The sequence below is a fragment of the Suipraeoptans intestinalis genome, from assembly GCF_034091795.1.
GTDB lineage: Bacteria > Bacillota > Clostridia > Lachnospirales > Lachnospiraceae > Suipraeoptans > Suipraeoptans intestinalis.
Genome location: NZ_JAXFXH010000007.1, coordinates 57,672 through 115,342 on the forward strand (window position 1 = coordinate 57,672; position 57,671 = coordinate 115,342).

At 48.4% G+C, this 57,671-nt stretch carries 54 protein-coding genes (1 of these 54 only partly in view); 15 read left to right on the forward strand and 39 right to left on the reverse strand.

The annotated features are described in order from the left end of the window. The 5 genes in view from phoU to SOW26_RS02225 are tightly spaced (at most 3 nt apart) and all read right to left on the reverse strand, a layout consistent with a single transcriptional unit that may run on beyond the window. A protein-coding gene (phoU, locus tag SOW26_RS02205; RefSeq protein WP_154476336.1) for a phosphate signaling complex protein PhoU crosses the window boundary here: on the reverse strand, positions 1-626 show its 5' portion. It extends 28 nt beyond the left edge of the window; only the first 626 of its 654 coding nucleotides appear in the window; its start codon is at positions 624-626; its stop codon lies beyond the left edge, outside the window. A gap of 1 nt (position 627) precedes the next feature. Then, on the reverse strand, positions 628-1,377 hold the full coding sequence (pstB, locus tag SOW26_RS02210; protein ID WP_276959723.1) for a phosphate ABC transporter ATP-binding protein PstB: 750 nt from the start codon (positions 1,375-1,377) through the stop codon (positions 628-630). A 3-nt stretch (positions 1,378-1,380) separates the two neighbouring features. Further along, a complete protein-coding gene (pstA, locus tag SOW26_RS02215; RefSeq protein WP_276959725.1) occupies positions 1,381-2,259 on the reverse strand; it encodes a phosphate ABC transporter permease PstA in 879 nt (292 codons plus the stop codon). Next, positions 2,249-3,127: a phosphate ABC transporter permease subunit PstC gene (pstC, locus tag SOW26_RS02220; protein ID WP_154476342.1), complete on the reverse strand. Its 879-nt coding sequence runs from the start codon at positions 3,125-3,127 to the stop codon at positions 2,249-2,251. The genes pstA and pstC overlap by 11 nt, the downstream gene beginning before the upstream one ends. Beyond that, positions 3,128-4,018, reverse strand: coding sequence for a substrate-binding domain-containing protein (locus SOW26_RS02225; protein ID WP_320651815.1), 891 nt, complete (start codon positions 4,016-4,018; stop codon positions 3,128-3,130). A 260-nt stretch (positions 4,019-4,278) separates the two neighbouring features. On the opposite strand from SOW26_RS02225, the gene SOW26_RS02230 reads away from it, so the two are divergent. The 3 genes from SOW26_RS02230 to rd all read left to right on the forward strand — a co-directional run bounded on the left by SOW26_RS02230 (position 4,279) and on the right by rd (position 5,788). After that, entirely contained in the window at positions 4,279-5,139 is an 861-nt protein-coding gene (locus SOW26_RS02230; protein ID WP_320651816.1) for a class I SAM-dependent methyltransferase, read from the forward strand. 91 nt (positions 5,140-5,230) lie between these two features. After that, entirely contained in the window at positions 5,231-5,599 is a 369-nt protein-coding gene (locus SOW26_RS02235) for a desulfoferrodoxin family protein (RefSeq protein WP_276959731.1), read from the forward strand. Between the two features lie 30 nt (positions 5,600-5,629). Continuing rightward, complete coding sequence (gene rd / locus SOW26_RS02240) at positions 5,630-5,788, forward strand: rubredoxin (RefSeq protein ID WP_154476350.1); 159 nt, start codon at positions 5,630-5,632, stop codon at positions 5,786-5,788. Between the two features lie 161 nt (positions 5,789-5,949). Here the strand turns inward: rd and SOW26_RS02245 are convergent, their stop codons facing one another. After that, complete coding sequence (locus tag SOW26_RS02245; RefSeq protein ID WP_276959733.1) at positions 5,950-6,651, reverse strand: Crp/Fnr family transcriptional regulator; 702 nt, start codon at positions 6,649-6,651, stop codon at positions 5,950-5,952. A 268-nt stretch (positions 6,652-6,919) separates the two neighbouring features. Between SOW26_RS02245 and SOW26_RS02250 the strand changes: the two genes are divergently transcribed. Together SOW26_RS02250 and yfcE are read left to right on the forward strand one after the other, a co-directional pair. Next, positions 6,920-7,528 carry a rhodanese-like domain-containing protein gene (locus tag SOW26_RS02250; protein WP_206671419.1) on the forward strand — a complete coding sequence of 203 codons (609 nt, stop codon included), beginning with the start codon at positions 6,920-6,922 and terminating at the stop codon, positions 7,526-7,528. Positions 7,529-7,723: 195 nt separating this feature from the next. After that, positions 7,724-8,254 (forward strand): phosphodiesterase, encoded by a 531-nt coding sequence (yfcE, locus tag SOW26_RS02255; RefSeq protein WP_276959735.1) that lies wholly within the window; start codon positions 7,724-7,726, stop codon positions 8,252-8,254. Positions 8,255-8,313: 59 nt separating this feature from the next. Here the strand turns inward: yfcE and SOW26_RS02260 are convergent, their stop codons facing one another. From SOW26_RS02260 to SOW26_RS02330, 15 genes are all read right to left on the reverse strand, one after another. Then, positions 8,314-9,135: a DNA-3-methyladenine glycosylase family protein gene (locus SOW26_RS02260; protein WP_276959737.1), complete on the reverse strand. Its 822-nt coding sequence runs from the start codon at positions 9,133-9,135 to the stop codon at positions 8,314-8,316. Beyond that, a complete protein-coding gene (locus SOW26_RS02265; RefSeq protein WP_154476356.1) occupies positions 9,132-9,716 on the reverse strand; it encodes a TlpA family protein disulfide reductase in 585 nt (194 codons plus the stop codon). The genes SOW26_RS02260 and SOW26_RS02265 overlap by 4 nt, the downstream gene beginning before the upstream one ends. 95 nt (positions 9,717-9,811) lie before the next feature. Then, positions 9,812-10,447, reverse strand: coding sequence for an endonuclease III domain-containing protein (locus SOW26_RS02270; RefSeq protein WP_154476358.1), 636 nt, complete (start codon positions 10,445-10,447; stop codon positions 9,812-9,814). A 189-nt stretch (positions 10,448-10,636) separates the two neighbouring features. Further along, positions 10,637-12,397 carry an amino acid ABC transporter ATP-binding/permease protein gene (locus SOW26_RS02275; protein WP_276959739.1) on the reverse strand — a complete coding sequence of 587 codons (1,761 nt, stop codon included), beginning with the start codon at positions 12,395-12,397 and terminating at the stop codon, positions 10,637-10,639. Next, positions 12,394-14,133 (reverse strand): ABC transporter ATP-binding protein/permease, encoded by a 1,740-nt coding sequence (locus tag SOW26_RS02280; RefSeq protein WP_276959741.1) that lies wholly within the window; start codon positions 14,131-14,133, stop codon positions 12,394-12,396. Before SOW26_RS02280 ends, SOW26_RS02275 begins: the two co-directional genes overlap by 4 nt. Before the next feature lie 130 nt (positions 14,134-14,263). Beyond that, on the reverse strand, positions 14,264-14,668 hold the full coding sequence (locus SOW26_RS02285) for a YbaN family protein (protein ID WP_320651817.1): 405 nt from the start codon (positions 14,666-14,668) through the stop codon (positions 14,264-14,266). 42 nt (positions 14,669-14,710) lie between these two features. After that, entirely contained in the window at positions 14,711-15,469 is a 759-nt protein-coding gene (locus SOW26_RS02290; protein WP_154478812.1) for an ABC transporter ATP-binding protein, read from the reverse strand. A gap of 76 nt (positions 15,470-15,545) precedes the next feature. Further along, positions 15,546-16,604: a FecCD family ABC transporter permease gene (locus SOW26_RS02295; RefSeq protein WP_154476366.1), complete on the reverse strand. Its 1,059-nt coding sequence runs from the start codon at positions 16,602-16,604 to the stop codon at positions 15,546-15,548. A gap of 15 nt (positions 16,605-16,619) precedes the next feature. Next, a complete protein-coding gene (isdE, locus tag SOW26_RS02300) occupies positions 16,620-17,744 on the reverse strand; it encodes a heme ABC transporter substrate-binding protein IsdE (RefSeq protein ID WP_276959745.1) in 1,125 nt (374 codons plus the stop codon). Continuing rightward, positions 17,731-18,744, reverse strand: a complete 1,014-nt coding sequence (locus SOW26_RS02305) for a heme-binding Shp domain-containing protein (RefSeq protein WP_276959747.1) — start codon at positions 18,742-18,744, stop codon at positions 17,731-17,733. The genes isdE and SOW26_RS02305 overlap by 14 nt, the downstream gene beginning before the upstream one ends. A gap of 73 nt (positions 18,745-18,817) precedes the next feature. Next, the gene (locus SOW26_RS02310) at positions 18,818-24,478 is read right to left on the reverse strand and encodes an NEAT domain-containing protein (RefSeq protein WP_320651818.1); all 5,661 of its coding nucleotides are present in this window, start codon (positions 24,476-24,478) and stop codon (positions 18,818-18,820) included. 86 nt (positions 24,479-24,564) lie between these two features. Beyond that, the gene (locus SOW26_RS02315) at positions 24,565-25,032 is read right to left on the reverse strand and encodes a hypothetical protein (protein ID WP_276959750.1); all 468 of its coding nucleotides are present in this window, start codon (positions 25,030-25,032) and stop codon (positions 24,565-24,567) included. Positions 25,033-25,119: 87 nt separating this feature from the next. Further along, the gene (locus SOW26_RS02320; RefSeq protein WP_320651819.1) at positions 25,120-25,608 is read right to left on the reverse strand and encodes a hypothetical protein; all 489 of its coding nucleotides are present in this window, start codon (positions 25,606-25,608) and stop codon (positions 25,120-25,122) included. Next, complete coding sequence (locus SOW26_RS02325) at positions 25,521-26,348, reverse strand: hypothetical protein (protein WP_276959754.1); 828 nt, start codon at positions 26,346-26,348, stop codon at positions 25,521-25,523. The genes SOW26_RS02320 and SOW26_RS02325 overlap by 88 nt, the downstream gene beginning before the upstream one ends. Positions 26,349-26,365: 17 nt before the next feature. Continuing rightward, entirely contained in the window at positions 26,366-27,208 is an 843-nt protein-coding gene (locus SOW26_RS02330) for a metal-dependent transcriptional regulator (RefSeq protein WP_276959756.1), read from the reverse strand. Between the two features lie 251 nt (positions 27,209-27,459). Here SOW26_RS02330 and SOW26_RS02335 point away from each other — a divergent pair, with 251 nt between their 5' ends. Further along, complete coding sequence (locus tag SOW26_RS02335; RefSeq protein ID WP_276959759.1) at positions 27,460-27,837, forward strand: metal-dependent transcriptional regulator; 378 nt, start codon at positions 27,460-27,462, stop codon at positions 27,835-27,837. A gap of 127 nt (positions 27,838-27,964) precedes the next feature. Here SOW26_RS02335 and ahpC read toward each other — a convergent pair whose 3' ends face one another. Next, on the reverse strand, positions 27,965-28,528 hold the full coding sequence (gene ahpC / locus SOW26_RS02340; protein ID WP_276959761.1) for an alkyl hydroperoxide reductase subunit C: 564 nt from the start codon (positions 28,526-28,528) through the stop codon (positions 27,965-27,967). Between the two features lie 348 nt (positions 28,529-28,876). Here ahpC and SOW26_RS02345 point away from each other — a divergent pair, with 348 nt between their 5' ends. The 5 genes from SOW26_RS02345 (at position 28,877) to SOW26_RS02365 (ending at position 33,595) form a co-directional block, all read left to right on the forward strand. Further along, entirely contained in the window at positions 28,877-29,677 is an 801-nt protein-coding gene (locus SOW26_RS02345) for a transporter substrate-binding domain-containing protein (RefSeq protein WP_154476384.1), read from the forward strand. Between the two features lie 76 nt (positions 29,678-29,753). Continuing rightward, the gene (locus SOW26_RS02350) at positions 29,754-30,425 is read left to right on the forward strand and encodes an amino acid ABC transporter permease (protein WP_276959763.1); all 672 of its coding nucleotides are present in this window, start codon (positions 29,754-29,756) and stop codon (positions 30,423-30,425) included. Between the two features lie 17 nt (positions 30,426-30,442). Then, positions 30,443-31,183, forward strand: coding sequence for an amino acid ABC transporter ATP-binding protein (locus tag SOW26_RS02355; protein WP_154476388.1), 741 nt, complete (start codon positions 30,443-30,445; stop codon positions 31,181-31,183). A gap of 11 nt (positions 31,184-31,194) precedes the next feature. Further along, complete coding sequence (locus tag SOW26_RS02360; RefSeq protein ID WP_320651820.1) at positions 31,195-32,202, forward strand: glutathione S-transferase C-terminal domain-containing protein; 1,008 nt, start codon at positions 31,195-31,197, stop codon at positions 32,200-32,202. A 184-nt stretch (positions 32,203-32,386) separates the two neighbouring features. Beyond that, on the forward strand, positions 32,387-33,595 hold the full coding sequence (locus SOW26_RS02365; RefSeq protein WP_320651821.1) for a coenzyme F420-0:L-glutamate ligase: 1,209 nt from the start codon (positions 32,387-32,389) through the stop codon (positions 33,593-33,595). Positions 33,596-33,776: 181 nt separating this feature from the next. On the opposite strand, the gene SOW26_RS02370 is transcribed toward SOW26_RS02365, so the two are convergent. The 8 genes from SOW26_RS02370 to SOW26_RS02405 form a co-directional block, all read right to left on the reverse strand. After that, positions 33,777-34,013 (reverse strand): hypothetical protein, encoded by a 237-nt coding sequence (locus SOW26_RS02370; RefSeq protein ID WP_276959771.1) that lies wholly within the window; start codon positions 34,011-34,013, stop codon positions 33,777-33,779. Between the two features lie 18 nt (positions 34,014-34,031). Further along, complete coding sequence (smpB, locus tag SOW26_RS02375) at positions 34,032-34,499, reverse strand: SsrA-binding protein SmpB (protein ID WP_154476396.1); 468 nt, start codon at positions 34,497-34,499, stop codon at positions 34,032-34,034. Next, entirely contained in the window at positions 34,462-36,633 is a 2,172-nt protein-coding gene (gene rnr, locus SOW26_RS02380) for a ribonuclease R (RefSeq protein ID WP_320651822.1), read from the reverse strand. Before rnr ends, smpB begins: the two co-directional genes overlap by 38 nt. A 297-nt stretch (positions 36,634-36,930) precedes the next feature. Continuing rightward, positions 36,931-37,173 (reverse strand): preprotein translocase subunit SecG, encoded by a 243-nt coding sequence (gene secG / locus SOW26_RS02385; RefSeq protein WP_276959776.1) that lies wholly within the window; start codon positions 37,171-37,173, stop codon positions 36,931-36,933. A 64-nt stretch (positions 37,174-37,237) separates the two neighbouring features. After that, positions 37,238-38,581: a phosphoglucosamine mutase gene (gene glmM, locus SOW26_RS02390; RefSeq protein ID WP_276959778.1), complete on the reverse strand. Its 1,344-nt coding sequence runs from the start codon at positions 38,579-38,581 to the stop codon at positions 37,238-37,240. 24 nt (positions 38,582-38,605) lie between these two features. After that, on the reverse strand, positions 38,606-39,781 hold the full coding sequence (locus SOW26_RS02395; protein ID WP_320651823.1) for a phosphoribosylaminoimidazolecarboxamide formyltransferase: 1,176 nt from the start codon (positions 39,779-39,781) through the stop codon (positions 38,606-38,608). Between the two features lie 11 nt (positions 39,782-39,792). After that, positions 39,793-40,503, reverse strand: a complete 711-nt coding sequence (locus SOW26_RS02400) for an IMP cyclohydrolase (RefSeq protein WP_320651824.1) — start codon at positions 40,501-40,503, stop codon at positions 39,793-39,795. A gap of 94 nt (positions 40,504-40,597) precedes the next feature. Beyond that, positions 40,598-41,098, reverse strand: a complete 501-nt coding sequence (locus tag SOW26_RS02405; RefSeq protein ID WP_154476406.1) for a GreA/GreB family elongation factor — start codon at positions 41,096-41,098, stop codon at positions 40,598-40,600. 247 nt (positions 41,099-41,345) lie between these two features. Here SOW26_RS02405 and coaBC point away from each other — a divergent pair, with 247 nt between their 5' ends. Further along, positions 41,346-42,557: a bifunctional phosphopantothenoylcysteine decarboxylase/phosphopantothenate--cysteine ligase CoaBC gene (gene coaBC, locus SOW26_RS02410; RefSeq protein WP_276959781.1), complete on the forward strand. Its 1,212-nt coding sequence runs from the start codon at positions 41,346-41,348 to the stop codon at positions 42,555-42,557. Positions 42,558-42,667: 110 nt separating this feature from the next. On the opposite strand, the gene SOW26_RS02415 is transcribed toward coaBC, so the two are convergent. Then, a complete protein-coding gene (locus tag SOW26_RS02415) occupies positions 42,668-44,023 on the reverse strand; it encodes an alanine/glycine:cation symporter family protein (RefSeq protein WP_276959782.1) in 1,356 nt (451 codons plus the stop codon). 419 nt (positions 44,024-44,442) lie between these two features. Between SOW26_RS02415 and SOW26_RS02420 the strand changes: the two genes are divergently transcribed. Then, positions 44,443-45,732, forward strand: a complete 1,290-nt coding sequence (locus SOW26_RS02420; RefSeq protein WP_320651825.1) for an aspartate aminotransferase type Ic — start codon at positions 44,443-44,445, stop codon at positions 45,730-45,732. 177 nt (positions 45,733-45,909) lie between these two features. Here the strand turns inward: SOW26_RS02420 and SOW26_RS02425 are convergent, their stop codons facing one another. From SOW26_RS02425 to SOW26_RS02435, 3 genes are all read right to left on the reverse strand, one after another. Continuing rightward, a complete protein-coding gene (locus tag SOW26_RS02425) occupies positions 45,910-46,761 on the reverse strand; it encodes a patatin-like phospholipase family protein (protein ID WP_154476412.1) in 852 nt (283 codons plus the stop codon). Positions 46,762-46,979: 218 nt separating this feature from the next. Then, positions 46,980-47,960, reverse strand: a complete 981-nt coding sequence (locus SOW26_RS02430; protein ID WP_154476414.1) for an N-acetylmuramoyl-L-alanine amidase family protein — start codon at positions 47,958-47,960, stop codon at positions 46,980-46,982. Between the two features lie 357 nt (positions 47,961-48,317). Next, complete coding sequence (locus tag SOW26_RS02435; RefSeq protein ID WP_320651826.1) at positions 48,318-48,956, reverse strand: helix-turn-helix transcriptional regulator; 639 nt, start codon at positions 48,954-48,956, stop codon at positions 48,318-48,320. 514 nt (positions 48,957-49,470) lie between these two features. Between SOW26_RS02435 and SOW26_RS02440 the strand changes: the two genes are divergently transcribed. Next, on the forward strand, positions 49,471-50,886 hold the full coding sequence (locus SOW26_RS02440) for an MATE family efflux transporter (RefSeq protein ID WP_276959787.1): 1,416 nt from the start codon (positions 49,471-49,473) through the stop codon (positions 50,884-50,886). Further along, positions 50,858-51,445: a cytidylate kinase-like family protein gene (locus tag SOW26_RS02445; RefSeq protein WP_320651827.1), complete on the forward strand. Its 588-nt coding sequence runs from the start codon at positions 50,858-50,860 to the stop codon at positions 51,443-51,445. The genes SOW26_RS02440 and SOW26_RS02445 overlap by 29 nt, the downstream gene beginning before the upstream one ends. A gap of 108 nt (positions 51,446-51,553) precedes the next feature. On the opposite strand, the gene SOW26_RS02450 is transcribed toward SOW26_RS02445, so the two are convergent. From SOW26_RS02450 to SOW26_RS02470, 5 genes are read right to left on the reverse strand one after another with little or no spacing between them, the layout of a single operon-like run. Continuing rightward, positions 51,554-52,573: an SGNH/GDSL hydrolase family protein gene (locus SOW26_RS02450; RefSeq protein ID WP_276959789.1), complete on the reverse strand. Its 1,020-nt coding sequence runs from the start codon at positions 52,571-52,573 to the stop codon at positions 51,554-51,556. Further along, entirely contained in the window at positions 52,560-54,152 is a 1,593-nt protein-coding gene (locus tag SOW26_RS02455) for an MBOAT family O-acyltransferase (RefSeq protein ID WP_320651828.1), read from the reverse strand. Before SOW26_RS02455 ends, SOW26_RS02450 begins: the two co-directional genes overlap by 14 nt. 1 nt (position 54,153) lies before the next feature. Then, a complete protein-coding gene (locus tag SOW26_RS02460) occupies positions 54,154-54,381 on the reverse strand; it encodes a phosphopantetheine-binding protein (RefSeq protein ID WP_154476426.1) in 228 nt (75 codons plus the stop codon). Beyond that, complete coding sequence (locus SOW26_RS02465) at positions 54,381-55,646, reverse strand: alanine racemase (RefSeq protein WP_276959791.1); 1,266 nt, start codon at positions 55,644-55,646, stop codon at positions 54,381-54,383. The genes SOW26_RS02460 and SOW26_RS02465 overlap by 1 nt, the downstream gene beginning before the upstream one ends. A 35-nt stretch (positions 55,647-55,681) precedes the next feature. Beyond that, positions 55,682-57,235 carry an amino acid adenylation domain-containing protein gene (locus SOW26_RS02470; protein WP_276959792.1) on the reverse strand — a complete coding sequence of 518 codons (1,554 nt, stop codon included), beginning with the start codon at positions 57,233-57,235 and terminating at the stop codon, positions 55,682-55,684. Between the last annotated feature and the right edge of the window lie 436 nt (positions 57,236-57,671).

A 57,671-nucleotide genomic window follows, 5' to 3' on the forward strand; every position in this document is an offset into this window, starting at 1 on the left:
GTAATGGAGAACTCCACCCAGGCGGAAATATTGACAGCATGATCCGCGATCCTTTCCAGATACTTTATGATCATCAGAAGATCCACGGCAAATTCCCCGTTTTCTCCTCTTTCTTCAGCGATCAGCTCCACCAGCCGCTCCCTGTTCCTGGTAAACAGCTCATCCACCTCATCATCGGCCTCCATGACTCTCCGGGACAGCTCCAGGTCCTTCGTCACATAGGCCCGAACGCTGTCATTTACCATTTTGGCGGCCTTCTTTGCCATCTCCCGGATCCCCTCCACGTCCACTGCCCCTGTAAACTGGCCGGACAAAATGATCTCTCCGATATCCGCCGCCTGATTTCCGATGCGGGACATGTCCGTTACCATCTTCAGCGCCGCCGATATCTGCCGCAGATCTCTTGCTACAGGCTGCTGCTGCAGCAAAAGCTTCAGGCAGAGTCTTTCAATGTCTTTTTCCATCTGCGAGATCTCTTCATCAAGCTCCATCGCCTTCCTGCCCTGCCGATAGTCGCCTTCCCAAAGTGCGCAGACCGCTTTGTCAATGGCAAATCCGCACAGATCTCCCATGTCGGTCAACTGCTCATTCAAGTATTTTAGCTGCATTCCGAATCTGTCTCTCATCTTACCCAAACCTCCCTGTGATATAATCCTCTGTTCGTTTGTCCGAAGGCATCGAAAACAAGGTTTCCGTGTCTTTGTACTCGATCATCTCTCCCAGCAGAAAGAAGGCTGTATGGTCCGAAATGCGAAGCGCCTGCTGCATATTATGGGTAACCATGACAATAGTATAGTCCTTCTTCAGTTCCACTGCAAGGTCTTCTATCCTGGCCGTAGAGATGGGATCCAGAGCAGACGTAGGCTCATCCATCAGCAGAACCTCCGGCTCCACTGCAAGCGCCCTGGCGATGCAGACTCTTTGCTGCTGTCCTCCCGAAAGCCCCAGTGCACTTTTTTTCAGCCGGTCCTTGGTTTCCTCCCAGATCGCTGCATTCCGCAGGGATTTTTCCACAATGGCGTCCAGTCTGCTTTTGGATCTGACTCCATGTGTCCGGGGACCATATGCTACATTGTCGTAGATGCTCATAGGAAACGGATTGGGCTTTTGAAACACCATTCCCACCCGCTTTCGCAGAAGATTTACGTCCGTATCCCGGAAAATGCTTTTGCCGTCCAGCTGTACCTCCCCCCGGATCCGGCATCCCTCCACCAGATCATTCATCCGGTTCAGGGTTTTTAACAGGGTGGATTTGCCACACCCTGACGGCCCTATAAAGGCTGTGATCCGATTGGCCTCCACATCCAGATTGATCTGTTTCAATGCCTGAAATTCCCCGTAATGCAGGTTCAGATTTTGAATCTTTATTTTATTCATGTGCTACCCTCTGTCTTTCATTAATTTTTTTGCCACAAACACGGACAGGCTATTGATCCCCAGTACAAATACCAGCAGTACCACCGCCGTTGCATACGCCTGATCCATATATAGTCCCTCGCTGGCCAGACTGTACATATGCACTGCCAGCGTCCTGCCTGAGTGCAGAATGCCTTTTGCAATGTGAGGCACCGTCCCCGCCGTATAGATCAAAGCTGCCGTTTCTCCCACGATCCTTCCTGTTGCCAGAATGATGCCCGACAGGATCCCCGGGCCTGCGCTGGGAAGGATCACCGCAAAGATCGTCCGGATCTTTCCTGCTCCCAGCCCAAAGCTTCCTTCCCGGTAGGCGTCCGGAACGGATTTTAACGCCTCCTCCGTCGTCCGCAGGATCAAAGGCAGTACCATGATGGACAGGGTGCAGGATCCTGATAAGAGAGAAAATCCCCAGTCCAGATAGGATACAAAAAACAGCATGCCAAACAGTCCGTAAATAATGGACGGGATTCCTGTTAAAGTCTCCGTTGTCAGTCGGATCCAGTCCACAAACCTGCTGTCCTTTTTGGCATATTCCACCAGATAGATCGCTGCTCCCACCCCCAGGGGGATCGCCACCACAAGAGCCAGACCGATCATTTCCAGGGTATTGATCAGCGCCGGAAAAAGAGAGGCATTTTCCGTGGTATAGGTTATGGCAAACAGGGAAGGCTTCAGATGAAAGATCCCCTTCCAAAATACATATCCCATCAGGCAGAACAGGGCTCCGAATGTGATCAGCGCCGAGCCCCATACCAGGAGCATCAGCAAAGCAGATCCCGGCTTTTTTCCGTACATTTCTCCCTGCTCTTTCAAAAAACCGGCTACACTTTTTTTATGTTTCATGACGACTCCTTCTCTTTAGCAGGGCTACCTGCCCATTCATGATCAATATAAACACAAAGAGGACGACTCCCGTCCCGATCAGGGCTTCTCTGTGCAGGTCTGTGGCATATCCCATTTCTATTACGATATTGGCCGTCAGCGTCCGTATGCCGCGGAAGATCCCGTTTGGCATCCTGGCCTGATTTCCCGCCACCATGATCACCGCCATCGTCTCGCCGATGGCCCTTCCGATCCCCAGAACCACACCCGCGATCACTCCCGACTTTGCTGCCGGCAGCACCGCTGAAAAAACAGCTCTTTCCTTTGTCGCTCCCAGCGCCACCGCCCCCTCATAATAGAAGGAAGGAACGGCACGAATCGCTGCTTCCGAAACTCCGATCACCGTAGGAAGGATCATCAGTCCCAGAAGGAAGGATGCCGTCAGGATGCTGTTCCCATTTCCCGGATATCCCATGGCCCGTCCCATCTGCCTGATCCAGGGGACCAGCACCACCAGACCAAAAAAGCCATACACCACCGACGGAATACCTGCCATCAGCTCTGTGGCGGATTTCAGCGGGCGATAGAGTCCCTTCGGACAATAATAGATGAGAAAAACGGCTGTGAAAATCCCGATGGGGATTCCCACAAGCGCCGCTCCCGCAGTTACATACAGACTGCCCAGTATCATAGGAAACAAACCATACCTGTCATTTCCCGGTCTCCATACCTTCCCTGACAGGAAATTACCTACCCCTATTTTTTCAATGGCCGGAATCCCCTTGGCAAACAGAAAGATACAGATCAGCGCCACCGCCAGGATGGAGGTTCCGGCAGCCGCCAGAAACAACAGCTTCAGGCCTTTTTCTCTGCCTTTTTTCTTTTGCATCTATTCGTCCACCTCACTCCAGGTATATGCCTTTCCCGTAAAGATGTCTTTTACCTGCTCTTTCTTCAGTTCTGTGACAGGATTGGACGAATTGACGATCACTGCGATCCCGTCTGTTGCAAGGACTTTTGTCTTCACACCTTTAGATGTTTCAGAATCCTTCAGTTCTCTGGAGGCCATTCCGATGTCATAGCTTCCGTCTATGGTCGAAGACACTCCTGTGGTGGAATCTGTGGTCTGCAGTTCCACATCAACCTTGGTATTTTTCTTCTCATAGGCTTCTGCCAGCTTTTCCATGACCGGAGATACAGAAGAGGATCCTCCCACCACCAGCTTTCCCTCCACGCTGCCCGGCTCGTAGGGCTTTGCGTCATCCTCCGGTATGTATCCGTTTTCTTCTACGACCTTCTGCCCTTCCTCACTGAGTACAAACTGTATAAAATCATTCACAAGCGGATTCGTTTCTCCTTCCTTCACCACCAGATTGAAGGGTCTGGAGATCGGATAGTCTCCCGACTTTACCTTGTCCGTCGTAGCTTCTGCTCCATCGATCTTTACCGCCTTCACTTTATCATTCAAGGCTCCCAATGACACATACCCGATGGCGTATTCGTCTTCCTCTACCGTTGTCAGCATGACCGATGTACTGTTGGTGATCTGCGCCTCGTCCGTGGTCTTATCTACTTTCTCCCCGTTTTCCTCTTCCTCGATTTCAAACAGTTCCACAAAAGCTCCCCTGGTTCCGGAGCCTTCCTCCCTGGATACCACAGAAATATCCATTTCCTTATCCCAGTTTCCTGCTTCCTTCTGGTCAGATCCTTTTCCCTTACATCCTGCCACGAGCATCGCTGCCAATCCGATCAGAGCCACTAATTTTCCATACTTTTTCATCTTTTTCCTCCTTATGTCCTTCAGGATCCGGCGGTTTTTATCCACCTGCACCGCATCCTGTCATCCGACATCTGGTTTTTCGTTACAGTTGTATCTTAAAGGAGCAATGTTAAATCCAAAATCCTGTTCCTGTTAAATCTTTGTAAAATCCATCTGTTTTGACAGGTTTTTTCTCTTCTTCCATTTAGCGATAGAATCTGTCCCCCCTTCTGTGCTATAATAGGAACAATCGGAAATTCGGAAAGGTGAGGACAGATAGCATGTGGATTGCAGAAAATTGGAAGGATTATGAGGTATTGGATTGCAGAAAGGGAGAAAAACTGGAAAGATGGGGCGACTTTCTCCTGGTGCGCCCGGATCCTCAGGTCATCTGGGAAACTCCCAAAGCCTGCCGGGGCTGGGACCGTCCCAACGGCCATTATCGTCGCAGTAAAAAGGGGGGCGGTGAATGGGACTTCTTCCAGCTGCCCGACCAGTGGCAGATTCGCTATGGTTCTCTTGTTTTCCATCTGAAACCTTTCAGTTTTAAGCACACCGGCCTTTTTCCGGAACAGGCGGTAAACTGGGATTGGTGCCAGAGTCGGATCCGCCAGGCAGGAAGACCGGTAAAAGTCCTGAATCTGTTCGCCTATACAGGAGGTGCCACCCTGGCCGCAGCTGCAGCCGGCGCCAGCGTCACCCATGTGGACGCTTCGAAAGGCATGGTGGGATGGGCAAAAGAAAATGCCGCTTCCTCCGGACTTTCAGACAGACCCATCCGCTGGCTGGTAGATGACTGTATCAAATTTGTGGAGCGAGAGATCCGCCGCGGCAACCATTACGACGCTATCATCATGGATCCCCCCTCCTATGGCAGAGGCCCAAAGGGGGAGATCTGGAAGATCGAGGATGCGATCCACCCTCTGATCCGCCTCTGTGCGCAGCTTCTGTCTCCTGAACCCCTGTTCTTCCTGATCAATTCCTACACAACAGGTCTTGCTCCTTCTGTACTGACTTACATGTTGTCTGTAGAATTGAAGGACAAAAAAGGGCAGGTAGATGCCCAGGAGATCGGACTGCCGGTTTCTTCTTCCGGGCTGATCCTCCCCTGTGGCGCCTCCGCCCGCTGGGAATGTTTATAATTTTTTGTTTTCGTAACATTTGTTACAGAAATAAGCCTTGTTTTCCTGTATCCTAAGAGCAACCTTAAGATGACAAAGAAGGAGGGATCGTATGACAAGATTTTTTAAAGATACAAATTCATCAAATATTTTTAACCAGCTGACAAATGCTCCTGTAAACGGTGATCTTGCCCTAACGGAACTGATTGCTAATACGACGGACGCGGCGCAGGAAAAGCATGTGCCTGAAGTTACGGTGGAAGGCAATCGCGTGGAGGTCTGTGTCGGCTCCGTGATCCATCCCATGCTGGAGGAGCACTTTATTACCGGCATCTACATCGAAACAGAACAAGGCTCCCAGTACAAAGCCCTGAACCCGGGAGAGGAGCCAAAGGCAGTCTTTTTGCTGACGGAAGGCGATCGGCTGATCGCTGCTTATGAAAACTGTAATCTTCATGGATTATGGAAGAAAGAACTATAAATACACACAAGAGAACTGGAGGAAATGACAATGAAAAAGTATGTATGTGAACCATGTGGCTATGTTTATGATCCTGAAGTAGGCGATCCGGATGCAGGAATCGCAGCAGGAACCGCTTTTGAAGATCTGCCGGAAGACTGGGTATGTCCTCTTTGCGGCGTAGACAAAAGCGCATTTGTTGAGGAATAAAAAGATCTGAAGGATCGTTTGTTCCTGCTTTTACAGAATCGTTGAGATCATTAAAAAAGAGTTTCTTGCGGGACCGTTTTACCACTTCCCGGAGAAACTCTTTTTTATCCTTTTCTTTTTTACTCCTTTTATTTTTCTGTCCTTTGCACTCTTCTGCGTTTCTATTCCTCCACCTTGTCTATCTCGTCCTGTAAACGTCCAAAATCCAGGATTGCAATACGCCCTCTTCCCTGGATCTTCAGTACGCCACATTCCTGCAGATACGACAATTCTCTGGAAAGAGAAGGTCTTGTAGTATTCAGATGGGCGGCCAGCTCTTCCCGCTTCATCGTCAGCTCTACCTGGGGATTTCCTCCGCTTTGTTGCATCAGATAATAGGACACCCTCTGTCTTAAAGTCCCACAGGTCAAAAGATACAGCTTTTTTGACATTTGATCCGCCTCGTTGGCGAAGATCCTCATCATGTTGTAGATGATCTTTTTATGATAGGCACAGTTTTTTGCGCAGGTACTGTAAAAAAAGTGGCTGGAAACCGACAGGATGGTCGTTTTGGTTCTCGCCAAAGCATAATACTCATAGGCGGGATGCTCCAAAAACAGATCCTTCTCTCCAAAGCTTTGCCCCTCTTTCAGATATTCCGCATAATTCTGTCTGCCCATGGCGTTGACCTGTCCTAACAGGACATTTCCCTTCAAGATGAAGTAGAGCTTCCTGGGCACGTCCTCCTGACAAAAAATATACTCATTTTTTTTATATTCCTGTACCACCGATCTGGAACATCCCATGCTCCGTGTGATCTCCTCTTCTGACAAATCCCGAAACAGACTCAGCTCCTTCATTTTCATACCTTGTCCCTCTTTCATTTCCCGATTTCCTTCATGGTATAGTACCGGCTTTCTTCTGTCAATTCCCTTTTCTACCGCATTCGACTTTCATGTTTCCTTTTTTTATTTATTTATATTTTCTATAACCTATAATCGAATTTTTGAATAAATAAATTGTTTTCTTTTATTTTTTTCTATTATTCACAGAATATTACTTGAATTTTCCTGTTATTTTTGCTATCATACGAATAGAAAATACGGCGGACAGACATTCTGTCCCAAACGCAAAGGAGCAGGAGGATCTATCATGAAAAAGAGACTGGTAATGCTGTTGGTCGCTGTTTGCTTCAGCGCCATGCTGTTTAACGGATGTAGCAAGGATTCTGAAAAGAAAGAAGAAACCAAGACAGAAACCACAGAAGAAAGCAAAGACGAAGCCAAGGCGGAGGATTCCAAAACAGAGGAAAAGCCCAAGGCTATGGGAAGCGCAAAGGACGGAAATGAAGTTTCTGTAGAAACCGTTTCCATGAAGCTTGTGAAAGCAGTAGAAGAAGGCGGCTACACCATGGTAAACACCGAAGAGTTAAAATCCTGGGTGGATAACAAAGAGGACATGATCCTGATCGATACCATGCCTGCTGACCATTACAAAAGCAAACGGATTCCTACTGCCGTCAACGCTGAGCTCCCTGTTGCCTATGCCGATGTGACTCCGGAGCAAAGAGAAGCCTTTGTCTCTCTGCTGGGCACTGACAAAGATAAAAAAATCGTTATTTACTGCGGATTTGTAGGCTGTGAACGCTCTCATGTGGGCGCTTTGATCGCGAAAGAAGAAGGCTTTACAAATGTAGTAAGACATCCCGGCGGAATCATCGCCTGGATCGACGCAGGATACGACATTGAATCCGACGACTAATCACTCACAGTGTGTCCCTATTTTTAGGCTCTCCCGATCCGGGGGAGCCTTTCTCTGTCCTTGACATCTCTTTTTCTCCAATCTTGGCAGTTCTTTTTCGCCGTCCTTGGCAGCCCTTTCTCTCCCGTTTGACTTTCTCTGTAAAATCCTTTACCATCGAAAGAAAACACACCATAGAAAGATGAGGATACTGCAATGAAATTAATGATCGCTTCTGATATTCACGGTTCGGCCTATTACTGTCAGCAACTGGTTGCGGCCTACCACCGAGAGCAGCCGGACAGACTGCTGCTTTTAGGTGATCTTCTGTATCATGGGCCACGAAACGATCTTCCCCGAGACTATTCCCCCAAAAAAGTGATCTCCCTGCTCAACCCTTTGCGCAACTCTGTATTGTGTGTGCGGGGCAACTGTGAAAGTGAAGTGGATCAAATGGTTCTGGATTTTCCTATTCTGGCAGACTATGCCTTTCTGGAAATCAATGGACACACCATTTTCGCCACCCATGGCCATCTGTTTTCTCCGGACAATCCGCCTCCGCTTAAGGCAGGCGATACCCTCCTGTGCGGCCACACCCATATCCCCGCCAATCGGGATATGGGGGGATGGTACTACCGCAATCCCGGTTCCGTCTCCCTCCCGAAGGAAGGTTCTTTTCACGGGTACATGGTATTGGAAAAGGATTTTATCTGGAAGACGCTGGAGGGAACGCCTGTAAAAGTGTAGCAACATTTCATCAGAAAAAGAGACCTGCTGTTCTCTAAATGCCAGCAGATCTCTTTTTTTTAGTCAGGTAGCTGATGCCCCTGCAGCTCATAATAAAACATATACTGCTGCAAGATCCCCTCTATCCCTTTATACTTCCGTTTGGGAAATCCCCGCTTATACTGTCGCTTTAACGCCTGTAAAATATGGGTATCTTTTGGAAAGGCCTCCAGGTGATGCAGGGCAAACAGGCAGATGCAGTCTGCCACCTTGTCTCCTACTCCGTACAGCTTCAGCAATTCTTTTTTTGCTTCCTGGTAAGAAAGCTGTGAAACAGCGGAAAGATCCGCCTCTTCGCTGTACACGGCATTCGCCGTCTGCCGGATATATTTGCTCCGATACCCCAGCCCGCAGCCTTTCAGTTCCTCCACACTGAGTCCTGCCAGCGCTTCCGGCGTGGGGAAAGCATAGTATGTTTCGCCCTGCGGTCCCTCTTTTGGCTCCCCGCAGAAAGCGCAGAGCGTCTCAATACATTTCCTGATCCGTTTGATGTTATTCTGTTGCGAAATCAAAAAGGAAATGATCATTTCCCACAAATCCTGTTTCAGGATCCGGATGCCCCCGCCCAGACGGGCCGCGCGGGTAAGGTACAGGTCCTTCTCATCGATCCGGTCGATACACGCCTGATAATCCCGTCCCAGGTCAAAATAAGGCTCCCAGTATGTTTCAAACTCCTGCGGCGTGCAGTCAAAGCGACAGACATCCTCTTCCTGTTCCATCTCCAGATATCGATCTCCTGCAACCAGGATGTAACTGCCTTTTCCCCTCTCTTTCATACGAAAGCACTGTCCGGACCGGCAGATTTGAGACAGGCTGAAATTCTTAACGGTTTTCTCTATCATAATGACGTCTTTAATCCTTCTATGATCCGGATCCACTGTTCCTTATTTTTAGCCCCCAAAATGACGTCTCCCACCTGTTTTCCTTCCTTGTCCACAAAAATTGTTGTAGGCACCACATTGATCTGTGACAGGATGCCGGACGTCAGATCTTCCGATGCAATGATCTGCAGATAATCTGCCTGTGTCTTCTCTACGATCTCCTTTGCGGTAGCGTCCTGCACCTCGCTGACGTCGCTGACCAGACCAACGATCTGCAGCCCCTTCCCCGCATATTCCCGACTGATTTCTCCCAGCTCGGGCATTTCGTTGATGCACGGTCCGCAAAATGTCCCCCAGATATTTACCATGGTCAGATCTGCCTGCTGAAACAGCTCCTGTGTCACATCCTCCCCCTCCAGGGTCTTGGTCTGAAAGGTTCCAAATATGACTTTGCCATCCTGGGCCGTACTATCCTTTGCATCACTTTCCACTTTGGTTTCTTTGTTCGCACTGTTTTCTGTCTGCTTTCTTCCGCAGGCCCCCAGGATCAATCCACCTGTTATGCCGATCAAAAGCACGACTGCTGCCCATTTTTTCCTCAATGTTCTTCCTCCTTCTGACTGTTTTGACTGTTGACAAACCTGCCGGAAATACGAGACGCACCGCGCACCCTTCCCTGCTGCAAAACTACGACAGTCTATACTCCCGCTTTCTTACAGATATCGTTTAGGCAGCACCTGTCGCAGTACGGACTGGTTCTTGCCGTACAGACATCCCGGCCGTGGAACACCAGGCGGTGGCAAAAATCACTGCCCTCTTCCGGCGGTATGATCTTCCACAGTTCCATTTCCACCTTTTTCGGTTCCCGGATCCCTTTTACCAGGCCGATCCGGTTGACCAGACGGATACAATGGGTGTCTGTTACGATAGCAGGCTTCCCATACACGTCTCCCATCACCAGATTCGCGCTTTTTCTTCCGACTCCGGGAAGCTTTAAAAGCTCTTCAAAGGTTTCGGGGATCCCTCCGTTGTATTGTTCTTTCAATATCTTCATACAGGCGCTGATGTCCCTCGCCTTACTGGCTCCCAAACCGCAGGGCCTGACAATTTTTTCTATTTCACCGACCTCTGCTTCTGCCAGTGCTTCCACCGTCGGAAATTTCTCATACAATCCTTCTACAACTACGTTTACTCTTTCGTCTGTACACTGCGCTGCCAGACGCAGGCTGACAAGGAGCTTCCATCCTGCATTATAATCCAGTGTACAGGTAGCATCGGGATATTCTTTTTTCAATCGTTCGATCACTTCTATTGCCAGTTCTTTTTTTCTCATGATTCCTCCTGTCACTTTGTCTGATCCTGGTATTATAACACAAAACGACCGGAAATCAAACACGGTCGCTTTGTGAATCGTCGTTTTGTAAATCGTCATTCTATGGCAGTTCTCCCCAGCGTTTTGTGATAGGACGTCTTCTTTTCTCTGCCAAAACGTTTCTGTCGTCGAAAGAAACGGCGGCTCTTTTCAGGACAGCCTTCCGCTTTCCATCTCATAGACCACATCTGCAATGTGCATGGTAGAGGCTCTATGAGACACCAGTACCACCGTTTTCTTCTGTGCCGACTCCTTCAGGGATTTCAGGATCATCCCTTCATTCAGGGAATCCAGGTTGGAAGTAGGCTCATCCAGCAAAATAAGGTCAGTGTCGTGCAGGAATGCCCTGGCAATACCGATTCTCTGTTTCTCTCCGCCGGATAAGGTGTCGCCAAGTTCCCCTACTTCCGTATCATACCCTTTGGGAAGGCTCCTGATGAAATCATGGACGGACGCTTTCTTCGCCGCCTCTATGATCTCTTCCCCGGATGCTCCCGGCTTTGCGATGGCAATATTATTTGCAATGGAATCATGAAACAAATGCGTTTCCTGCGTTACATAGCTTTCCATGCTTCTGAGGCATTTTGTAGGGAGCTTTCTTACATCCTCCCCGTCTACAGACACGCTTCCTTCTTTTACATCCCAGAAGCGCATCAGCAGTTTCAAAAGGGTCGATTTTCCGGAACCGCTTGCTCCGTGGATCCCCGTGATCCTGCCCGGCTTCCATTTCAGGGAACAATGCTCCAGAATCACGTCCTCCTCATATGCAAATGTCACATCCTTTGCCTCTGCCCCTGCAAACTCCTGTTTGCGCTCTCTGGCGTCCTCTTCTCCCGGAATCTCCTCTGTCATCGGAGTTTCTTCCAGCAGGGAAAGAACCCTCTCTCCACTTGCCAGTGTCTGATTCAGATTGTTGGAAAGGCTGGATAATGCCACCGTCGGCCCAAAGGATCCCATCATTGCGATCGTGCATGTCAGGATCCCTTCAAATCCCATCTCTCCTCCCGCATACAGCCACACCGTCAGCGCCAGCATTCCAAAAGAAGCCGCCAGGATCGTCAGGTTTGTGAAGGACCGCTGTGCACCTTCCATCCTGCTTAAAGCTTCCTGCATATCCGCAAGCTCCTTGGAGCGCTGCGACAACTGTTCCTTCCTCCGGTCTCCCTGTCCGTACCGGATCGTCTCATCCAGACCGCGAAGAGAATCCAGCACGAAGCTGTTCAATTCCCCGAAGCCGGTTCGAAATTCCATGCCTCTTTCGCCTCCACGCCTGCCGTTCCATACGGGGATCACGGCCCCGACCAGCAGATACGCCGACGCGGCAAGCAGCCCTGCCATCCAGTGATAGTTTCCGATAAACAGAACCATGATCAGTGACGTCAGTGTCGTGATGGCGATCGGAGAGATGGTGTGCGCATAGAATACCTCCAGCAGTTCGATATCTGTCGTGATGAGCGAGATCAGATCCCCCCGGTCCCTTCCTTCCAGCTTTGCCGGACACAGCTTTCGCAGAGCTGCAAATATCCTGTGCCGGATGATTGCCAGTAGCTTAAACGCAATGAAGTGGTTGCAGTACTGTTCTGCGTAGTGGAGGATCCCGCGAAGCACCGCAAGCAGGAGCATTCCCGTAAGAATGGTTTTCACCGGAGTAAAAACCAGCCACATATGTTTTACCGGAACGCTCATTCCTGCCGCGCCTGTCAAAAGTCCGTGTACCACCACCTGTCCGGCCAGGATCGTCAGGAAAATGGCGCACAAATACCCTGTCGTCCCAAAGAGGATCGCCGCCAGCATAACATGGAGCAGCGGCTTTACCAGCCCTATCAGGCTCCCCATGATCCGAAGCGCACTCCTGCGGTTTTGAAAAACACCGGAAGTATCTGCCTGTGTCCTTGTTTTTCCTGTACTCATGCGCCGCTTCCCTCCTTTCCATACTGTTCCAATGCCATCTGCCTGTCGTACAACTGCCTGTATGCGCCGTCCGCCTGCATCAACTCTTCGTGGCTTCCATTCTCAGTGATCCTTCCGTCTTTTAGAAAGCAGATCCGGTCAGACTTCACAACATTTGCCAGCCGGTGGGAGATCAGCAGGACTGTTTTTGTCTCTGCGATTTTGCGAATCACGTCCATGATCTTCTCCTCACTTTCCACATCAATGTTGGAGGTGGCCTCATCAAACAGATAGATCTTTGCTTCTTTCAGCAGGGCTCTGGCAATCGCCAGTCTCTGGCGCTGCCCTCCGGACAGATTACTTGCCCGTTCCAGCAATTTTGTCTGTAAGCCCTCCTGCGTCTGTAAAAATCCCAGAAGATTTACCTGCTGCAGGACATCCTTCATCTCCTCTTCCGTCGCATCCGGCTTTGCCATGCGCAGATTTTCTTCTACCGTTCCCTTAAACAGATAGCTGTTGTGGCAGACGAATGCCATCTGCTTCATCCACTCGTCTTCACACACCTGGGCAAGGGATGCTCCTCCGATGGTGATTTCTCCGGAATATCCCCGGTTTTTCCCGGCAAGAATCCCGGCAACCGTGCTTTTTCCACAGCCGGATTCTCCCACCAGTGATACGAAGCTTCCTGCAGGAAGTTCCAGATCTACCCCCGCCAGGATCTCTCTGTCCTTCTCATAGGAAAAACGCACATCTTTCAGAGAAATGTCCCATGGCTCATCCGGCAGGGCACATTTTCCTTTTTGCGGCTCCGGCAGATCCAGGATCCTGAAAATCCTGTCGCTGGCCGCCATCCCATTCATGGCAATATGAAAAAACGAACCAAGCAGGCGAAGAGGCAGGAAAAATTCACTGGCAAGCAGGATGATGCACAAGGTTCCCGATATGCCCGTTTCCCCCTTCAAAAATTCTGATACTGCCACCGCCATTCCAATGGTTGCGCCGCCGTAGGCTATCACATCCATCACGCTGGTAGAATTCAGCTGCATGCTCAGCACCTTCATGGTGATCCTGCGGAAATTCTGTGATTCTGCGTCCATCTCGTCCGCCTTTTGCCGGTCTGCCTGATAGATCTTCAGGGTGGTCAGTCCCTGCAGGTTTTCAAGAAAAGAGTCTCCCAGCCCCGTATAAACGCTCCAATACCTGTTCAGCAGCCTTTTTGCCAGTTTCTGTACCACCACAATGGAGACAGGGATCAGCGGCACACAAAGCAAAAGGATCCCGCTGGCTCTGAAGCTGATCCTGCAAAGCACGAAAAACAGAGTAAGGGGTGCGACCAGGCTGTAAAACAGTTGCGGCAGGTATTTCCCAAAGTATGTTTCCAGTTGTTCTACCCCCTCGGTGGACACCTGTACCACCTCAGAGGACGGTATCTGCTCGCTGTAGGACGCTCCCAGCCTCAGCATTTTTCCATAAATCTTTTCCCGCAGGACCTGTTTTACATCTACACAGGCCAGATAGGAGGATCTTGCCCCCATCCGCTCACAGACAAATCGGATCCCTGCCACCAGGGCCAACGTCAGTATCGTGCGCTCTATCACAGGTATCGTCACTGTACGGTATGCGATCCGTTCCAGCAGTCCTGCAACGGAGAAAACGGCCAGTACCTGCGCCAGAAGCGCCGTCCACTGCCACAGAACCGTATATGCGATATACTTTTTTGCATGGGACAGAAGTCCCATCAGTCTTGTTTTGATCATATGCTTTCCCTTGTTCTCTGTTTCTTCCTGTTTCTTCCTGTTTTTTCTTGTTTTTTCCTGTTTCTTTCTCATTTCTTTTCTGCTTCTTTTTTCAGTCCGTTAAAAGCCGGACCGAAGGACAGATCCTGTTTCAGGACTCTCCCTCCGGCGTTTTCTTTTCCGGTTTTACCGTCTTTACCCGCAGGGAAAAATACAGCAGATGGCATACCCATACCACCACAATACAAAGTCTTCCCACCGGCACCTGCTTCATGCAGAGAAATCCAATGGCCATCACCGCCGTTACCATCCCGATCATCTTGCACTTTGTTTCTACCGTCATTGCTTTTTTTTGAACAAAACTGTCCAGATGCTTCCGGTACAGCTTCGTTCCTACAAACCAGTCATGCAGTTTTCTTGAACTTTTGGCAAAGCAGACCAGCGTTGCCAGATAAAACGGAGCTGTTGGCAGGATCGGAAGCAGGATTCCTGCCGTACCAAGCCCTAGGCAAAAAAAGCCCAGCGCTATCCACACTATTCTCAACGGATTTTTCATATTTTCCCTCCCCGGTGTCATTGTCCTCCTGTTTCTGTCCTTCTACACCGCCAATACAAACTTACCTCCGGCAACCTTTGTCACTCCAAGCTCAATTCCATACAGTTCCCGGATGCTCTCTTTTGTGATCACTTCCTCCGGATCTCCCTCCACCAGCACCTGTCCGTCTTTCAGTCCGATGATCGTGTCCGAGTAAGCGATGGTCTGATTCATATCATGTAACACCATGACGATCGTCATCCCAAATTCCCGGTTCAGTTTCCGGATCAGCTGCAGGATCTCGATCTGATATCGGATATCCAGGTAAGTCGTCGGTTCATCCAAAAACAAAAGCCCGGTTCCCTGACAAAGTGCCATGGCGATCCACACCCTCTGACGTTGTCCTCCTGAAAGTCTGTACACCTCTTTGTTCCTGTAGGTTTCCAGATCCGTCACCTCCAGCGCCCACCGAATCATTCTCGCATCTTCCTCGCTTTCTCCCTGCATCATCCTTTTATGGGGCGTCCGCCCGAATGCCACCAGCTCCTCTACGGTAATATCCTCTGCCGCAGTATTGTACTGCCAGACGACAGCGGCTTTCCTGGCCAGCTCTTTCAGGCTCAGATTCTGGATATTCTTTCCCTTCAGGAAAATATTTCCCTTTTTCGGATACAGGTTTTTCGTCATCAGAGAAAACAGTGTGGATTTCCCACATCCGTTTGCCCCCATAATGGTTGTGATCCTTCCCTCCCGGATTTTAAAGGACACACCTTGAAGCACCTGATTCCTGCCATACGCAAAGTGCAGATCCCGTACCTCCATGGCCGGCTTATCCGCCCATTTTCTTTTTTTGTCGTCTCTTCTTTCCGCCTCTTCCACAGGAACAGAAATTCCTCGCTTATCTTCCATATTTTCCGGACCTCCTTAACAGGATGATAAAAAACGGTCCTCCCGCCACACTCATGATAATGGATGCCGGCACTTCATAGGGAACGGCGATACTCCTTCCTATGGTGTCTGCCAGCAAAAATGTAAATGCCCCCAGCAGCGCGCTGAACGGCAGCAATACCTTATGATTCCTTCCTACCAGAAGCCTTCCGATATGGGGGACGATCAGACCCAGAAAGCTGATGGCTCCCACCACCGCTGTGGAAATGCCTGCCAGCAATACCGCAGTCAGAGAAATGAGGATTCGCATCCTGTTCACCTGGATCCCCAGACTTCTTGCCGTCTTATCCTCCAGGGCCAGCAGGTTGCACGTCTTTGCAAACAGGACCGCCAGCACCAGCCCCGGGACAACATACGGAACCAGGATTCTTACATCGTCCCAGGTCTTCATCGTGATGTTGCCGTTGACAATGGCAGCCACTCCCGACATATTGCCGCCGTTCATCGCATTCAGGGCACCGGACAGACCGGTAAACATGGCGTTTACCGCCACGCCTACAAGGATGATCCGAAGGGGGCTTAATCCTCCTTTCCAGGACAGGCTGTACACAAGCGCAAAAGCAATCACGCCCCCCAGAAATGCAAACAGTGGCACAAAAAAGAAGAAAGCAGGTGCAAATGCCGTGATCATCACTGCCGCAAAGCCTGCGCCGCTGGAGATCCCGATAATCCCCGGATCGGCAAGCGGATTCTTAAGCACCGCCTGAAACAGTACGCCGGATACTGCGATCGCCGCCCCTGCCAGCAAAGAGAGTACGATACGCGGAAACCGCAGGTCATAGATTGTTGCTACCTTCTCATTATATGCTGTAAATAATCCTTTCGCCAATTCCAAAAAGCTGACTTTCAGGCTCCCGATATTGACTGCCCCAAAGAACAGCGCCGCCAAAAGCACCGTCATCACGACAAATGAAACAGCCGCTTTTGCCGTCCGGCTCTTCGCCTTCGCCTGCCCGGATGGATCTTTGGCTGCCTTTCCGGAAGTGTTTTCCAACACCGTTTCTGTCATCCGCTTCCCTCCTCCCTATCTGCCGTCCTTCTGTTCCTCATAGATTTCCGTCGCCTTGGAATCCTTTGCTTTCTTCTGTGCCCCGTCGCTGTTGTCCCTGGCTTTCTGTGCATCCGCCTCACTCTCCGGATACAGGATCGGCTGCAGTTCTTCCAGCGCCTGCGGATATCTGAACGTGGCGCTCATACCGAAATATTCATAGGTCAGGTCATAGACCCTGCCGTTTTTGACCGCTTCAAAGTGCTGCCAGATATCATTTTCTGCAAAGTCCTTCTGGAACATTTCCACCACCTGATCCGGAAGCGCATGGGCAGCCCGCAAAATAATATCCGGTTCTTTGGTCTTCATATCTTCGGTATTGACTGTCAGAAATTCCTGTTCCTCATCGGAATACACATTCTCTCCGCCTGCCAGCTCCACCAGACTTCCCACGTAAGAATTTGGCGTTGCAATGATATAGGAGCCTGGAAGTCCCATCAGGATCATTACCTTGGGACGGTCTTTTCCCCGGTTCTTTTCCTTGTACTCTTTGTAAAATTTTGCAAACTCATCCACCAGTTTCTGCGCCTGCTCTTTTCTGTCAAAAATTTCTCCCAGTTCCTGAATGGAGCGGTACATCCCCGGTACGCTCCTGAGATTTAAAAACGCCCAGTCCGTATCGATCGCCTCGTATTTCGGCTGCAGATCCCCCTGTAAGGATATGGGGCTCAAGATCCAGTCCGGATCCAAAGACGCCACCGTTTCCATGTCCGGACTCATGGCTGTCCCCACGGTTTCCACATTTTTATACCGCTTTGGGATCGTGGATACCGTACTTGTGCACACGCCTGTCAGAGAAAGTTCCAGTTTGTCACAGATATCTGCCGTCGCCGGAGACGTTGCAATGATCCTCGGTTCTCTTTTCATGGACTGTACTTTTTTCTTCGCCGCTTCCACCGCTGCTTTTTCTTCCTGATCGTCGATCTTCAGCAGCATGTTTACATCGCTGTCTGCACCTGCAGCGTTCTCCGAAGAAGTTTTTTTATCGGAACCGGTCTTTGTTTTTCCCCGCTTCTGATCCACACAGCCTGCCAGAGACAGCAGCACCACCAGAGCAAGAAAAAGAACGGCTGCTCTTTTCAGATAGTTATTCCCTGTCATCTTCTGCGCCTCCCCAACGTTTCCAGTTTCTGCGGAAAACATACACGACGCCGGCTGCCGCCCCAAGCAAAATGAGGCCGGACACTACGACGGCCAGTGCGGTCTGAAAGATCCGGTTCCCGGAAGCGGCTGCTCCTTTCTTTTCTTTCACGTTTCCCGCCTTATTTTTTGCCGTGGAAAGACTCAGCCCTTCCGCAGAATCCAGGGCGCTGTCCCCCTTATTGGCAAAAGAAGTATTCTCTCCTCCCTTCGCTGCCTTCGTAATACTGCTTTGCAGCTTTTTCCCCGACGTAGCAGAGGAACTGCTTTTATCCCCTGCCTTCGCACCTGAAAGAGAAGAGCCTCCGGCTCCCAGACTGCCGCCTCCCGATGCTCCCGGCGTTTCTGCGGAGGCTTCCGGCCCTGCACCTCCGGTCGCCGCCTCTGTTCCATCCGAAGTCCCTGTTACCATTGTCGCGCGCATATCCGTCTGGTTTCCTTCCCTGTAATCGCTGGGGTACAGATAGAAGACCACAGCCCTTCCCATGGGATTGACATACATGGTCCCTCTGACAACGCAGTTTTCACTCGGCACGCGCATACAGATGTCTCCTGTCGTTCCGTTGCTGTCCGTACCGTTTCCTGTCACTCCCATTTCCGATGGAACAGACCATCCGGAATCTCCCACATTCTGCACCTGAAAACTATGGTTGCTGGTGTAGTCCATCAGACTCATGCGGATGGTCAGATAATAGGCGCCCTCCTCCGTCACCTCCAAAATCCCGTTGCCGTAGATGCAGCCTTCCACCATACCCTGACCGGTGGCATAAGCGCTTTCTCCGCCGGAATCTTCAATGACGCCTGTCACCGGATGCGCATAGCACCTGTTGACTGCACAGCTATACACCGTTCCTCCGGCTGCATACGCCTTTATCGCAGGAACGCCGACCGGCAAGGCAACGGCAAGCAGGAATGCCATGATTACGGACAATATCCTTTCCTTTTTCCTTGTTACTCTCATTTTTTATCTCCTGTCAGGAGCCGGACGGATGTCTCTTCTGACCGAAGGGAATCTGTCCGGCTCACCCTCTTTTCTATTTTTCGATGGTTTTCTTTCTGGAATCTTCCATCCTTCCTGCCAGCAAAGCCACTCCGCTCAGAAGCAGAAGAGCCGCCCACAGAGTAAAGTCCTGCGTCTGATCTCCGGTCTTAACGGAAGACGTTGGCTTCAGGCCGGAACCCGGACTGCTTCCAAGTCCGGAGGTTCCGGGTTTCAAAGAAGCGCCCCCCAGAGAAGAAGCGCCGGGCTTCCCGCTTCCCAACGTATTATTCCCCAGGATATTGTTTCCCGGCGTTCCCCCCGGACGGTTTCCGTTTGTATGATCGTCGTTTCTGTGAAAGTTGGGATCATCTGCCGTGGCAGCCTTCAGAGAACTCCAGTCCAGCTTCAGGAATACCGGCTGTGTTCCTGCTCCCGGAGAGATCGCTTCCATGATGGGAACAAACACCTGCAGCGGCGCATATCCTTCCGTAACAGCTTCCGGAATCAACTCAAACGTCACTTCATCCGGATACTTCGTTCCGTACTGATCGGATACCAAAGAGCCGTCGCTGTTTTTCTGATAACTGTCTACTGCGGCATCTGCCAGACTGCCCTGAGGATTGCCATATTTGTCCGTGGTATAGCCCGTCGTAAAATACTTCAGCGTTCCCAGATACCCCAGCTTCTGTCCTACCTTCAAGCCGTTAAAGTTCAGGGTGATATAATACTTTCCGTTCTTTACCGTCAGTTTCATGGTATGGTTGACGGCTTCATTTGACATGGAGGCGGTCTTTTTGTCTACCTTCACCATGGTTCCGTAAACGGAGTAGCTCCCCTCCGCAAGATGATGAACGTCTGGTTTGTCCTTGTTTTTCTTTGTTAATTGCTGAACGGCTTTTGCAAGCTTTGCTACCTGCGCATCCACCAGTTCCTGAGAGGCCTCGTTATTTTCCAATACTCTCCTGGCATTGGCAACGGCACTTTTTAATTCTGTAAGCGTATCTTCCGTGTAGAGATCTGTCTGGCTTAAATAGTTCTCTGCTTCTGTGATCTTTTCTTCCAGCTTGCTCTTATCTGCCGTCTTTTTCTTTGCAAGACCGTTGATGGCTGCATCCAGCGCCCTCTTTGCCGCAGCTACCTGGGATTCTTCCGCCTTTGGATCTGCTGCAACCTTTTCTGCCAGCGTGATAGCTGTACGCAAAACCGCTATGCTGCTGCTTTCATAAAGATCCGTCTTTTCTGCCTCTGCCTTTGCCCGCTTGATCAGATCCTCCAGTTCCGTTTTGTCTACCCTTCTCAAACTGTCCAGCGCCACCTGCAGGGCCGTCACCTGCGCCTGCACTTCTGCCTTCGTGGCGTCCGTCCGTTCCGATACTGCCTGTGCATTGGCAATAGCCGTCTTCAACGCCTCCAAGGTTGCCGGAGTATACACTACATCGGTTTGTGCCGCTTCCGCCTTTGCTTTTTCCATCAGCGTATTCAATTCCGTCTTGTCCGCAACCTGTATTTCTACCGCATCCACTGCCGCCTGGAGAGCCTTTACCTGAAGATCCACCTCTTCCTGGCCTGCATTCATGTCGCTGTAAACGTCCTGCGCCGTCTTGTAGGCTGCATGCAGAGCAGTCCAATACTCCTGTGGCACACCGCCCTGCTCCATTTTGGACACCTGACTCAGCAAAACTTCCAGGATCCTGTTGTCTCTCTTGATCCCCGTTTCCTGCCGGATGTTTGCCCAGTCAATGGAAATTCTGGCCACCTTTGTCCCCTGACCCTTCCCGATGCTCTCCATGACCGGAACATACACTTCCACGTAAAACAGATTTTCATTCAGGTTGACCGGAATGGACAATGTTTTGGGATACCAGCTTCTTTCTATATTTTTGTCGTAGTACTCAGAATTTCTATCATTGAACACATCATAGACGTCTGTGTATTCCTCCAGGATGTCCGCATCCGAAGCCTTGTATGCTTCCGGATAGTGGTATGCATTATATTCTACGGAATCCATATCAACTTTTTTCAGGTTGTACAGATACCCGGTCATTCCGGCAAACTTCATGGGCCGGAAATACATTTCCAGAGCCACCTCTCCTTTTCCGGATACCCGTATCGTTCCGGTCTGATCCATGGAAGCGTTCCCCATGGAAGGATCATTGGTCGTCGCATGCAACAATTTCACCGGTACCGAATACGTTCCTTCAAAAATCTGTGGGTATTCTTTAAAAAGTGTGCCTTGCCGGTTTTTGGGAACAAGCGCTTCGTAGGAAGCCGTAAGTAATTTTATCTGTTTTTCTACCTCCGTCTCCGTCGCGTTTACATCCTCGGAGACTTTCCGGGCAGATCCGATGGCTGCCTGAAAGCTGTTCCAGCTGTTTTCTGTGTAGGCATCATCGTTCTTCCTGGTTAACGCATCTTCGATGTAGCCGTTTAATGTCGTCTTGTCTACTTCGTCTTTCCGGCGGACAAGTCCCTTCACCGCTTTGTCCAGCTTGTCCATCTGTGCCTTCATTTCGTCTGCGGAGGCCCCGGCATTGTTTAATACGGCTTCTGCCTCCTCCATCGCCAGCCTGAGTCTCTCATAGCTTTCCTTCGTATAGTTGGCTTCTGCATACTTATTTTTTGCATCCGACACTGCCTGATCCAGCTCCCGTCTTGCTTTTTTCTCCGCCTTCATTACAAGCCCCGCCGTCGCCGTATCCAAAGCCGTCTTTGCTGCCGTGATCTCCGCCTGGAAGGCCACCGGATCAGCCAAAGTCTTTTCTGCCCCGGCTATCGCCTCTTCCACGGCCGCAAAGGAATCACCGGTATAGTCATTTCCTTTCAGTGCCTTTGCTTCTTCTAGTCTTTCTTTTAACCGGGAGGTTTCCACCTCCTGCTTCTGCGCAGATTTCAGATCCAGTTTCAAAAGATTCTCTGCTTCCCCTTTTTCTGTCGTGATCTTTACTTTCTGGGTTTCTACGTTGGCAGGTAGCACAACTGCAAATCTGCCCTGTTCAGCGTCTGCAGAGCTATATCCGGCTCCTTTACGATACCGGATTCCGGTAATCCCTTCTACGTACAGGTAGGCTGTCACTTTGCCCTCTTTATCTGCGTACAGACGAACCGACTTCAGCGCCGTATTCAGGTCACTTGCCGTCCCGTCCGGATTGGTAAACGCTGCCTGCGCCTCATAAACACCTTTTTCCAGGGAGACGGCCTCCGCTGCCGGTACAAGCGCCTGCATTGCCGACTGCAGCTCTTCCAGCGCACTGTCTGCATTGTCTTCCGTCACCTTTCCCTCCTGGGCTTTGAGCACTGCCTGCAGGTCTGCCCAGCTTTCCGCCGTATAATCCGTCTCCTTTAATGCTTTGGCATCCTTTTGGAGCTTGTTGTATCTGTCAAGTTTCTTTGCCTCTTTTAATCCTCTGACTGCCTCTGCAATCTCTTTTTCCAGCGCTACAATCTGTGCATCTTTGGCAGATGTTGTTCCATTGATGATCTTCTGTGCCCGATCTACCGCATCAGACAACGGCCGGTAGGACGCCTCGGTATAGTTTTCCGCCTTGTATTTGGATGCCTTGTCTACCGCTACCACCAAAACCGATCTGTCGTGCACCGGTTCCACGATCTCCGCCACCTTCTTCAATCCGGACAGCGTCATAAATGCCGTCCGGCTTCCTTCGCCGGATCCGGGGGTCTTTCCCTGAAGCTCGTCCATGATCGGAACATAAAAATTCAGATACACTCCGTCATCTCTGTCTGCCGATTCCGGAAGTTCAAATCCCACCGTTTTGGGGTAGTAGAGATCGTACTGTTCTGCATAAGTATCCATATCTGTACTTCCCGCATCATTCAGGTAATAGCTGTAATACTCCAGAGGCGTGTATGTGCGCAGCACCGGCGGCTCACCTTGCTTCATCTGTTCATTATTGGCCTGAAAAATCCCATTGGAATAGCCGTATCTGCCGGCAACAACAATTCCCTGTGTATCAAAGTAGATCTGCTTCTTTCCGCCTTTTACCACCAGACGTGCCGAATCATTTACCACGGCTGCATTGCTCATGGACAGTCTGTCCGGCTGGTTCTGCTGCCACATCGTAACATTTACGTTATAAACGCCTTCCTGAATTTCAGAGAGGTCCGCCCGACTGGACGTTTCTGTAACCGCAAGGGTATTGTATACACATGTAGTCCCTGTGATAACCAGCTCGTCCCCGTCCATCCGAATACTTCCGTCTTCATTTTTGTAGGAGGACGATCCAAACTCTTCAATCGGATTGAAAATCTGGTACACCGGAGCTTTATACCACTGTACCTTTATTTTACTCGTATCCCAGTTTTTCGGGATCCTGACTCTGATTTCTACTGCCCGCAAAGGCTTGACCACCGAACCGTTTACAGTGATCGCCAGATTGTAAATGAGATTTTTGGAAGAGCTTCCCGCCAGAAGAGAGTGGTATTTGTTATATTCGCTCTCTTCATCTCCCGTTTTCTGTAAAAGCTCCGCTTTAAATTCCGGATGCGCACTTCCCACGTTATAGCTATCCGTTATAACGGTCACATCTCCGTCTGTTAAGCGCAGCTTCTTCTTTGGGGCATGCCTTACTCTAAGCTCCCCATAATATGTCTCTCCTTCCGTCGTCTGGATCTTGATCTCTTTTCCAAAAACGGCTTCCTGCAGATTTGCAAAAACAACCGATAGTTTTCCATCCGACAGGATATTCTCCGAATACACTGCAATGGTTTTATCCCCCGCAGATTCGGCGGAATAGGCATACACATACTGTGAAAACGCATCATTGTCAGCAACAGACGTTGATTTTTTCCCTATATCCCGGATCGTCTGAAGCACCTGTACAGATGCGATCCCCTCCGGATCCGCAAGCTCGGCAAGGACTTCTATTTTCCCGTCTTTGATAGTCACCTGGCTGTTTCCGCTAAAATAATCATTTACCTGATTTCCTGCAACGGCAGATTCATAAAAATCCGACGCTTCTCCCGCTGTTGTGGAAACCCTGGAAACCTCAAGCCCCGGCGTTTTGTAATTGGAACCGGTAAATTCCTTTACCGCCTCCGCATGGCTCAGATCAAATACAAATTTCCCATACTCCAGCCCTGTGGTGTAGGTATATCCTTTTTGTCCTTTTTTGTATTCATAGCTTCGGAAAGCGTTCACATAGATGGAGCTTTCCAGGGTCTCCACGTCAAAGGTACACCAGGAAACTCCCGTTTTCCCTGTTTCCACCACAACATTCTGAATATATTTTTCATTCCACCCTTCACTGATGTATGCTTCTATCGCCTTTCTTACATCCTCTGCCGTATCTTTCTCAAAAATATATGAATCCGGCAGATTGTACGTTCCCAAAAGCACTTTCGACGGCTCTGTTTCATCCGGAATTACCCCCGGCTTCGAAAATTGCAACACGTCTATCTTGTCATAGTTTTCAACCTGTATCGTCACGCGATAGGTTCCGTCCTCCTTTTTGCTGACAATTGCGATATTATCAATAAATTCAGGGATCCCTCCTATTTGCTGATAGATCTGATAGGCCTCCCCGCTCATATCATAAAAGGATAGGGGAACAAGATAAGACTCTCCTGCTTTTATCTCGGAAATGCTGTGTTTTGTTTCGGGTCTGTCTTCTGTCTGTGCGCTTGCCGCTGCCTCCCATGTGCCTGTCAGCATGCCCAACAGCAGCACAAACGCTGTTATTTTTTTTATGATCTTCATGTTTTTTCCACCTCACCAAAAAGAGAGGCTGCACACAAAGCGCAGCAACTCTTTTTTTCCATCACATTTTTAAGTTGTGCCGTTTTCTATTGGATTCCGGTCAGTTTCAGATATCCGGTAGCCCCCATCGGCATGATCCCGATGTATGTTGTAAATCTTCCTGTGATGGTGCAGCCTTCATAGAACGTAGACGCGTCCAGTCCCGTAAAGGTAAAATAATAATCTTTTACACCATCCACCGTCTTTGTCTTTGGTTTTTTTACGACTCCGTTTACCTCCATTTTCCCCAGATGTCCGGTAATCCCCAGATACTTGATCTCATGTGTGTGGACCACTAAAGTGGCTTTTCCTCCACTGATAGAGATATCCGCCCGCATATCGTTGACCGCAGCATCTCCCATGGACAGGGTCGTGCACTCCTGATTCTTGTAAAGATTCTGCCGGGCGGTATACTTTCCGTCACTCAACGGCCCTGCGGCAAACGTAGCCGCGCCCATGGCAGATACCATAACTGCCGTCAGCAGTGCGGCAACCAATTTTTTGATGCTTCTCATAACCATGATCCTCCTTTTCTTTTTTTCGGCATTTCATCAATGAAATCCAGCTATGAAATACTCTGAAGTTGCACAAACTTCTTTTAGTTATTTGCAACTAACTATATGCCCAAAAGATAGCATGTCCTCTTGTGCATCGTCAACACCTTTTTTCGTGCAGCAATGCACGGTTTTGCCTTGTTTTTCACGGTATGATCGCCTGTCTTTTCGCTCTTTCCCTGAAATTTCCTGTTCTTTTTTATAGTTTTTAAGACCTGTTCTTGCCTGATTTTTTTCATTCATTTCTTCTTTCCTTCTAAGAATCTTATTTCGTGCATGCTTGCACAATAACCGTTTTTCAAAAAACACTGCCGTGTGATTCTGGCAAAGGCCTTTTTGTTTCGGGAAATGGGATAAAATGTGTTGATGGACGAACCCGTTCATGCGGAATTTCGTCCTACGAAACAAAAAAACAGGCGGGATTGCCTGCTCTTTTGCTTTCCGTACTATTAAAATATAAATACAAGCCTTGCCGTACTTTCCGGCATATGGGCCGTCCCCAGAGAACACGCCACCGTTATCATAACGTTCCCCCACATGATTCCTCTTCCAAAGTCCTGATACATACATGCCGTCAGGGGAATCTTTACTTTTCCATCCAGGATTTCCGCATTCTGCACCATTCCTGCGTCCAGATACTTTAAGGACGCCAGTCGTCCCGTCATCCTTTTTCCGTTTACACGGGAGACTGCATGCATATCTCTTGTAGTAAGTTCCAGGTAGCTCTCTTTCTCCCCATAGACAAGCTGCGCATACCGCTCAAAACCTCTGTCCGCCATGGACTTCTTCGTTTCGCCCCTGACGTCTGTCTGAAAGATGGCGATTCTTACCGGATGTCTGCCATGGCTTAGTACATCCCTGACATCTGTTACGATAGTCCTTTGAATCTTCGATGCGTCCGCCTCGATCCTCGGATATTCTGCGATCGTTTTTTCCAGGATCTCATAATCCGCATTTTCAAAAAGTGCTCTTGCCAGATCATCGATCCCTTCCTTTGCTCCCGTCCGGATAAGATAATTCCTGACGTCCTTCTCCAGCCGCCGATTCCATTCCAGAAGTCTTCTCCCTTTTTCCGTAAATTTAAATTCCTGCGTAAGGTATCCTTTTTCCACACACGATTTAAAAAACCGACTGACTTTTGAGTGAACCAGTCCAAATTTTTTCGATACCGCTTCCACCGCCCCGCGTCTTTTGTCCAGCTTTTCCAGTTCTGCCAGAAAACCGATCTGCTGGACTGTAAGTCTTATGGTATCCGCCGTTTCCGTTGTTTTCTCCATGTTCCCCTTCCTTCTTCCTACCATAGCTCCACTTCCAACTGGCAACTGTTCCAGATATCCGGTTCTTCCCCCGGTTCTGTCAGGGCGATCAGCAAGCTTCCTTCTACCAGGGTCTCACTTGCTTTTACGATAAACTCGAAAGCATTTGCCGGAATCCGTTCTCCCAGCCTGCCTTTTCCCGCTTCTGTCCAGTCTTCCGTCAGTTTCCCTGCATTTTTGTACCACAGCTTTTTCTTAAACTTATATTCTTCTTTTGCATACTGCAATTCAAACCAGCCGGAATCCGCGATCTCCAACGTGATATCCCCGGTGTACCAGAAATTTTCTTCCCGAAAGGTTCTTGGGCGATTCTGCCCCATACTGTAGATCTGCATCATAAATACATAATTTCCCTTTGCATACCTGTCTGTCAGCTCCGAATTTTTGATTCGCCTTTCATACCCTCTGATGTCCGCATTTGCGAACGTACAAAGCGCCTTGACGGTCTCATCCGTAAAGAAATGTTCTGCGCGACAGGCATCCTGCTCCGCCGTTTCTTCTGTCACCCCTATATACTGCAGAAACTGGCTGATGGAAGAATGTCTTTCAAAGCATTCATTTCCTTCTGAAATCCCGTAGGGAGTCAAAATGATCTCTTTATTTGGGGCATACGGGTAAATATATCCTTTTTCTATCATCTGTTTCAACAGGGCGGCCGCTGTTTTTTTCGGAATGTCAAATTGTCGTCCTATCTTGACTTCCGTGGCTTCTGTCCCCTGCTTTCGCCAGATATATAATTGCTCCAGAATGTCCGTTTCCCTCTCCACCTTTGAATAGGGCGACATCTCTATCCTGCTTCTGTCTTTCGTCTTTTCTTCCATAAAGCCTCCCGCTTATCCCAGTCCTGTTTTCTCTGTGCTTTTTATTGCCTGTCCGCAATCTGTATCCGTCGCTGTTTCTGACGGATCTTCGACTTTCCTGTATCCGTCTCTTGAGATCCTTCCCGGATCCGAATCCTTTCTCGTTAGTCTCTTCAAGCTTTCATTGTCTTGTTTCTTCACAGAACCTTTCTTGCCAAGGAAGATTCGGGTGTGGTAACATAAAGGTACATTATGGAAGCGAGGTGTAGCATATGAAACTTCACGAATCTGCCGAGAACTATCTGGAAACCATCCTGATCCTGAGCAAGCGCCTTGGTAATGTCCGCTCCATCGACATTGCCAACGAGCTTTCTTTTTCCAAACCAAGCGTCAGCGTAGCCATGAAAAATCTGAGACTCAACTCCTACATTGAAGTGGACAAGGACGGACATATCTCTCTCCTGGAAAAAGGCCGGGATATTGCCGAAAAAATTTACGAACGGCACACCTTCCTGACCGACTTTTTGATTTCCATCGGCGTAGACCAGACTATCGCCGCAGAGGATGCCTGTCGGATCGAGCACGTGATCAGCTCCGAATCTTTTGCCGCTCTGAAAAAACATACCCAAAACTGTATAGGATCCATGTAGGGAACAAATTCTGTTTCCGTCCTGTTTCATGGCACCACAAAGCCGGCGCCGATCTTGACAGGTCCCATCGGCGCCGACTGTAGCAATATAAGATTCCCTCCTGCCGGAAATCCTTCCGGTCTGCTGCTTAAATCTTCCCTACAAGATCAAGCCCGGGCTTTAGCGTATCCGCCCCCGGCTTCCATCTGGCCGGGCACACCTCATCCCCATGTTCGCGGACAAACTGGCTGGCCATCACTTTTCTGAGCAGCTCTTCTGCATTTCTTCCTACATTTCCTGCGTTGACTTCATAGGCCACGATTTTTCCTTCCGGATTTACGATAAAGGTTCCTCTTTCTGCCAGTCCGGTTTCTTCAATATACACCTCAAAGTCTTTTGCCAGAATATGGGTAGGATCCGCCAGCATAGGATACTGGATCTTTCGAATGGTTTCGGAAGCGTCACGCCATGCTTTATGCACAAAATGTGTGTCACAGGACACCGAATATACTTCGCAGTCGATCTTGCAAAATTCTTCGTATAGTTCCGCCAGATCTCTTAGCTCTGTCGGGCAAACAAAGGTAAAGTCTGCCGGATAAAAGAAAAACACGCTCCATTTTCCTTTCAGATCTTCCTTTGATACCGTCTTAAACTTATTATCCTGAAATGCCTGTACTGAAAAATCACTGATTTCCTTGTTGATGAGTGACATTCTTTTCCCTCCTTTGTTTTCATTTTTACAAAAGTTAGTGTATGCTAACTTTTGATCCAGTATAGCAATCTCCCGAAGCAAAGTCAAGTACCGATCCAACCAGCGCACTTTTCTTTCTATTTTGATTTCGAAAAGTTCTGTATAGTCTGTCCTTAAGATTTTTCTTCTGTAGCAGCCCTCCTTTTATTCTTTAAAATCTCCTATTTTTCTCTGTTATTTATATAAATTTTCGATATTCTTCATAAAAAATATCAATTTTACATTTTAATATATGTTTTCTATACTTAATCTGAGTTGGTTTATTTCGTGACTAAATATCATCGTTTTATAATGTCAGAGGAGGTTTTTATGAAGAAAAGGATTCTATCTACACTACTGATTTTTGCAATGGGAGTTTCCATAGCAGCAGGTTGCTCTTCCAGATCTGCCTCATCCTCAGATAAGGAAGATGCTTCCAAAAAGCCAATCATTATTTCCACTACGGGGGAACATGCATTTTTTTCGGAAACCAACAAAAAAGGAAAATTAGAAGGCTTTGAAATTGATGTCTGGACAGAGATCGGCAAGCGTCTAAACAGAGAGATTCAATGGAAAACAGCTGGATTCCCCGGCATTATTGAATTATTAGATTCTGGAAGAGTGGACACTGTTGCAGACCAAATCGGAATCACAGAAGAACGGAAAGAAAAATATTATTTTACAGATGTCTATTTTTATGTTCCTTATCGGATTGTAGTTGCCGAGAGCAATAATTCCATCCATTCTGTAAACGACTTATATGGGAAAAAATTGGGACTTCTTAGTAATGATATTGCTTACTCTTATTTTGATGAGCTGGATCCTGAACAAAAAATTGAATATGTTAATTACGATGACAGCACCGGTGTCCCTGCAGACGTAGCTATGGGACGTCTTGATGCAACTTTAATGTCCTCGCTCCACATAGACACTGTAAAAAAAGAATCCGGTCTCAAAATAAAAGGAGTTGGAGAACCCGTATACACTGAGGATAATGGGTATCCCTTCCAAAAAACCAAAGAAGGTAAATTGTTACGAGATCAGGTAAATGGAGTATTAAAGGAGCTGAAAGAAGAAGGCTTTATGAAAAAAACTGCATTAAAGTGGTTTGGATTTGATCCCATGGAATAGTATGCTGCATTACAAGAGAGTGAGATCTCACTCTCTTGTCTTTCTTTCCCCGGTCAACGAAAGGATACAGACTATTATGGATATTTCTTTTAAAATACCCTATTTTATTTCTATGTTCCCTAAAATCTTACAACTGTTTCCCGAAACCATAAAAGTAGCCTTCTGGGCCTTTTTTCTGTCTCTATTTTTCGCTTTAGTCTTGGCCATAATCCGGCAATATAAGATAAAAGGACTATACTTTTTAAGTTCTGTTTATGTCTCTTTTTTTAGAGGAACACCCTTTATCGGGCAACTGTTTCTTTTCTATTATGGCTTTGCACAAGTTAGTAAAACCATTCGAAGTATGTCACCTTTTACAGCTCTTATCATTGCTCTCAGTGCTAATTATTGCGCATTCATGTCGGAAGATATACGAGCAGCTCTTAACTCCGTTGAGAAAGGTCAATATGAAGCAGGACTTTCCATTGGTTTAAAACCACTTTCTGTTTTGAAACGAATCATTCTGCCTCAGGCTGCACGAATTGCCATCCCTGGACTTTCCAACAATTTTATCAGTCTGTTAAAATCTACTGCTATAGGATTTATGATCGGCTACAAAGACATGATGGCTATTGTCAGCATGGAAACATCTCGATCCTATCGTTTTTTGGAGGGTTATACAGCTGCTATGCTTTTATATTGGGGAATCATTTCTCTTCTCTCATACATACAGACGCAAATAGAATTTCGATTAAATCGTATTTACTAATTTATACAGGAGACGCTATGGTAGATGTGAAAGAATTAAAAAAAAGTTTTGGAAAACTACAAGTTTTGAATGGAATTTCGTTCCACTTAGACCCAGGTAAAATTTTAGTTTTAATCGGACCTTCTGGTACCGGAAAGTCAACACTACTACGCTGTTTAAATTATTTAGAAAGACCATCGAACGGAATCATCACTATCGGAAATGTAACTGTAAATGCACGGGCGGCGAAGAAAAAAGAAATTTATCACCTTCGTTCAAATACCTCTATGGTTTTTCAAAATTATCACCTGTTTAAAAATAAGACTGCTTTGGAAAACATTTTAGAGCCCCTTCTTTCTGTAAAAAAATTAAGTCCCTCTTTTGCAAATGCAGAAGCTCTCCGTATTTTAGATGAAATCGGTCTTTCGGAAAAAAAAGACAGTTATCCTTCTCAATTATCGGGCGGGCAGCAACAGAGAATTGGAATAGGACGAGCGATTGCCGTAAATCCAAAAGTTATGTTGATTGACGAACCCACTTCCTCTCTTGACCCCGAATTAGTCGGAGAAGTCCTACATCTCCTTTACAAACTGGCCGCAAAACACACCACCATGATTATTGCCACCCATGAAATGGAATTTGCAAGGCAGATTGCTGATCATGTTCTGTTCATGGAACATGGCCAAATTGTAGAGGAAGGAGATCCTATGACATTGTTTACTGCTCCCAAGAAAGAGCGCACACGCCAATTTCTACAAAAATTTTCATTAAACTTATAAAGGAGAAAAATATGAAAAGAGTTCATTCTCAAAGTCCAATTTACAGACCCAACGCCATTGATTTTGAAATTAATGAAGAGGGTGAATTCATCCGACAACTCCCTAGATTTTCTACTCCCTTCAGTGAAACTCCTTCTGAAACCTCAGTAATTTCACAAAAATATCGTTTGATTTTATCAAAGGGTTGCTGCTGGTCTAACTGTCTGTCCATCCTGTGTGACCTACTTCATCTTTCTCGCATTGTCACTATAGGATATGCCGAAATTCATCCAAAATCTCCCGAGCTTGGATGGAGCTTTTTTCGCGAAAAAAATGGTATGGATCCTTTTTTAAATGTTCATTTTCTCGGTGAGCTTTATCTTCGAACAGACCCCTCTTTTTTCGGTAGAGCTACTGTTCCAGCTCTTATTGATGTTTCTACCGGAAAAATAGTCAACAACGACTTTCGAAATCTTCCCTACTATCTGGAAACATTTTTTCGTTCCTTTGATTCAAATAACACCCCTGATCTGTATCCCGTTTTTCTGCGAAATGATATTCAACAAATGAACGATTGGCTCTATTCTCATATCAATAATGGAGTTTATCAAATGTTTTTCGCACAAAAAATTACCGCTTATGAAAAAGCCTTCTCTCATTTCTTCGATGGGCTTTCGACACTTGATCTCCGTCTAAAAACACAAAGATTCCTATCTGGTGACTATATCACAGATAGTGACGTCCGGCTCTTTGTTACGCTCACTCGATTGGATTGTTCCTATTATAGATTCCTTGGTCCTATTCGTCAGAGGCTTGTGGACTACAAAAATCTTTGGGACTATGCCAGAGATCTGTATTCTGTCAAAGCATTTCAGCGGCATACCTTCTTTTCTGAATATGCAAAAGAGAGGCGAGTTCCCGGGAAAGAATTTCAAACCTTTAACGCTCGTTTCTGGGATCAGATAGATTACGAAGCACTATGGAACTCTCCTCAACAAAGAAGTCTTCTCAGTCAGACTCCTTTGAAACTGTTCTTCTGATCTTTTTTTGCAGGTTTTCACTATTTTTTCCATATTTTCCATCATCGTATTTACTGCAAAGTTTCTTCGCATCATTTTTATATTGTACTATCTTTTTAACTTGCTATAATAAAGGTGTAGTTTAAACCGAAATGAAAGGAGAGTGGAACTGTCCCTTTCCCGGACATCTTCCACGATAATTTTTATGGAACAACAGACTGAGCAGATACGTAGAATCGGAACTATTTCCATGGGGCTTCGGGCTCCCATCGTTCAGGAAGGAGATCCTCTGCAGGACATTGTGGTCAACACCGTGCTAGAGGCGGCTGCTTCCGGAGCATTTCAGGTGGAGGACCGGGATATACTGGCTGTGACAGAGTCCATTCTGGCACGCTCACAGTCCAATTATGCCACCATTTCCCAGATCGGCGCAGATGTCAAAGCCAAACTGGGCGGTGATACGATTGGCGTGATCTTTCCCATCCTAAGCCGGAACCGCTTTTCCATCTGTCTGAAAGGCTTTGCCAGGGGCGCACGAAAGATCGTCCTGATGCTGAGCTACCCTTCTGATGAAGTGGGCAATCATCTGGTAGACATCGACCTGATAGATGAAAAGAGGATCGATCCTTATACGGACACCTTGACACAGGAGGAATTTGAGTCTCTTTTTGGCAAATCCTGCCATACCTTTACGCAGATGGATTATGTCACCTACTACAAAGAGCTCATCCAGGCAGAGGGCTGTGAGGCGGAAATTATTTTTTCCAATAACCCAAGAGCCATTTTAGATTTTACCGATACCGTTCTGACCTGCGATATCCACACCCGTTTTCGGACCAAACGGCTGCTGAAAAAAGCGGGCGCCAGGCTTGTACTGGGCATGGACGATATCCTGAACGCCTCTGTCGATGGCAGCGGATTCCATCCGGAATACGGACTGCTGGGTTCCAACAAATCCACAGAAGAGACCATCAAACTGTTTCCCGTTGACTGTGATGCCTTTGTAAAGAATGTTCAAAAACAACTTCTGCAAAAGACGGGAAAGCAGGTGGAGGTTATGATATACGGAGACGGCGCCTTCAAAGACCCGGTAGGAAAGATCTGGGAACTGGCGGATCCCGTGGTATCTCCCGGTTATACGGACGGTCTTTTAGGCACGCCCAACGAAGTAAAGCTGAAGTATCTGGCCGATAATGAGTTCAAGCATCTCACCGGTGATGCGCTGAAGGAAGCCGTGCGCCGGTCTATTTCGGAAAAGCAGGAGCATCTGGGAAACCACATGGCAGCTCAGGGAACCACACCGCGCCGCCTGACCGACCTGATCGGTTCTTTGTGCGACCTGACTTCCGGCAGCGGAGACAAAGGGACTCCCTTCGTCTACATTAAAGGATATTTTGACAATTACACGGTATAGACAGCAGACCGCCTGATGTCTGCCGGCGTTGTAGATCCGTTTGTACCAGAAAAAGGAATCTCTCCTTGTCATACTCTGACCGGGAGGATTCCTCTTTTTTGTTTTAAGAAGCAGCAGGATTTTTATCTTCCAAAAGATGTTTTTTACTTTCTTTTATTCTTATGTTTTTATATCTTCCTTTTCATTCTTTCAGCCCCAGAATTTCTGCCAGCACTTCTATCAGGATCTCATTGGTGCAGGACTTCACATAACCCAGCAGATGCAGAGAAATCTCATCCTGCTTCTGTGCTTCTGTCAGAGTGGCGTCTTCCTTCGTCTTTTGAATCAACTGTACCACCTGCGGCGTCATTTCCTCGTAAATATCTACTGTCGTCCGGGACACAAGTTCCCTTAATTTTTCGTATGTTACCGGTACCATATAGTCTCCTTTTCCCTTCTAGTCCAGATTCCTCACTTTAAATTCCCTCTGAGCCTCCCTGGCCTGGTCTTTTTTCGCAATGTCCTGGCGCTTGTCATACAGCTTTTTCCCTTTTGCAATGCCGATCTCTATTTTTACCAGACTTCCTTTGAAGTATACCTTCAAGGGCATGATGGTGATCCCTTTTTCTTTTGTTTTCCCCACAAGTCTGCGGATCTCCCATTTATGCATCAGAAGCTTTCTGACTCGCAGAGGATCCTTATTGAAAATATTTCCCTTTTCGTAGGGGCTGATATGCATTCCGTAGATGTATACTTCCTCGTTCTCCACCCCAACAAACGCCTCTTTGATGCTGCATTTGCCCATGCGAAGGGATTTTACCTCCGTCCCGTGGAGGGCAAGGCCGGCCTCAAATGTATCCAAAATAAAATAGTCATGATAAGCTTTCTTATTGTTGGCGATCAATTTTATTCCTGTGTTTGCCATTTTGTTTTTCTCCTTTTCCCACCAGCTCGAAATCCACAGTACGTGTCCGCGTATCGGCGGCTGTCACCCGGACTTTCAGTTCCTCTCCCAGGCGAAATCTCCTGTGTCTGTGTATCCCCACCAATTCTCCCGTATTCTCCCGGTATTCATACTGGTCATCGTACAGTCCTGCTACAGGGATCATTCCCTCTACCGTGTTCGCAAGCTCCACATAGATGCCCCATTTGTTCAGTCCTGAGATCCTTCCCTCATACACCTCTCCCAGATGAGCCTCCATAAACTCCGCTTTCTTTAATTTTTCTGCTTCCTGCTGGACCTTTTCCGCCTTTCTCTCCATTTCTCCTGCGTGTAAAGCCACCTCCGGCAAAATCCGCCGATAATGCTCCGTCTTTTCCTCATCCATCCGTCCCCGCAGCAGATCCTTTATGATCCGGTGGATCTGCAGATCCGGATATCTACGGATCGGTGAGGTAAAATGTGTATAGCAGGAGGATGCCAGTCCAAAATGCCCTGCATTTTCCGCTTCATACTTTGCCTGCTGCATAGATCGTAACACCAGTCTGCTGACAAACGGCTCTTCGGATTTCCCCTTCATACTGCTCAGCAATTTTTGAAATTCTCTCGGCTTTACCGTTTTTTCACTTTTCCGCAAAGAATATCCCATCGTATGAAGATATGTTTTTAATTCTTTTATTTTTTCCTCATTTGGTCCCTTGTGATTTCTGTAAAGGAAAGGCAGCTCTCTCCAAAAGTATTCCTCTGCCACCGTTTCATTGGCAAGGATCATAAAGTCCTCTATCAGCCTGGTTGCCTCGTTTCTTTCCCTGGCTCTGATCCGGCTGACCTTCCCTTCTTCATCCAGTTCTATTTTCGCCTCCGGAAAATCAAAATCGATGGTCCCTCTTGCCTGTTTCCTTTTTTGGAGAAGGTGCGACAGCTGCCTCATCCCGTTTAGCATCTCCTGTATATCTCCCGGGATCCCTTCTGCATCTTCTTCGGTAAAAAAGCGATGGACCGCCTCGTATGTCATTCTTTTTTGAACCCGGATCACCGTTTCTGCAATTTCATGACTGGTGACCGTTCCCTTTTCGTTAATCCGCATCAGACAGCTGAGAGCCAGTCTGTCCTCTCCAGCGTTCAGAGAACAGATGCCGTTGGAGAGCGCTTCCGGCAGCATAGGCAGTACCCGGTCCGGAAGATATACGCTGGTTCCCCGCTTTTTTGCTTCCTTGTCTATTCCGCTATTTTCCTGTACATAATTGGCAACGTCTGCAATATGGACCCCTAAAAGAAATTCTTTTCCTTCTTTTGTTAGTGAAACAGCATCATCAAAATCTTTGGTATCTTCCCCGTCAATGGTTACCAAAAGCCATTCTCTTATATCCTTCCGTCCGTTGTAATCGCCCTCTTTCACTTCCGTGGCCACCTTTTTGGCACGGTTCAGGATTCTTTCAGGGAAGGTATCTTCCAACTGATTTCCCCGGATCAGGGAAAGAATATCCACACCTTTCTCCCCTGCAAATCCCAGGATGTCTGTCACTTCTCCTTCCGGCTTTTTTCGGTCGTTTCCATAATCCACCAGTCGTACAGTTACCTTCTGTCCGTCTTTTGCTCCCCCTGACTTTTCTTTTGGCACAAAGATATCCTGTCCCAGTTTCCGGTTGTCCGGCAGCACGAAGCCGTACCCCTTTTCCGGCTGCTGCTGATACAGCCCCGTCACTGAGGTCACTCCTCTTTTCAGGATGCGGATCACCTCTCCTTCCCGACGTCTCCTTCGGGAGCCGCTCCTGATCCTGATACACACTTCATCCCCATCCATAGCGCCGTTTCCGGCCTCTTCCCCGATAAAAATATCGTCCTCTTCTCCCGGCACACAGACAAAGCCAAAGCCTCTGGCATGTCCCTGAAAGAGTCCCACACAGGTCTCCTCTTTCTGCTTTTCATACCTTCCCTGCCTCGTCTTTCTGATCCTGCCTTCCTCCTGCAGTTCTTCCAGAATCTGTCCAAGCTCTTCCTTCTCTTCGGCCTTCACATTCAGCATAACTGCCAGATCCCGAAACCGCATAGGCACATAAGACCGGTCACAGATCCATTCATAGACCACTTCTTTTCGTTTGTTTTCTTCTTTTTTCATTCTTTTCCTTCCCCGTTCCTATGTGCCTTTTTCTTTCTTCCTGCCTCACAAGAAAAAATCCCACATGGCAGGATCTTCTGCTTGCAGCCGGTGCTTTTGCAACGCATATCCACATCGCCGCAGTGCGATCCTGGCGAAGTACATTTGTATCATAGGACACAGGTTCCTGCGAAACAAAAAAGACACTCCTCAAAGGTGCTCCCACCGCCAGAGTCTTTGCCTGACTGCGGGGCCACTTCACGACGGAGTGCCTTATTCCCTTATCTGCCGGATCGGACCTTGTCGCATCCGTATCCTCTAGCCAAATACCTTTAAATTTAAAACTGCCGCTAAAACGATGAACAATATCGCCAGAAACTTGGTGGACTTCTCCAGAGCTCCCTCCATGGAACGTCCCTTATTCTGTCCCCAGTAAGTATCTGCGATTCCGCTGATCGTCCCCAGTCCTGCCGACTTTCCTTCCTGCATCAGCACGATCGCCGTCAACGCAATGCAATCCATCGCAAATAAGATCATCAATACCGTCTTTAAAATTCCCACTTTCTGCACCTCCTGCACATAAACACTGTTATTCTATCACAGAGGGTCTGTCCTTGCAAGCTTTTTATACTGCCAAGCCCTGCTCCCGGATCACCTCTGCCACCTGGTTTACATACTGCTCGCACAGCTCATCGCTGGAAGCCTCCACCATAATACGGACCACCGGCTCCGTCCCGCTTTCTCTTACCAGGATACGTCCGTCGTCACCCAGAGCGGCTGCCACCTTTTCCACCGCCGCTTCCACCGCCGGATTCTCCCGGGTTTTTTTCTTATCCTCTACCCGGATATTTTTCAAAAGCTGCGGATAGATCTTCACTTCCTCCGTCAGCTTGGACAGGCTTTGTTTCTTTTCCAGCATAACTTCCATCATCATCAGGGAGGTCAGGATCCCGTCTCCCGTAGTTGCATGTTTGCTGAAAATAATATGTCCGGACTGTTCTCCCCCCAGGGAATACTTATTCTGCACCATGTTTTCGTAGACATATTTGTCGCCCACTGCCGTTTTCTCATAGCGCAGTCCCGCCCGGTCGCATGCTTTATAAAGTCCCAGGTTGGACATGACGGTAGTAACGATGGTGTCCTGGTTCAGGCGGTTGTTTTCCTTCAGGTATTTGCCGCAGACATAAAGGATCAGATCCCCGTCCACCACATTTCCGTTTTCATCTACCGCAATACACCGGTCCGCGTCTCCGTCATAGGCAAAGCCTACATCCAGCTTGTTTTCCCTGACGCAGGTCTGCAGCTTTTCAATGTGGGTGGAGCCGCATTCTGCGTTGATGTTGGTTCCGTTTGGCTCACAGTGGATGGCATAGGTCTTGGCTCCCAGTGCGTCATACACGCTCTTCGCAATGGAGAACGCACTTCCGTTGGAGCAGTCCAGTCCTACCCGCATATTCTCAAAGGATCTGGTGGCCAGAGAGATCAGATACCCGATGTACCGATTCCTTCCCGCTGCGTAATCCACCGTACAGCCAATGGCTTCCTTTTTGGCAAAGGGGAGTTCTCCCAGTTCCCCGTCAATATACTTTTCAATCTCTGCTTCCACTTCTGCTTCCAGCTTATGTCCTTTTCCGTTGATCACCTTGATCCCGTTGTCATAGAAGGGGTTATGGCTGGCAGAGATCATAATCCCGCAGTCAAAATTCTCCGTCCTTGTCACATAGGATACGCTAGGCGTGGTCGTCACATGAAGCAGGTAGGCATTGGCGCCCGACGCGGTAAGTCCTGCCACCAGCGCATACTCAAACATATAACTGCTTCTTCTGGTATCCTTTCCGATCACGACCCTCGCTTTGTGGTCCTGTCCATAATACCATCCCAAAAATCTGCCCACCTTAAATGCGTGCTCCACCGTCAGCACTTCATTCGCCTCTCCGCGAAATCCATCCGTTCCAAAATATTTTCCCATATGATTATCCTCTCTGTTTTTCTTCTAGTGATGAAACAGGCGGATGCCTGTAAAGGCCATGACCATTCCGTAAGCATTGCATCTTTCGATCACATGGTCATCTCTTACAGAACCTCCCGGCTGTGCAATATATTTTACGCCACTTCTTTTGGCCCTGTCAATATTGTCCCCAAACGGAAAGAAGGCGTCGGATCCCAAAGTAACCTCCGTCAACTGATCCAGCCATGCCCGCTTCTCTTCTTTTGTAAAGACCTCCGGTTTTTCCCGGAAGATCTTCTGCCAGGCTCCCTCTTCCAGCACATCCAGATAGTCCTCTCCGATATAAAGGTCGATGGCATTGTCCCTGTCTGCCCGTCTGATATCCTCCCGGAAGGGAAGCTCCATCACCTTTTTGTGCTGTCTCAGCCACCAGTTATCCGCTTTTCCTCCTGCCAGCCTTGTGCAGTGGATCCTGGACTGCTGGCCTGCACCGATACCGATAGCCTGCCCGTCCTTCACATAGCAGACGGAGTTGGACTGGGTGTACTTTAATGTGATCATGGCCACTTTCATATCCCGGATCGCTTCCTCTGGAAGCTCCTTTTTCGCGGTCACCACAGAAGAAAACAGCTCGTCCCTGACAGCCAGATCGTTTCGTCCCTGCTCAAAGGTGATCCCGTACACCTCCTTCTTTTCCTGCGCCTTGGGGACATAGTCCTGATCTATCCGGATAATATTATAATTTCCTTTCTTTTTCTTTTGCAGGATCGCCAATGCCTCCGGCGTAAATCCCGGCGCGATCACGCCGTCCGACACCTCTCTTGCTATAAGTCTGGCCGTCGCCTCATCACACACATCAGACAATGCGATAAAGTCTCCGAAAGAAGACATTCTGTCGGCTCCTCTTGCTCTGGCGTAGGCACATGCCAAAGGAGACAGCTCTCCCATATCCTCTACCCAGTAAATCTTCGCCAGGTCTTCTGTCAGCGGAAGCCCCAGCGCCGCGCCTGCCGGAGACACATGCTTAAACGAAGTGGCTGCCGGAAGTCCTGTCGCCTCCCGAAGCTCCTTCACCAGCTGCCAGCCGTTGAAGGCGTCCAGAAAGTTAATATAGCCCGGTCTGCCCCCCAGGATCTCCACCGGGAGCTTTCCCTCTTCCATGTATATTCTTGAAGGTTTCTGATTGGGATTACATCCATACTTTAATTCCAGTTCTTTCATGATCTTCTCCTTTACCGGCCGTTTTTGTTGATGATCCTCGTCCTACTGCTTCCCGTCTGCAGGTCTATAAACCGCACAAACAGGGATACTTTATTTTCCTCATTCAGACTGTTCCAGATCTTTTCTGTAAATACATCCAGATCTCCCTCGACTTCTATGGTCTTAGGTTCCCCGCTGTAGCTGGGAAGAGGATCTGCGTCCCTCTCGTATGTATGGATAAAGCGCCCCTCTCCCGGCAGCGGATTCTCATAAGCAAAAGTAAACCTCTGGCAGCTGTCAGGATTGCCCTGACTGCTTTTTAAAATGGACAGCGCATAGTTGAAGGTGTCGGCCTCTATATGAACGATCCCCGAAATCCTGGGCGTATAATTGGGGGCGTCCGGCTCAAAGGTCCTCTCTCTTAAAGACTGCTCAAAGGTCAGCTGCCTGTCCATTCCCCGGTAGATGGTATCCGTCTGATCTCCGTTGGTCACGATCAGCTTATTGCCCAGTACCCTGACCGGAGCATAAATGATCAGGCTGGGATCTGTCATCTTGGACGGATCAAATGCCTGTGTCCGGATTCCTTGGCCATCCTCCACAAATATCCGGTTACGACTGTTCTCACTGCGTCCCATGATAAAATAGACCACGACTGCCTGGGATCCGTCTTTTGATCTCCCCAGGATGATCCCTCTGCCCGGGTATGTATTTTCCTGCAACAACTGTTCAATCTTATCCATGATACATCCTTTCCTTTCCCGATCCTTTCGTTTGCCTGATTGCTTTTTGTCTGGTTCCATTATATAGAACCCCCGCCTGGTTTACCAGTAAAACTTAATACTTCCGCAGCGTATCTTTTTCATCCTCCTGCGTGTTTTCTATCTTCCTGACCCGGACATGGATCGTCTCCGTTCCCAGCGGGATCTCCACCCGGTCCCCCTCCTTCTTTCCCAGGATCGCTTTTCCAATAGGGGACTCGATGCTGATCAGTCCTTTCAGGGAGTTTCCCCGTATACTGGTCACCAGCCGGTAGGTCTGGACCTCCTCCTCTTCTTCAAAATACAGTTCCACCGTGTTGTTGATCCCCACCTCTCCTTCCCGGGAATCGTCCGAAACCACCACGGCATGCTTGAGAAGCTTTTCCAGGTAACGGATTCTGCTTTCATTACGGTTTTTATCCTGCTTTGCCGCCTTGTATTCAAAATTTTCACTCAGGTCTCCGTGAGCGCGGGCCTCCTTCACCGCCTCCAGTTCTTTTTTTCTGACTACCAGCTTCCGGTATTCAATTTCTTCCTTGATTTTTGCAATGTCGCTGTCTGTCAGTCGCTCTCTCATTTTTTTCCTTCCTTTCGCTCTCTCAAGTCTGCAGACCCTGTATCTATTCTCTTCCTTCCTGGTTTTTCAGAATGGCTTAACAGAACCATTCCCTTCGAAATGTGCTGCGTTTTATCATAACACATTCTGTTCCGGATTTTCCATGGGATTTTCAAAGTACCCGCTTCTTCTTTCCCCCTCTGCAGGCTTGCAACCCTCTGCCAAACAGAGTATAGTAAAATCAGCTTATTTTCAGGGAGGATATTTTATGTTAAAAGGAAAAACCATCATACTTGGCATTTCCGGCGGAATCGCCGCCTATAAAAGCGCGGCCCTCGCCAGTCTGCTGGTGAAAGAAGGAGCTGACGTCCGTACCATTATGACTGCCAATGCTACACAGTTTATTTCTCCTTTGACCTTTGAGTCTCTGACCGGACACAAATGTGTGGTGGACACCTTCGATCGGAACTTTGAATTTCAGGTAGCTCATGTTTCCCTGGCACAGAAGGCAGATGCCATTTTGGTGGCCCCTGCCACCGCCAATGTTCTGGCCAAGCTTGCTCATGGTCTTGCAGACGACATGCTGTCTACCACTCTCCTTGCCAGCAGGGCCCCCAAGATCGTCGCCCCCGCCATGAATACCGGAATGTATGAAAATCCGGCCACCCGGCGCAATCTTTCTCTTCTGGAGGCGGACGGATTTACCATCGCCCACCCGGCTTCCGGAAGGCTTGCCTGCGGCGACGAGGGCGCCGGAAAGATGCTGGAGCCTGAACTGCTGCTGCAGTATCTCCAGCGTGCCTGCACCTCTCCGAAAGATATGGAAGGACTGAAGGTTCTGGTGACGGCAGGACCCACACAGGAGGCCCTGGATCCGGTTCGCTATCTTACTAATCATTCCTCCGGAAAGATGGGATATGCCCTTGCAAAAGCCTGCGCACAGCGAGGGGCTTCTGTCACTCTGGTCAGCGGCCAAACGGCTTTGACCCCGCCTTTGTTTGTCCATACCGTTCCGGTGGTTTCGGCGCAGGATATGTTTGAAGCCGTGAAAGACCACCATTCCCGTATGGACATCATCATAAAAGCCGCTGCCGTGGCAGACTATCGTCCGTCTTTTATCAGTGATGAAAAAGTCAAAAAATCCGGGGATGCTCTTTCCCTTCCGCTTGCGCGGACCCGGGATATCCTTTCCTTTTTGGGAGAGCAAAAACCAGACGGACAGTTTCTATGCGGATTCTCTATGGAAACACAAAATCTTCTGGAAAATTCCCGCAAAAAGCTTCTAAAAAAACGTCTGGACATGATCGTTGCCAATCATCTGAAAGAACCCGGCGCCGGTTTTCAGACCGATACCAACAAGGTCACTTTGATCGGGAAGGATTTTGAAAAAGAGCTTCCGCTTCTTTCAAAAGAGGAGGTTTCCCATCAGATTCTGACCACGATCCTTCAACAGCGAAAAAACAGCTCCCTCCATGACTGACAGCACTCTAACTGCCTTTCATGAAGGGAGCCGGACAGATTCTTTCTGTTTTCCAGACTCCGTATCTTCCTGCTGCTTTTGGGGCAAGGCCTCAAAAGCAGCGTTTTTTATTATTTCGGAAGGTTCTCAAACTCTTTTTTCTTTTTCGCTACGATCCCCGACAAAAGAAGGATCCCCACTACGTTGGGAATGACCATCAGTCCGTTAAACAGGTCCGACAGATCCCATGCCGCCTGTGCTTTCAGTACCGTTCCCACCAGGATGGCAAGGATGACCGCTATCCGATAAGGAAGGATCCCCTTTTTCCCGAACAGATAGGAAATATTTGCTTCGCCAAAATAATACCAGCCGATCACTGTGGTGAAGGCAAAGAAAAACAGGCTGACTGCCAGGAACATGACGCCCTTTGTCCCAAAGGCCAGTTCAAATCCCTTCTGCGTTACGGCTACAGAGGTCAGTCCCAGCTTGCCGGAGACATTTTGTGCGCCTGTCAGCAGTACCACCAGCGCCGTCATGGTGCAGATGATCAGAGTATCCACTACCACGCCTGCCATAGCGACCAGTCCCTGGTTGACCGGATGCGGTACATTTGCAACTGCATGTGCGTGAGGGGTAGATCCCATACCCGCTTCATTGGAAAACAAACCTCTCGCCAGACCAAGCTGCATCGCCTTTTTCACTGCAAATCCCACGCTTCCTCCCAGCACTGCCCTGGGAGTAAAAGCTGCCGTAAAGATCCCTGCAAATACCGATCCCAGCTGTCCATGGTATTTTATGATTACAACCACTCCCGCGATGATGAAAATGGCTGCCATAAAAGGAACCACCAGCTCTGCAATCTTGGAGATCCTCTGGACACCTCCTACCACGATCAGTCCCACCAGCACCGCCAGCAGGATACCTGTATATAACGGCTTGATCCCAAAGCCCTGTTCCAGAGAAAGTGCGATAGAATTGGACTGCACCATATTTCCGGCGATTCCCAGCGCCAGGATAATGAATACGGCAAAGCACACAGCCATCACTCTTCCCAGCGTCTTATTCTTCAAACCTTTTGACAGATAGTATGCCGGTCCTCCGTAAACCTGCCCGTCTTTTTCCTGGCGGAACACCTGTGCCAGAACCGCCTCGGCAAAAATCGTGCTCATTCCCAAAATTCCCGATACCCACATCCAGAAAACCGCTCCCGGTCCTCCCGTCATAATGGCAGAAGCCACTCCGCCGATATTTCCGGTTCCTACCTGTGCCGCAATGGCCGTTGCCAGCGCTGCAAAGGAGCTGACCTGTCCGACTTCTTTTACGCCTTTTTTCTGAAAGACTCCCCCGAAGGCCTCCTTCATTGCCTGCGGCAGCTTAACGATCTGCGGGAATCCCAGACGAACGGTGAAAAAGATTCCGGTTCCCAACAGCAGATAGATCAGGATCTTGTCCCACAAAAAGTCCTTGATCAAATTCAGTGTGTCCATACATTTGTCCTCCTCATCTTTCATTGTAATTAGGAATCACTCACTTTGTTAATATTGTAACACATTCTGGTTTTCTCAGCAATCCTTTTTGTCTGTTTTGGCTGTTTTTCTGCTATTTTTTTATCAATCTTTTTATCCCTCCGACTTCGCAAATCTCTTTTTTGCTCCCTCTTCTCCCTCATTTAAAAAGATCTGTCCAAAATCCGGCAGCGGTTTGCTTTTCCGACGGTCTTCTTCCTTCTTCCACATGTCCGTTCTTTTTCCTTTTGAATAAATTTTTCTTTTATATTTCATTTTTGTTTATTATTTATGCCGATTTTGGAATTTTAAGCCTGTATTTTGCAGGAATCTATTGACCTTTCTGCATTTTGTGCTAGAATGAGGTACTAGATAACAGGAAGAGAAACGGAGGAAGTGTTGTGAAACCATACGCAGAATTATCCAAAGAAGAATTGCAGGAACTAAAGACCGCCCTGGAAGCACAGTTTGAGGAGGAAAAGGCAAAAGGACTTTCCCTTGATATGTCCCGCGGAAAGCCCTCTGCCGATCAACTGGATCTTTCCATGGGGATGATGGACGTGCTGGGAAGCGACTCCCAACTGGTCTGTTCCGAAGGTGTAGACTGCAGAAACTATGGGGTGCTGGACGGCATTGCAGAGGCAAAGCAGCTTCTCTCCGATATGATGGAGGTTCCAAAAGAAAATATTGTGATCTTTGGCAACTCCAGTCTGAATATTATGTTTGATACGGTGGCGCGCTCCATGACCCACGGCGTCATGGGCAGCACTCCCTGGGCCAGACTTGATGCGGTCAAGTTTCTCTGTCCCGTCCCCGGATATGACCGCCACTTTACCATTACCGAATATTTTGGGATCGAAATGATCCCGGTTCCCATGACCACAGAAGGGCCGGACATGGATATGGTGGAAGATCTGGTACAGGCAGACCCCGCTATCAAGGGGATCTGGTGTGTTCCCAAATATTCCAATCCTCAGGGGATCACGTATTCTGACGAGACCGTCCGCCGATTTGCCCGCCTGAAGCCGGCGGCTGAAGATTTTCGCATCTATTGGGACAATGCCTATGGCATCCACCATCTCTATGAAGACAAGCAGGATACTCTTCTGGAAATCCTGGAGGAATGTAAGCAGGCGGGAAATCCCGATCTGGTATACAAATTTTCTTCCACCTCCAAGATCAGTTTCCCCGGATCCGGAATCGCAGCGGTGGCTTCCTCCGACGGCAATCTGGCAGATATCCGCAGACAGATGCAGTGTCAGACCATCGGGCACGACAAGCTGAATCAACTGCGCCATGCCAGATTTTTCAAGGATATCCACGGTATGACTGCGCATATGAAGAAGCATGCGGATATTCTGCGTCCCAAGTTTGACGCTGTTTTGGAAACTCTGGAGAAGGAGCTGGGCGGACTGGGGATCGGATCCTGGATCGCTCCCCGGGGAGGTTATTTTATCTCCTTTGATTCTCTGGACGGATGTGCCAAAGCCATCGTTTCCAAAGCCAAAGAGGCCGGACTGATTATGACAGGCGCCGGAGCTACCTTCCCTTACGGAAAGGATCCCTGTGATAAAAATATTCGGATCGCCCCCTCCTATCCTACTGCCGGAGAATTGAAAGCTGCCGCACAGGTCTTTGTACTGAGTGTGAAGCTGGCCAGCGTAGAAAAGCTTCTGGCAGAAAAGGCCTAGCTATTCCACTGACGTTTTCCTTCTTCTCTTTTTGAAATGCTTCAGTGTTGTACCACCAACTTCAAACAGGGACAGTTCCGAAGCGTTTTTTCTCCATCCTTGTGGAGGAAATGCTTTGGCTGCTGTCCCTGTTTCACTTTCTGTTTTCTGTCTTTCTGGTTTGTCCGGCTTATCTTCTTACCGGTCTTCCCCTTTCAGATATCTCTTTAGTTCGCCTATCCTCCTTTGCATATCCGCTACTCCCAGGTCATAGACCCTCTGGAGATTTTCCGGCGATTTTTCCACCCGGCTGATTTGAATCGCCTGAGAAGGGCGAACCACAAACAGCTTCTTCTCTCTTTCCTGCACCCGGATCTTCTGGATGGTGCTGTTGTACATATTGTGACGTTCTTTCAGACATTTTCTGAGATGGGGGTACTTCCGATAGGTATATTTCCAAAAAAGGGGCGACATAGGCTCCTTGCGGTACCCCAGATTCCTGGTCAGTACCACCACGATCCTGTCATATCCCATCCCCTGAAACTTTTCCACCGGAATGCTGTCTGTGATCCCTCCGTCCAGATATTTTTTTCCGTTGATCTCCACCGGCTTTGACACGAACGGCATGGAGCCGGAAGCCCGCAGAGTGTCCATCTGCTCATATCCGCTTTCGATCCGAATGTATTCCGGCTTTCCTGTTTCTATATCCGTCACTACGGCATAAAAGGGAACCCCGCTTTTTTGAAACGCCTCATCGTCAAACTTGTCCCATTCTTTGGGAATTTTTTCATAAGCCAGCCTGGTGCTTACAATATTGCCCTCCCGCAGCAGAGGCCGAATTCCCATGTAATCCTTATCCCCATTGTATTTTTTGCTGTAACGAAGCGCCCGCTTCTTCTGTCCCGACAGAAAGTTTACGCCAAACAGCGCCCCTGCGGACACACCGATCACCCCGTCGAAATGTATCTGATTGTCCAGCATCACATCCAGCACTCCCTCGGTGTACATTCCGCGCATGCCTCCGCCTTCTAGAACCAGTCCTGTCTTCATACGATCATCTCCTTTTCTGTATGAGGAAGATTATAGCAAAAAGAAAAGGCGGAAGCAAATTCGTTCCTGCGCAGCCTACTGCTTCAAGAGTCGCGGAGGATCTGAGACGGAAATCGATTATATGCAAGGAAAGGACGCAAAAACCAGGCTTTTTGACACCTGGTTTTAGAGCCGGATGTTACAATCCTTCTATACCTATTTGCAACATCTGCCGCCTGCTATTTTTCCATCTCCGGAATCGTTCCGCCCAGTGACTTCCACAGTACTTCCAGATCTCTTTCCTGATAATGGAAGTATTTTCCGTTGGACAGCGCAACTGTATTTCCCTCCATATCTGCCTGAGAGAAGAAATATCTCTGATAGGTTCCGTCCGTGTAATCCAGTCGGATATGATAGTTGCCGCCCATAATCTGCGAAGACTCTTTCAACCGGATCTGTTTCAATCCTCTGACATACTCTGTTACTTTTTTTACTGCTTCCTTCTCTTCTGTTTCTATTTTTTCCTGTGCGCTTTCCGCACTTCCATACTGCATGCAAACACTGACCTTTTTTACGGTCTTCGTTTCCGAATATCCCGGGATCCAGGCTCCGCTTTCTCCTACATAATACGGACCTACCCAGCATTCTTCCCGCATGGCTCCATCTTCGACGTCTCCCAGATAGTACCAGAAACCACGGATCTGTTGCCAACCGCTCTTCATGCTTCCGTCATTGGCGTCTCCCAGATAATACCAGGTACCCATAATCTGCTGCCAACCGCTCTTCATGCTTCCGTCATTGGCATCTCCCAGATAATACCAGAAATTTCCCAGCTTCTGCCATCCTGTTTTCATAGCTCCATCATCGGCAGTTCCCAGATAATACCATGTTCCACCTACTTGTTGCCAGCCAAACAACATCCAACCGGCAGCATCAAATAAATACCATTGACCAGCTATGTACTCCCATCCACCACGGGTATATGTCCCGTCTGCATGTCTGTACCACCATCTTCCATCCGAATTCTTAATCCACTGCCCCGATACAGATGCCTGCGATCCCATTTCATTAGATCTATATACCTCACTTAAATCTGTCTTCTCACTGATAATCTTTTCGGGTTTTGCTGCATCCCGCTCTTTTGCCAATACAAATAGCTGGGAAACACAAATTGACACGATCATACTTATGACCCCTATTTTTCTCATGAAAACTCTCATCCTATCTCCCTCCTTATCTATATTTTTATGATGTTATATTATCATATCGTTTTATTTTTACCAATGTTTTTTATTTGATATTTCATAAAATAATTATTTTTCAGAATATTTTTTGTTTATATTCCCCAATCTTCCAGGTCTTTGCCACTTCCATTTTCTTTGTTTTTAAATAATCTCTTATTTAATCTATTTTCAGTTTGTTTTTTGTCAATTTTTATGTTTTTGTCAGTGCCATTTTGTGTACTTTACATTGTAATAAAGAAAACACAGGGGCAAATTATTTTGCTATGCCAACATTGCCCTGTTCTTCCAGGCAGTCCTGCTCTTGTATCCTGTTTCTTTTCTATTTCCGCGCATTTAATCCCCGCGTCTGTATTTGAAGTTTACAGCAGAGAGGATCATCACCAGTCCTATGATGAATACACCCAAAAAGCTCATGCTGAGAAGCAGCCGTTTATCGGTTGCGCAAATATATAACAGAAAATACAGGACATTCAGTAAAAAGGACAGACCGCTAACCAATTGGCTTGTTGCACGCAACTGCCTTTCATATCTGGAAAGATCCGCTTCATATGCTTTTTTATGCCCTGCAAGCATGGTAAAATCCCTGTTCTTTATACTGTTTTCAAAAGCAGTGTACATGATCAGAGAAATGGCCGAAGCCAGCATGACGGAAATCATCACTCCCACCGGATTTAGAAAACCCTTTAGTGCCAAAGTGAAATGAACCACCGAAAGTAGCATGGAAAGTAGCGGGACAAGCCAGTTGTACCTTCTGTGTTTTTCCTTTTTCACAATTCTGTTTTGTATGATCTCATCTACCATCACCTGAAAAACAGCGCTTATCTGGATCAGCGTCTGTGCGTCCGGTTGCGTTTTTCCCGTTTCCCAGTTTGAAACCGCCTGTCTGGAAACATTCAAGCACTCTGCCAGTGTCTCCTGGGACATGCCGTTTTCCATACGAAGCTTCTTGATTGACTCACCTATCCTGCTCATAGTTTTCACCTCCTGAAAAAAGGATACCTGACTCAGAGATTTCATTCCAGTTACACTGGTTTACATCAAAGCAACAAACTGTTGCATCAAGATAGCAAGGACTCTGTTTCCTGCCTCCCTTTGATTTTAAATGGTTTACCCACTTTTATCATACACAAACCGTTTAAAAATTCAATGTGGATTTTTGCAGCCTTCAAAGTCCGATTCTCCTTTTAAATCTCTCATTCTAAACACCTATTCCAATATTTATTGCTCCGCAAATTCTTTCATATCGTACCGGCCACTCTTATAAAAAACCTTTGACTTTTCCTTTTTCTATTTGTTATACTTACTTCATCGCGTAGCCAAAAGGTGTAAATCCAGATCCTGGATTTGCACCTTTTTTGTGGTTGGACGTACACGGAAGGCTCCCGGAAACGCTTTCGGAATCCGCCTCTGTCGTCTCCTTTGCTACCGAAATACAGGTTGTGGCAGCTTTCCTTAAAAAAGTCTCCTATCTATGTAAGGAGGTAGCATGAAACAAGAACCAATAAACAAACTGGAAACCATGCCGGTAGGCCGACTTATGCTGTCGATGGGCATTCCCGTGATCCTTTCCATGATGCTGCAGGCAGTTTACAACATTGTGGACAGCGCCTTCGTTTCCCATATGCCAAAGACGGGGGAACTGGCACTGAATGCCCTGACCCTGGCCTTCCCTGTGCAGATGCTGATGATCGCCATCGGAATCGGAACCGGTGTCGGCGCCAACGCCCTCTTGTCCAAAAGTATCGGGCAAAAGGAATACGAAAAGGCCAGCCTGGTATCCGGCAATGCCCTGTTTCTGGGCTTTCTGATCTATCTGGTCTTTCTTCTGTTCGGTCTTTTTGGGACGGTCTTTTATGCCGCCAGCCAGACCGACAATCCTGCCGTCCGGCATATGGTGGTGGTTTATCTGCAGATCTGCTGTAATGCTTCCTTTGGCATTGTATTCTTTTCTATTTTTGAAAAGCTGCTGCAGGCCACCGGACGCTCCGGCTTTTCCACCATCGCCCAGGTCAGCGGTGCACTGATCAATGTATGTCTGGATCCCGTCCTCATCTATGGCTGGCTTGGACTTCCTGCCATGGGCGTGGCCGGCGCCGCCTATGCCACCGTGATCGGACAGATCTTCTCCGCCCTGCTGGGTCTGATATTCCACCTGCGGCAGAACAGAGAGATCCGTCATGCTCTCTCCTATCTGAAGCCGGACGTGGGCATTCTAAAGGCCATCTACGCCATCGGCCTTCCCGCCATCCTTGCACAGGCGCTGATGTCTGCCATGACTTATGGGATGAACCTTATATTGGGCAGCATCAGTGAAGCGGCAGTGACTGCCTATGGCCTGTATTACAAGATCCAGCAATTTATCCTCTTCGCCGCTTTTGGACTGAGGGACGCCATCACCCCCATTGTATCCTTTAATCATGGTCTGGGAAGCAGGCGCCGGGTAACAGACGGCATCAAATACGGCATCTGCTACACTCTTCTTCTCATGACAGCGGGGCTGATCGCCGTCCATCTGTCCGCTGCCTCCCTGACAGCCCTGTTTGGCCTGTCAGGCAGTACCAGAACACTTTGCATCAGCGCCATGCAAATCATTTCCATCAGCTTTCTTTTTGCCGGAGTCAATATTGCATATCAGGGGATTTTTCAGGCGCTAGACAGCGGACTGGCTTCTTTGCTCCTGTCTGTACTCAGACAATGCCTGCTGGTCCTGCCTGTTGCCTGGGAATTTTCTTTTCTGGCTCGCAGATCCCCCCATCTGATCTGGACGGTCTGGATCACTTTTATTATTGCCGAAGGCCTTTCGTTCCTGTTTGCTTCTATCTGCCTGAAGCGGATCTATCGTACTATTCTATCAAAACTGGAGGAGTCTACCTATGAAAAACATCATCACCATCAGCCGTGAATTTGGGAGCGGCGGACACTTTATCGGGGAACGCATCGCAGAAGAACTGCATATCCCGTTTTATGACAGGGCGGTCATTTTTCAGGTCGCCCAAAAAACCGGGCTGGCCGAAACATACATCGCAGAGCACGGGGAGTATGCCCCCAAGGGAGGTCTGTTCTCCTATTCTTTTGTCGGCAGGGATCTCCAGGGCAGCTCTGTTGACGACTATATCTACCAGGCACAGCAGACCATCCTGCGGGAGCTTGCCCAGCGGGAATCCTGCGTCGTGATCGGCAGATGTGCCGACTATATCCTGCGGGACCGGAAAGATGTCCTGAATGTGTTCATCTACGGAGAGCAGGCCTCCAAGTGCAGAAGGATCATGGACCTTTACCAGAAAACAGAAAAAGAAGCCCTGGCTCTCATGAAGGAGACGGACAAAAAAAGAAGACTACATTATAGCTACCACACGGAGCAAAAATGGGGAATGCCTGCAAACTACGCCCTGTGCCTTAACAGCAGTCTGCTTGGCTATTCCCAGTGTGTCTCCTTTATCCGACAGGCCTTTTCTCATTAACCCCCTTTCCTCTCCTCTGCCGTCCGTTCTTTTCTAAGCATCAAAAAAGAGCCTATCCGCCTTGTGATCTATCTCTTTTCGGAATAGGCTCTATTTTTTGTATGTTTTCTACGGCTTTCCCACAGAATCATCCACGTCGATTCCGTGCTTTTCCATTTTGGTAACCACCTTTCTCTCACGCTCCTGGTATTCCTTCAGCTTTTCGTTCCATTCCACGTATACCTGATCTTCTCTGCGGTCCTTCAGAGAAAAATTCTCTTTCAGATATTTGCCCAGAAAACGGCTGACCTTCTTTGCACCTGTAATATTCAGGTGATCCCCTCCATCCAGGCTGTCCTTTTTCCAATCAATCCCCAGCTCCTGTGTCTGCAGGTTCATATCCAGAAATGTGAGACCATGCTCGGCGGCGTACCCTGCTATGGCATTGTGCCTGCGAAAATTATAATTTGCCGGAGAAGGAGTTCCCACCAGTACCAGCCTGGCTCCATGCTCCCTGCAAAGCTGTTCGATATCCACCATCGTTTTTAACACAACCTCCGGAAATTCTGCGCTTTCTTCGGTCTGCGTCATGTAGGACCCTCCCCTATAGGGACGGATCTTCGTTCGGAAACTATAACCCTTAAAGCTGTGATCCGGATATTCTTTGTTGATCAGACAGGCCTTCCACACATCATGGAACCGTAAAATGGAAATGTGATTGTTTCCCCATTCTTCAATGGATTCCTTGATCGCCGAAAGTCCCGGCCCGCCACGGAACATGATATTTGCCTCCAGCATAACGATCTTGGGCGACTGGGTTTCCAGCGCCGTCTTTAACAGATAGTAGGTCTCCTGTACCTTTTGCCCCGCCTGTCCGCAGACAAAGGTGGGGATTCCCTCTTCGTCCCAGATCTCCATGGGAGAAATGGCCGAATAACTGAGACTGTCCCCCAGCACCAGAACGTCCACCGTATCTTTCGGTTCTTTTTTGATCCGTACCAGGCTTTTATTCCGTCCCTGCACCAGTTTTTCATCCTTGAGGGAGATTGCCTCCAGCTTCCGCGAAACCCCTTCCAGCATCAAAAACAGTATTGCAAAAAACAGCAACGGCTTCCCTATTTTTTTTCCTATTTTTTTAAAATCCCGCATAAATCAAATCCACCTGTTGATATCCTATTCCATAAGCTCCAAAAATCACCACCGCAAGGATCAGTGCATAGTACACTGCCCAGCGCACCGGAAGACGGAAGGTGGTGATGCTTTCCTTCTCCAGCAGCTGATTCTCCCGAATAAACCCTACGATGCCTACTACCGCGCAGCCGATCAGGATGACTCCGTAGTCCGCTTTATCCAGTCCAAAGTTCAGCAGGGTCCCGTCGTAAAGAGGCCGCAGTTGAAAATCCCGGAACAGACTAAGAAACATGTGAATCCCGGCCTTCAGACCATTTGCCCGGAAAAACAGTTCTCCCGTAAAAATGATCAGCCATGTTTTCAGCATCTGAGGAATCCGCCAGTACAGGGCATTTTCATCCAGATGCAGTTTTTTCAGCACCTGATTCCGTACCGGCTCCAGCGCTTCTCCTACAAGCAGGATCCCAAAGTAGTACATCCCATAAAAAATATAGCTCCACCTGGGTCCATGCCACAGGCCGTTACACAGCCACACCGGAAACAACGCCATTGCGGAAACGCCCAGACGCGTGAGATACTTCCCGCAGTTCTTTTTTCCAAAGCGGTTCCACTTTTTCACGATGCCGGATACGGACGCCGGATAAAAGACGTAGGTTTTCAGCCAGACTCCCAGGGTAATATGCCATCTCCGCCAAAATTCCGCCGCATTCTTCGCCGCAAAGGGCTGACGGAAGTTCTCCGGCAGCACCACGCCAAACATCCTGCCTGTTCCGATGATAATATCCATGGAGCCGGAAAATTCCATATAAAGCTGAATGGTATAAGCCACCGCTCCCACTGCGATCATAACACCGTGGTACTGCTGATAATTGTCGAAGATCATTTTCACCAGCAAAAACAGCCGGTCGGCGATCAGCATTTTCTTAAACAGTCCCCACAGGATCCGCAGGCAGCCTTCGGAAAGATTTTTCCCTGTCAGGGCTTCTCCCTCCCAAAGCTGGTGAGCTGTCTGATCATACAGAGCAATCGGCCCTTCCATGATCTGTGGAAAGAACGCCAGAAACAGCGCCACTTTCTTCAAGGGCTGCTGCGCCGAGATCTTGTCCCAGTACACATCCACCATATAGCCGATGGCCTGCAGGGTATAGAAGGAAATTCCGATGGGTACCAGAATCCGTTTGATCTCTATGGCTCTTCCTGTTCCCAGTGCTTCCAGCAATCCGTTCACATTCTGGAAGAAGAACTGATAGTATTTGACATACGCCAGCACGCCCAGAAGCGTCAGAATCCCAAAGGTCAGGATCCGTCGTTCTTTTTTCTTGTAAGCGCCTTTGATCTCTTTCTTTTTCGCTTTCTCTCCACACTCTGCCAGCGCCTCCCGCTGCGCCGCCTTTACCTGCCCCAGCCAGACGCCGATATAATGAGTAAACAGCGTCGTTCCCAAAAGGTAGATCAACAGATTGCGGCTGATGATCCAAAAGAAGCTGTAGCCTGCTGCCAACAGCGTATATCCCCTGAATTTTCTGGGTGTGATCTGGTACGCCAGAAGCACTGCCGGAAGAAAGATAAACAAATATATCGCTGTATGATAAGCCATTTTAGTTCTCCTGCAATCTTGTGATCATCTCCCACATTGCTCTCGCCGAATTAAAATTCGGGGGAATGATCTCTGCCGCTTCGATCTCAATGTCAAACTGCTCCTCCAGCTCTGCGATCAGAGAAACTACACTGAGCGAATCCAGCACATGATCATCGATCAGCGCCTCTTCGTTTTTCCAATCAATACTTTCATCAATTTCTTCCAAGATCTCCAACAACTGTTCCATTATGATTCCCTCCTGCTTTCTTCTGAATTCAGACCATAGGTCTGTATTTCCTCTCTTATGGTTTCCAGTCCTGCTTCCCCGTCATAGATCACTACCTTCGGCAGCTCATGACTCAGAAACAGACTCATTCCTTCCGTCATGGCATAGGCACCGGCCCTCTCAAAAACCAGTATATCTCCGCACTCCAGATCCTCTGCCTGAAGCTTTTGTACCAGTACGTCATTGATGGTACAAAGAGATCCGCATACGATCCACTCCTTCAAGTCTTTCCTATTATGCACGGCTTCTTTTCCGGTGTCAACCTGCATACCGGATGCTTCCTCTTTTCCGACCGGCACTTCCTTCTTCTGCGGATCTTTTTTCAGGAGCTGTACCTTCGGGATGTACATGCCCCGGATCTGCCCGTCATAATTGATCTGATGGATCCCTCCGTCTACCAGGCAGTATCGTTTTCCCTGGCTTTGCTTTAATTCCCGCACCGTAGTCATATAGTACCCGCAGGTTGCCGCCAGGGCTCTTCCCATCTCCAGCGTTGTCTTTCCCTGCCATCGCATCTTTCGGATCGCATCTGCCAGGATTTCCACGTCCTCCTGCGTTTTATCTTCCTGATTTTCAAAATACGATACGGCAAAGCCGGGACCATATTCCACTTCCTTTATTGGGACGGACGCCTCCTTTTCTGCCCGCTCCAAAAAGTCATCCAGATATTCCAGCTCTTTTCCTGCCTTTTTCATACTTCTCTTCTGGGTTCCGGAAAAATAGTGGATCCCCTGTAGCTCCAGACAATCAGTTTCCCGGATCTCCTGCAGCATCCGGATCATTTCTTCCTCATCTACTCCAAACTGGTTGCCGCTGGTCAGCCTAGGATAGACACGGATCTTCTGTCCGTGCGCCTGCCCCCAGGCCTTCAATTGCCGCAGCTGTCCGTAGGACTCCGCCGTATAAAAGCACCGGCTACCGTAATGTTCCAGGATCTCTTCCAGATCCTCTTCCTTCTTCAGAACCCCTGAGATCAGCACCTTTTCCGGCGGTATCCCAAGCTTCTGACAGATCCTGTATTCCCCCATGGAGCATACCTCGATCCGATCCACATCCTGGTAGATCCTTCCTACCAGAAAGGGGTTTGCCTTCATGGCAAAGCACAGTCCCGTCTGTTCTCCCATTCCCCGGCGAAACAGTCTTACCCGTTCCCGAAACAGCTCCAGATCAAACAGGTACATGGGTGTTTCCCAGGGACCCATATTTCTTAATTCTTCTACTTTCATATCCATTCCTCTCATGTTTGCTCTTCGTCGTGTGGCTATGCGTCCCCTTCTAATCGTGCCCGGAAATATCCCCGGTCTGTCTTTCCGTTTTTCGTCAGGGGCATCTTTTCCATCTGTACAAATTTCTGGGGGATCATATAAACGGGAACCGCTTTTTTCAGTCGGGTCCTGATCTCTTTTACCTCTGCCTCTCCCATGTAGAAGGCCACCAGCTTTCCACGCCGTGTATCCAGACCGCAGCAGCTTCTCTCCACGCCCGGGATCTGTTCCATACTTCTTTCGATCTCTTCCAGTTCGATCCGGTGTCCCATATGCTTGATCTGGAAGTCCTTCCGTCCGGCAAAGTAAAGTTCCCCCTGCTCTCCGTAATAGCCCAGATCTCCGGTACAATAGCACCACGCCTGCTTTCCATCCGCAAAGGTATGGGTCAGAAATCTCTTGTCTGTTTCTTCCTGGTTGTGGTAATACCCGTCGGAAATGGATTCTCCTGCCACGCAGATCTCTCCGATCTCCACCGTCTTTCCCCCCAGTTCCTTTTCTTCCGTGTTGCGCAGAAACACCTTACGCCCCTCAAAGGGGATCCCCACCGGAAGCTTTTCTCCATCTTCCACCATCCGGTCTATTTTATGATAGGTACAGTTACAGGTGATCTCCGTAGGTCCGTAGATATTGGCAAACTCGGTTTCCGGTAAAGCCTCCTGCCAGATCCGAAGCTGTTTTGCCGGCATCACCTCTCCGCTGAACATGATCTTTTTCACCTGAGAGGGTACTTTATACTGCAGTCCTTTCAGAGAAGATACCAGCGTCAGAGCCGATACAGCCCACACCAGAACGGTTGCCTGCTTTTCTTCCAGGTAATCCAGAAGCCCTGCCGGTGTGGAAAACAGTTCCTTGGGGATCAGGATCAGCGGCGCCCCCACAGCCATGGAGCTGTAAATATCCTTCACCGACACATCAAAGTCAAAGGGAGCCTGATTGCCAAACCGTTCCTCTGCCGTCAGGTGGAAGGTGTCCACAAAGTGTGTGATAAAATCCAGCACTGCCCGGTGGCTGACTACGATACACTTTGGCACCCCGGTAGAGCCGGAAGTAAAGATTCCGTACAGGATATCCCGGTCTGTTGCCCTTTGTCGTCGTTCTTTCAGAAGGTCGCCTGCGGCTGTCCCCTGCGGCGTTTTGTTCTCTCCCGCCTTCTCTGCCGCTTCCATCAACTCTTCCAGCTGCAGGATTTTCCCTGTATACCCTGCCTCTGTTGCTTTTTCCCGGTGCTCCCTGCCTGTTATCAGCGCTTTTGCATCCAACACCTGAAAAATGTGAGCTCTTCTGTCTATCGGCTGCCCCGGGCTGATTATGACGTAAAAACAGCCGGCGTAAACAATTCCCATCATAGCTGCCAGTACTTCTGTACTTTTATCTGCCAGAATAGCAACCGGCTGTCCCGGGCTGCATTCCTCACAGAGAAGTTCCCCGATGGCTCTCGCCCTTTCCGACAGCTCTCTCCACGTGTAAGTTTTGTTGCCGTCATCTACCGCCAGCGCATCCGGTCGTTTCTCTTCCTGCTGCTCCAGCCATTCCAATATGTTTTTCATACTTGCCTCCCCTTCTATCGTATGCTTCTATTATCCCTGATCACTCTTAAAGAATTATGAAGAAAACTTTAAAATTATCTAAGTTTTCCTATCACCCTTCTGCGAAAAATGTCAACCGTTCTATATCCTATCACAAAAAGGTGGATTTGCAAAACAGCCTGATGACGTTTCCATTCCGCTGCCCGCCTCTTCCTTTTGCCTTCCGCTCTTTTCTGTTTCCCGTTTCTGGAATCCAAAACGATGTCGTCTGACACCTTTTCCGGCTTTCTGTTTTATTGTTCTATGCTATGTTAGCATACCCCATCTTCGCCTGCCTTTACTTAAGCTTGCATCTTTCTTACAAAATTGTAATCTTGCCTCCTGCCCCTCTTTCTTTTTCCCGGATCCGAAGATTTTTGCCTCTCGCAACCTTCTGTTTTCCTTCCTGCAAAAAGTA

Excerpts from the sequence above, each read along its gene's own strand:
- pstB (WP_276959723.1), bottom strand. The coding sequence starts at position 1,377 with ATGAATAAAATAAAGATTCAAAATCTGAACCTGCATTACGGGGAATTT.
- pstA (WP_276959725.1), bottom strand. The coding sequence starts at position 2,259 with ATGAAACATAAAAAAAGTGTAGCCGGTTTTTTGAAAGAGCAGGGAGAA.
- pstC (WP_154476342.1), bottom strand. The coding sequence starts at position 3,127 with ATGCAAAAGAAAAAAGGCAGAGAAAAAGGCCTGAAGCTGTTGTTTCTG.
- SOW26_RS02225 (WP_320651815.1), bottom strand. The coding sequence starts at position 4,018 with ATGAAAAAGTATGGAAAATTAGTGGCTCTGATCGGATTGGCAGCGATG.
- SOW26_RS02230 (WP_320651816.1), top strand. The coding sequence starts at position 4,279 with ATGTGGATTGCAGAAAATTGGAAGGATTATGAGGTATTGGATTGCAGA.
- SOW26_RS02235 (WP_276959731.1), top strand. The coding sequence starts at position 5,231 with ATGACAAGATTTTTTAAAGATACAAATTCATCAAATATTTTTAACCAG.
- rd (WP_154476350.1), top strand. The coding sequence starts at position 5,630 with ATGAAAAAGTATGTATGTGAACCATGTGGCTATGTTTATGATCCTGAA.
- SOW26_RS02245 (WP_276959733.1), bottom strand. The coding sequence starts at position 6,651 with ATGAAAGAGGGACAAGGTATGAAAATGAAGGAGCTGAGTCTGTTTCGG.
- SOW26_RS02250 (WP_206671419.1), top strand. The coding sequence starts at position 6,920 with ATGAAAAAGAGACTGGTAATGCTGTTGGTCGCTGTTTGCTTCAGCGCC.
- yfcE (WP_276959735.1), top strand. The coding sequence starts at position 7,724 with ATGAAATTAATGATCGCTTCTGATATTCACGGTTCGGCCTATTACTGT.
- SOW26_RS02260 (WP_276959737.1), bottom strand. The coding sequence starts at position 9,135 with ATGATAGAGAAAACCGTTAAGAATTTCAGCCTGTCTCAAATCTGCCGG.
- SOW26_RS02270 (WP_154476358.1), bottom strand. The coding sequence starts at position 10,447 with ATGAGAAAAAAAGAACTGGCAATAGAAGTGATCGAACGATTGAAAAAA.
- SOW26_RS02275 (WP_276959739.1), bottom strand. The coding sequence starts at position 12,397 with ATGAGTACAGGAAAAACAAGGACACAGGCAGATACTTCCGGTGTTTTT.
- SOW26_RS02280 (WP_276959741.1), bottom strand. The coding sequence starts at position 14,133 with ATGATCAAAACAAGACTGATGGGACTTCTGTCCCATGCAAAAAAGTAT.
- SOW26_RS02285 (WP_320651817.1), bottom strand. The coding sequence starts at position 14,668 with ATGAAAAATCCGTTGAGAATAGTGTGGATAGCGCTGGGCTTTTTTTGC.
- SOW26_RS02290 (WP_154478812.1), bottom strand. The coding sequence starts at position 15,469 with ATGGAGGTACGGGATCTGCACTTTGCGTATGGCAGGAATCAGGTGCTT.
- SOW26_RS02295 (WP_154476366.1), bottom strand. The coding sequence starts at position 16,604 with ATGACAGAAACGGTGTTGGAAAACACTTCCGGAAAGGCAGCCAAAGAT.
- isdE (WP_276959745.1), bottom strand. The coding sequence starts at position 17,744 with ATGACAGGGAATAACTATCTGAAAAGAGCAGCCGTTCTTTTTCTTGCT.
- SOW26_RS02305 (WP_276959747.1), bottom strand. The coding sequence starts at position 18,744 with ATGAGAGTAACAAGGAAAAAGGAAAGGATATTGTCCGTAATCATGGCA.
- SOW26_RS02310 (WP_320651818.1), bottom strand. The coding sequence starts at position 24,478 with ATGAAGATCATAAAAAAAATAACAGCGTTTGTGCTGCTGTTGGGCATG.
- SOW26_RS02315 (WP_276959750.1), bottom strand. The coding sequence starts at position 25,032 with ATGAGAAGCATCAAAAAATTGGTTGCCGCACTGCTGACGGCAGTTATG.
- SOW26_RS02325 (WP_276959754.1), bottom strand. The coding sequence starts at position 26,348 with ATGGAGAAAACAACGGAAACGGCGGATACCATAAGACTTACAGTCCAG.
- SOW26_RS02330 (WP_276959756.1), bottom strand. The coding sequence starts at position 27,208 with ATGGAAGAAAAGACGAAAGACAGAAGCAGGATAGAGATGTCGCCCTAT.
- SOW26_RS02335 (WP_276959759.1), top strand. The coding sequence starts at position 27,460 with ATGAAACTTCACGAATCTGCCGAGAACTATCTGGAAACCATCCTGATC.
- ahpC (WP_276959761.1), bottom strand. The coding sequence starts at position 28,528 with ATGTCACTCATCAACAAGGAAATCAGTGATTTTTCAGTACAGGCATTT.
- SOW26_RS02345 (WP_154476384.1), top strand. The coding sequence starts at position 28,877 with ATGAAGAAAAGGATTCTATCTACACTACTGATTTTTGCAATGGGAGTT.
- SOW26_RS02350 (WP_276959763.1), top strand. The coding sequence starts at position 29,754 with ATGGATATTTCTTTTAAAATACCCTATTTTATTTCTATGTTCCCTAAA.
- SOW26_RS02355 (WP_154476388.1), top strand. The coding sequence starts at position 30,443 with ATGGTAGATGTGAAAGAATTAAAAAAAAGTTTTGGAAAACTACAAGTT.
- SOW26_RS02360 (WP_320651820.1), top strand. The coding sequence starts at position 31,195 with ATGAAAAGAGTTCATTCTCAAAGTCCAATTTACAGACCCAACGCCATT.
- SOW26_RS02365 (WP_320651821.1), top strand. The coding sequence starts at position 32,387 with ATGGAACAACAGACTGAGCAGATACGTAGAATCGGAACTATTTCCATG.
- SOW26_RS02370 (WP_276959771.1), bottom strand. The coding sequence starts at position 34,013 with ATGGTACCGGTAACATACGAAAAATTAAGGGAACTTGTGTCCCGGACG.
- smpB (WP_154476396.1), bottom strand. The coding sequence starts at position 34,499 with ATGGCAAACACAGGAATAAAATTGATCGCCAACAATAAGAAAGCTTAT.
- rnr (WP_320651822.1), bottom strand. The coding sequence starts at position 36,633 with ATGAAAAAAGAAGAAAACAAACGAAAAGAAGTGGTCTATGAATGGATC.
- glmM (WP_276959778.1), bottom strand. The coding sequence starts at position 38,581 with ATGGGAAAATATTTTGGAACGGATGGATTTCGCGGAGAGGCGAATGAA.
- SOW26_RS02395 (WP_320651823.1), bottom strand. The coding sequence starts at position 39,781 with ATGAAAGAACTGGAATTAAAGTATGGATGTAATCCCAATCAGAAACCT.
- SOW26_RS02400 (WP_320651824.1), bottom strand. The coding sequence starts at position 40,503 with ATGGATAAGATTGAACAGTTGTTGCAGGAAAATACATACCCGGGCAGA.
- SOW26_RS02405 (WP_154476406.1), bottom strand. The coding sequence starts at position 41,098 with ATGAGAGAGCGACTGACAGACAGCGACATTGCAAAAATCAAGGAAGAA.
- coaBC (WP_276959781.1), top strand. The coding sequence starts at position 41,346 with ATGTTAAAAGGAAAAACCATCATACTTGGCATTTCCGGCGGAATCGCC.
- SOW26_RS02415 (WP_276959782.1), bottom strand. The coding sequence starts at position 44,023 with ATGGACACACTGAATTTGATCAAGGACTTTTTGTGGGACAAGATCCTG.
- SOW26_RS02425 (WP_154476412.1), bottom strand. The coding sequence starts at position 46,761 with ATGAAGACAGGACTGGTTCTAGAAGGCGGAGGCATGCGCGGAATGTAC.
- SOW26_RS02430 (WP_154476414.1), bottom strand. The coding sequence starts at position 47,960 with ATGAGAGTTTTCATGAGAAAAATAGGGGTCATAAGTATGATCGTGTCA.
- SOW26_RS02435 (WP_320651826.1), bottom strand. The coding sequence starts at position 48,956 with ATGAGCAGGATAGGTGAGTCAATCAAGAAGCTTCGTATGGAAAACGGC.
- SOW26_RS02440 (WP_276959787.1), top strand. The coding sequence starts at position 49,471 with ATGAAACAAGAACCAATAAACAAACTGGAAACCATGCCGGTAGGCCGA.
- SOW26_RS02445 (WP_320651827.1), top strand. The coding sequence starts at position 50,858 with ATGAAAAACATCATCACCATCAGCCGTGAATTTGGGAGCGGCGGACAC.
- SOW26_RS02450 (WP_276959789.1), bottom strand. The coding sequence starts at position 52,573 with ATGCGGGATTTTAAAAAAATAGGAAAAAAAATAGGGAAGCCGTTGCTG.
- SOW26_RS02455 (WP_320651828.1), bottom strand. The coding sequence starts at position 54,152 with ATGGCTTATCATACAGCGATATATTTGTTTATCTTTCTTCCGGCAGTG.
- SOW26_RS02460 (WP_154476426.1), bottom strand. The coding sequence starts at position 54,381 with ATGGAACAGTTGTTGGAGATCTTGGAAGAAATTGATGAAAGTATTGAT.
- SOW26_RS02465 (WP_276959791.1), bottom strand. The coding sequence starts at position 55,646 with ATGAAAGTAGAAGAATTAAGAAATATGGGTCCCTGGGAAACACCCATG.
- SOW26_RS02470 (WP_276959792.1), bottom strand. The coding sequence starts at position 57,235 with ATGAAAAACATATTGGAATGGCTGGAGCAGCAGGAAGAGAAACGACCG.